Source organism: Micromonospora reichwaldensis (genome assembly GCF_031845925.1).
Taxonomy (GTDB): domain Bacteria; phylum Actinomycetota; class Actinomycetes; order Mycobacteriales; family Micromonosporaceae; genus Micromonospora; species Micromonospora reichwaldensis.
Map to the genome: position 1 here is coordinate 1 of NZ_JAVRFL010000033.1, position 57,671 is coordinate 57,671.

The window sequence follows — 57,671 nt, forward strand, 5'->3', positions numbered from 1 at the left end:
CGCCGCCGGGAGGCGCGGCGGGCGCACCGGGCACGGGCGGGGCGTTGCCGGAGCGCGGGACCGGCGGGGCGTCGCCAGGGCCGGGTACCGGCGGGGCGTCTTCCTCGGCGGCGCGGCGTCGACCGGCCGGTGCGCCGGGGCGTCGGCCCCGGTCGGTGCCGTCGCCGTCGGGCATTGGCGGGGCGGCCGTCGGCACGGGTCCGGTGCCGTCCGTCGGGACGGGAACGCTGGCGTCGACCGGGCCCCGCCGCATCCGGCCGGACCGGGGGTCACGTCCGTCGGCGGGGGCGCCGCGCAGCTCGCCGGTCGGCGGACCGGCTGGTGGCTGAGGGGTGCCGGGGGCCGGGACGCCGACCCGGGCGGCGCCCACGGCACCGCCGGGTCGCCCGGCGGCGGCCGGTGGCGGCGTACCGCCTGGCACCGCCGCCCGGCCGTCGGGGCGCCGACCGGGCGCCGGCGCGGCCGGGTGTGGCGCGTCCGGGTGCGGGGGTACGGGCGCGCCCGGACGCGGTCCGGTCGGCGTGCCGGCGCGAGCGCCGGGGGGCGTGCCGGGCGGCGGCCCGACCTGGGGGCCGGCGGCCGGACCGGGCTGCGGCCCGGTCCGCGGCTCGGTCTGCGGAGCCGCCGGGAAGTTGGCCTGCGGATGCGCCGGGAAGCCGTCCTGTGGATGCGGTGCGGAAGCCCGCTGCGGGCCGGGGGGCGGGGTCGCCTGCGGGCCCGTCGCGGTGCCGGCCGGTGCGCCCGCCGGCGGAATCGCCTGCGGACCCGTCGGGGTGCCCGGGACGGGGCGTGGCCGCCGGTCCGGGCCGTCCGGGCCGGGTTGCGGACGACCGGGCGCCGGGGGGCGGCGGACGGGCTGGTGCGGGGGGACGGCCTCGGGGGCGGCGGGGCCGGCCGGCCGGGGTGGTTCCGGCGCACCGGGCCAGGGTCCGTCCACCGGGCGGGAGCGCGGCGGCTCGGCCTCGGCGCGGCGCACCGGGGGTGCGGCGGCTGGACCGGGGCCACGGTGGGGCGGCGGCCCGGCAGGGCCGGGAGCCGTCGGGTCACCCGGACGGGGGCCGGGAGGCGAGGCGGGTTCCAGCCCGCCCGGCCCCAGCTCGGTGCGCTGCTGCTTGGCCGAGCGCAGGTCGTCGATCCAGCCGAACTCCTCGCCGCTGATCGGCTCCTCGGGCTCGGCCTCGGCCTTGCCCCGTCCCCAGCGGCGCCCCTTGGCGCGGGAGTCGCGCCGCTCTTCGGGGCCGTCCTCCGGTCGCTCCGAACCACGCGATTTCACTACTGACCCTCCTCGGCGGTGTCACTGCCGCCCTCTCGCGCCGCGTCGGCGCCGCCCGTGTCCGTCTTTCGGCGGCCGTTGTCCGCCGAGCCGCTCCCGACCCCCGCCGCCGAGGGCGCGGCCGGCGCGGGCAGCCCCCGGACGATACGGCGCAGCAGCGGCAGCCGGGTGGCGACCGAGCGCTCGGCGCCGTGCTGGCTGGGCCGGTAGTAGTCGGTGCCGGCGAGGTCGTCGGGGGCGTACTGCTGGGTGACCACGCCGCGCTGGTCGTCGTGCGGGTAGCGGTAACCGGTCCCGTGCCCCAGCCCCTTGGCGCCCGAGTAGTGCGCGTCGCGCAGCCCGCGCGGCACCGGCCCGCCCCGGCCGGCCCGCACGTCGGCGATGGCCGCACCGATCGCGGTGGTCGCCGAGTTGGACTTCGGCGCGGTGGCCAGGTGGATCACCGCCTGGGCGAGGTTGAGCTGCACCTCGGGCAGTCCGACGTACTCCACGGCGTGGGCGGTGGCGGTGGCCACGCTCAGCGCCGTCGGGTCGGCCATGCCGACGTCCTCGCTGGCGAAGATGACCAGGCGACGGGCGATGAACCGCGCGTCCTCCCCGGCGACCAGCATCCGGGCCAGCCAGTGCAGCGCGGCGTCCACGTCGGAGCCGCGCATGCTCTTGATGAAGGCGCTGGTCACGTCGTAGTGGGCGTCGCCGGCCCGGTCGTAGCGCACGGCCGCCACGTCGACCGCCTGCTCGGCGGTGGCGAGGTCGATCCGCGCGGCGCCGAGGGCCGTGGCGGAGCCCGCCGCCGCCTCCAGCGCCGTCAGCGCCTTGCGTACGTCGCCGGACGCGAGGCGTACGAGATGGTCCTCGGCCTCGGTCTCGAGGGTGAGCGCGCCGCCGAGGCCGCGCTCGTCGGCGACCGCGCGGCGCAGCAGGTCGCGCACCGCCGCGTCGTCCAGCGGCTGGAGGGTGAGCAGCACGCACCGCGACAGCAGGGGCGAGATAACCGAGAAGTACGGGTTCTCGGTGGTCGCCGCGAGCAGCGTGACCGTGCGGTCCTCGACGGCGGCGAGCAGCGAATCCTGCTGGGTCTTGCTGAACCGGTGCACCTCGTCGATGAAGAGCACCGTCTGCGGGCCGCCGGAGCGGCGCTGGCGGCGGGCGGTCTCGATCACCGCGCGCACGTCCTTGACCCCGGCGGTGAGGGCCGACATGGCGACGAACCGGCGGTCCGTGGCCCGCGCCACCAGGTGCGCGATGGTCGTCTTGCCGCTGCCGGGCGGGCCCCAGAGGATGACCGACATCGGCGCCGTGGCCGAGACGAGCTGGCGCAGTGGGGCACCGGGCGCGAGCAGGTGATCCTGACCGACCAGCTCGTCGATGCTGCGCGGGCGCATCCGGACGGGCAGCGGCGAGTCCTCCCCCACCGCGGTGAACCTGTCCACACCGACGGGACCCGCGGGCGTGGGGGGCGCTCCGGCGGGTTCACCGAGGGAGAAGAGGGCGTCGGACTCCATCAGGGGAACAGTACAAGGCCCGGCCGACGGCGCCGGAAGCGCGCCGTCGGGCCGGACCCGTGATGATCGGTTACGGTCAGCCGCGGCCGGGACGCCGGCCCCGGTACCAGCGGCCGCCACCGCCGCCGCCACCGCCGCGCGGGCCCCGGCCGACCCCGGCCAGGTACAGGGAGAGCAGCAGCAGGCCGATCAGTACGAGGGTGTTCCAGTTGAACAGGTCCGGGGCACCGAAGTTGGTGTCCAGCAGGTCGATGAGCAGGGCGAAGCCGAAAACGACCGCCGCGAGAATGGCGAGCATGACGTTCCTCCGGTGGGGGTTCCCAGTGGGTCGGCGCGGGATGTACCCAATCGGTCCGCTCGCCAATCTCCACCGTGGAGCGGCCCGGTCTCCGGCCGGCTTCGGCGACGGCCGGAGACCGGGGTCCGCCGGCAGGAGGCCGGAGACCGTCCTAGGCTTGCTGACGTGATCATCGCCGACCAGGTACTGGAGGGGCGGGACGCCATCCTGGCGGCCGCCGGTCACCACCCGTACGTCCGGCACGCGCTCGCCCGCGACGAGGTGCCGCGCGGCTGGCGGCGCGACGACGCGGTGGGCTGGCTGCTGCCGGCGGAGCACGGCCCGCGCGGTGGCGCGATCGGCGCCCCCGGTCCGGCGGTCGAGGTCTTCGCCGACCTGGTCGCGCGGGGCGCGCTGCGGCCGGGCCAGTGGCTGCACCTGCCGCGGCTCGACCCGGCGGCGCTGCCCAACCGGCTGGCGGTGGCCCGGCACGACGAGTGGGACTTCCTCTGGAGCGCCGCCGCGCCGCCGCGCCAGCCCGACGAGGAGCGGGTGGTCCGGCTCACCGGCGCCGACCACCCGGCGCTGACCGCTCTGATCGACGAGGCGTTCCCGAGCACCACCTCGCGACCGGGCGACCCGAGGATCGTCGACTGGTACGGCATCCGCGACGGCGACCGGATCGTCGCCTGCGGCGCCGACCGCAGCCGGGGCGACATCGGCTTCCTCGCCGGACTGACCGTCGCCCCCGACCGGCGGGGACGGGGGCTGGGCGCGGCGCTGACCGCCGCCATGACCCGGGCCCTGCTCGCCCGCCACGACACCGTGGCGCTCGGCGTCTACAGCGTCAACGTCGGGGCGATCCGGCTCTACCGGCGGCTCGGCTTCACCGGCGCCCTGGCCCGCAGCTCGGTGCACCTGGCCTGAGACGCCTGGCACGGCCCCGGTCGGCGGGGGGACCATTGCTCGTAAATGGTCGCGGCCCCCGCCATGGTCCCGGCCCGCACCGCCGGGGCGACCGCCCGCCGCCCCGGCGGAAGTCAGGTGGACGCTTCCCGACCGCCGTCGGCGTTCCCGCTCGTCAGGGCCATGTCAGCGGGCCGCACCGGATCGGCGGCGTCGGGCCTGACCGGGCCCGACCGCCTCCGCCGCTCGGCCCGCCAGGCGGGCAGGTAGAGCGGGGCGGCGACCGCCAGCACCACGGCACCGACGAACATCGCGAGGCTGATGCTGGTGCGGTCGGCCAGGGCGGTCAGGACGACGGCGCCGAGCGCTCCGGCCGGCTGGGCCATCATCGAGTTCAGCGAGATGACACTGGTCCGGTAGGGACCGTCGACCTGACGGTGCAGGAGCCCCATGTGCAGCGGGTTCGACGCGCCGTGCACGGCGTAGCAGGCCAGGAAGGCGATCAGCACCCCGACCGGGCCGGCGAAGAGGCCCATCCCGACGACTGTGACGCCCTGGAGGACGCGCAGCAGCGCGGCGCTGGGTGCGGCGCCAAGCCGGCGCAGCATCAGCGGGGTCAGCGCGGCGCCGGCCGCGTTCGCCAGCCAGGCCACCGAGGTGGCCGGGCCGAGCAGCGCCGCCGCCCGGTCGGCGTCGCCGACGACCTCCGCGAGGCGGACCGGCAGCAGCGACTCGAAGGTGACCATGCCGAAGCCCCAGAACAACTCCACGGCCACCAGGGCGAGCAGCACCCGGGAGCGGCGCAGCAGCCCGAACGCCTGCCCCACCATCCGGGGCGCCTCGGTGATCGAGGCGCGCAGCGCGCCGGCGCCCTTGGCCGAGCGGGTCTCCACCAGCAGGATCAGCAGCGCGACCAACGCCACCGTCTGAAGGGCGATGGCGGCGAGCACCGGCAGGGTCAGCGCGCTCACCGGCCCGATCGGGCCGAGCGCGACCAGGCCGCCGCTGAGCAACGCGCCGGCACCGATGGCGACGCCGATCACGGTGCCGGCGTGGCCGAGGCCAGGCTCGTACTCGGCCTCCGGGTCGGCGGCGAGGGTGGCGTCGACGTACCAGGACTCCAGCGGGCCGCTGTCCAGCGCCCGGTAGACGCCCTGCAGGGCCCAGGACAGGACGAAGAGCCAGAACGAGTCGGCCACCACGAAGACCACGAGCGAGATCACGCAGGTCACCCAGGCGACGACGAGCACGGGCTTGCGGCCGAGCGCGTCGGCGAACCCGCCCGTCGGCAGTTCCAGCGCCAGGACGATCAGCCCCTGTGCGGTGACGACCAGACCGATCTGGGAGAGCGAGAGGCCGCGCTCCTGCATCAGCAGGATCATCACGGGGATGAGCAGCCCGGCGGGTAGCCAGCGCAGGCCGTAGAGCACGAGGTAGCGACGCCGGATCTGGCGTACGGTCAGCGCGCTCACCGCTTCCCCTCCACCCGGGGGTAGGCGGCCAGGAAGACGTGCACCGGCTCCGCCTCGGGCTCGTCGGGCACCTGCTCGTCGCGGTAGCGCTCGAGCAGCCGCCACAGTTCGTCGTTGAGGGCCTGTAGCCGGGCCGGGCCGATCCTCAGCAGGGAGTCGCTCATCCCGGCGGCGTCCCGCCACGCCCGGGTGTAGCCGTGCTCGGCGGCCATCCAGCGCTCGGACTGCTCTGCCAGCAGCCGCACCTGGTCGGCCTGGATCCACTGCACCGCCGCCCGGGCGTCCGGGTCGTCGTCGAAGTCGGTCGGCTCGAAGTTGCTCATGTCGTGGGCAGCCCGCCACCACCGCTGCCGGCCGGTGCCCCGGTCGAGGTCCTCCGTCACCAGCCCCACCTCGGCGAGCTGCCGCAGGTGATAGCTGGTCGCTCCCGTGTTGGTGTCCAGCTTCTCGGCCAGCGTGGTCGCGGTCGCGGGCCCGTCCGCCCGCAGCGTGCCGAGTAGCCGCAGCCGCAGCGGATGGGCCAGGACGCGAACCTGCCGGTTGTCCAGGTGGACGGCGCGCGGCGCATTCTCCATGAACGCACAATACCTGTGCACACTTTCTTTGCACAAGAGTTATGCATAGAAAGTGTGCATCGACGACGGCGTGCGCACCCGGCACGGGTCGCTCCGGGCAGAACTCCGGGCGGGTCAGCGGGTGAGTAGTTCGCGCACCCCGCGCAGGCGGGTGCCGAGCAGCCCGGCGGCGCGGGTGGAGTCGAGGCGCACCTCCGCGGGGCGGAGCACGCCGGCAGCGGCGCCGGTGGTGGTCTTCATGCCGGCCGGGTCGATGCCGCAGTGCGCGGCGACCAACAGGCCCAGCTCCGCGCGGCTGACCGCGTCCGGACCGGCCACGTTGAGCGGGCCGGCGTAGTCGGTACGGAGAAGCTCCAGCACGGCGGCGGCCAGGTCGGTGACGTCGATCGGACAGCGCAGTTCGTCGGTGAACAGGCTCGCCCGGCCGGCGAGCGCGTCGTGGCAGAGCTGGATCTGCTTGCTCCCGTCCCCGACGATCAGCGAGGTACGCACCAGCACCGCGCCCGGGTCGAGGACACGCACGGCGGTCTCGGCCGCGGCCTTGGCCGCCCCGTACGGGAAGATCGGGCTGGGCGGCTCGTCGTCGGCGTACGGCTCCGGGCGGCCGGCGTGCACCGCGTCGCTGGACACGTGCACGAGCCGCGCCCCCGCCTCGGCGGCGGCGTACGCGACGTGGGCGGCCCCGTCGGCGGTCACCGCCCAATCGCCGTACCGGTAGGGGGTGCCGACCACGGCTTCGGGGCGGACCCGGGCGACCAGCTCGCGCACGGCGGCCCGGTCCGTCACGTCTAGCCGGCGCGTCTCGACGCCCGGCACCTCGGCCCGACCCGAGTGGTACGTCCCCACCACCGACCAGCCGGCACCCACCGCCTGCCGGCACACCTGGGCGCCCAGAAACCCACTGCCCCCCACCACGAGCAGCCTCATGTCCCGTCCCCCCTCCGCTCTTCCCTCTTACGGACGATCAAGAGGTTTGCGTCACGTCGTCGAGCAGATCATGACGCAAACCTCTTGATCGACACACGAGGGCGAGCCGGGGCGAGGGCCCCGGCTCGATCTCGGAGGGAAAGGCGGGTGGGGTCAGGTGGGGTCGGCCACCGGGGCGGCCGGGCCGGCCGTGCCGGTGTGCGGGGCGGCCTGCGGCTTCGGCTTGGCGTCGATGCCGGCCTCGGTGCGCTGCTGGCCGGTGATCGGCGTGGGCGCGCCGGTCAGCGGGTCGAAGCCGCCCCGGGTCTTCGGGAAGGCGATGACCTCGCGGATCGAGTCCGCGCCGGCGAGCAGCATGCAGACCCGGTCCCAGCCGAACGCGATGCCGCCGTGCGGCGGGGCGCCGTACTTGAACGCCTCCAGCAGGAAGCCGAACTTGTCCTGCGCCTCCTCGGGGGTGATGCCGAGCAGCTCGAAGACCCGCTTCTGCACGTCGCCCCGGTGGATACGGATCGAGCCGCCGCCGATCTCGTTGCCGTTGCAGACGATGTCGTACGCGTACGCCAGCGCCCGGTCCGGCGCCTCCTCGAACCGGTTGACCCACTCGGCGTTCGGCGAGGTGAACGGGTGGTGCACGGCCGTCCAGCCACCGTCGTCGGTGCGCTCGAACATCGGCGCGTCGACCACCCAGCAGAACGCCCAGGCGCTCTCGTCGACCAGGCCGGCCCGCTTGGCGATCTCGATCCGGGCCGCGCCGAGCAGTTCCTGCGCCTCACGGGTGTTCGTGCTGGCGGCGAAGAAGACCGCGTCGCCCGGCTTCGCGCCGACCGCGTCGGCGAGCCCGCCCAGGTGCGCGGCAGAGAGGTTCTTCGCCACCGGCCCGCGCGCCTCGCCGGTCTCGGCGTCGAGCACCACGTACGCCAGGCCGCGCGCGCCGCGCGCCTTGGCCCAGTCCTGCCAGCCGTCGAGTTCCTTGCGGCTCTGCGCCGCGCCGCCGGGCATGACGACCGCGCCGACGTAGCCGCCCGCGTCGATGGCGCCCGCGAAGACCCGGAACTCGGTGCCGCGCAGGTAGTCGGTCAGCTCGGTCAGCTCGACGCCGTAGCGCAGGTCGGGCTTGTCGGAGCCGTACCGGGCCATCGCGTCGTGCCAGGTGATCCGCGGGATCGGCCGGGAGATCTCGTGGCCGGCCAGGTCCTTCCACAGCGCCGAGACGATCGCCTCGCCGAGATCGATGACGTCGTCCTCGGTGACGAAGGACATCTCGATGTCGAGCTGGGTGAACTCCGGCTGCCGGTCGGCGCGGAAATCCTCGTCGCGGTAGCAGCGGGCGATCTGGTAGTACCGCTCCATGCCGCCGACCATCAGCAGCTGCTTGAACAGCTGCGGCGACTGCGGCAGCGCGTACCAGCTGCCGGGCTGCAACCGCACCGGCACCAGGAAGTCGCGGGCGCCCTCCGGCGTGGACCGGGTCAGCGTCGGGGTCTCGATCTCCAGGAAGTCCCGCTCGTGCAGCACGGTGCGGGCGAGCTGGTTGGCCCGCGAACGCAGCCGCATCGCCTTCGCCGGGCCGCTGCGGCGCAGGTCCAGGTAGCGGTAGCGCAGCCGGATGTCGTCGCCCGCCTCGACCTGGTCGTCCACCGGCAGGGGCAGCGGCGCCGCCTCGGAGAGCACCTCCAGCTCGGCCGCGGTCACCTCGATCTCGCCGGTCGGCAGCTCCGGGTTCTCGTTGCCCTCGGGGCGGTGGGTCACCTCGCCGGTCACCCGGACGCAGAACTCGTTGCGCAGCGCGTGCGCGTCCTCCTCGCGGAACACCACCTGGACCACGCCCGACCCGTCGCGCAGGTCGACGAAGATCACGCCGCCGTGGTCGCGCCGGCGGGCCACCCACCCGGCGAGCGTCACCGTGGTGCCGGCGTCCGTCGCGCGCAGGCTGCCGGCGTCATGGGTACGGATCACGACTCGCGTCTCCTCATCTGCGGTACAGCGTTACCCCTGGCATTCTGTCAGCCCTCCCCCGCCCCCCGTTGCGGGGTGAGGGCAAGGTGGGGTTCGGCCGGCGACGCGGATCCGTTCCTGCCCCTACAGCGGGATGTCCCAGGCGCGGACGGTCAGCACCACCGTGCCGTCGTCGTTGACGTCGGTGACCTGCACCAGGGCCATCTTCCAGGTGTCGCCGCGCTCCTGCGCGTCGCTGAGGGAGGTCTTGACGCACAGCACCACGCCCTTGCGCGCGGGCACGTTGAAGTCCTGGCCGATCGAGCCCTTCTCGATCCGGTCGTTGCAGTCGGCCGCGCCGATCGTCGCGGCGTCGACCTGGGTGCCCTTCGTCCCGGCGGCCAGGTTCAAGTACGACGAGTTGCCGCCGCAGCGGGCGTTGAACCGGAGCTCCTCGCCGTCGCTGACCCGCACCTCGGGCTTGTCCAGGTCGATGTCCAGGTTGCTGTCGCAACTGGCCCGCAGCGTGAGGCGTTCGTCGACGTACTTCTCCTTGTAAGCGGTCTGCGGGCTGAGGGACGGTTCGGTGCTCCCGTCGGGCGTCGGCCCGGAAGGCGGCGCCGCTCCGGTGGGTTCCGGCGTCGCCGCGGTCGACGCGTCTGACGGCGCATCGGTGCCGGGCGGCGGATCGACGGGCCGCCCCGCGCCGGCCGCCCGGGCGATGTCCCGGGCGTCGTTGGCCTGGTCGAGCGCCCGCAGCGACAGCACCGTGGCGAGCAGGCCGAGGACGACGGCCAGCGCGGCGGCGCCGACCGCCACCAGGGGCCACCGGCTGCCGCCGCGCGGCTTCGGCGCTGCCGGCCCGCCCGCGCCGGGAGGCGGCGACACCGTGGGGCCCTGCTGGTCCGAGGTCATCTCGTGGCTCCTCACATCGGGTGGCCGTACAGCCGCACTTCCTGTTGCCGGGGCAACCGCCGGGCACGGGGCGCATTTATCCCAGAAATGGAGCAAGATCGCTGTCAGCAACCCGTCACCCGTTCGGGACGCGGCGTCACCGCCGCGCCGGGATAATGAACCGCCCCCATCGATCTTGTGCAGGTGAACCCCCATGACCGAGCCGTCGACCGGCACGGACTCCCCCCGCCGCCGGCGCGGTCTGACGCCCGGCGAGAAGACCGGTGCGGCGATCGGCCTGGCCAGCCTGCTCGTCGCCGTACTCGCCTGGCAGTGGCCCCGGCAGAGTCAGGACCCGCGGCCCACCCCGCCGCCGACCCCGTCCCGGGTGACCGCGAGCGCCACCGCGCCGGCCAGCACCCCGGCCACCCCCGGCAGCGTCGCCCCCGACCGGACGTACCTCGACGCGCTGACGCCCGAGACCGGCGCCGGCTACCTGCGACCGCTGCCGCGCGCGCTCGCCGGCCGGACCGACCTGCCAAAGCCGGTCGTGCTCTCCTGCCCGAGCAACGACGGCGCGGACCGCGCCCGCTCGGTCAGCTACCCGCTGAAGCGCCGCTACCTCGACTTCTCGGCCACCTTCCGGGCCTGGTACCCGCCGGGCCAGGATCCGGAGTCCGCCGTGCGGATCAGCGCCGTCGTGACCATCAAGCAGCCCGACGACACCCTGACCCGACAGCCCCGACCGGGCCGCACGACCACCATGTCCCGACCGGCGGAGTCGCTCTCCTTCTCCGTGGAGGGGGCCGACCTGCTGACGCTGACCGTGGAGTGCGACCTCGGCGAGGGCCTCGCCGTCCTCACCGACGCCGGGCTGACCCGCTGACAGGAGTGCCGGGCGGCAGGATCCAGGACGAGGTCAGTCGCGCACGTCGGCCGGCAGGAGGTGGTTCACCACGATCTTCCCGACGGTCAGCGCCCGGGCCCGCTCCTCGACGCCCCGGTCGGCGCCGGTGAGCCGGCCGCCGTGCTGGCGCAGGTGCTCCTCCCACGACGGCACCTGGTAGACCTCGACGAAGCCGTCCTCCCGTTCGCCCGGGCGGAACAGGCCCCAGCGCATCGCCCCGGTGCGCCGGCGCGACCGCCCCACCAGGCGCATCGCCGCGACGAACTCCGCCTGCCGCTCCGGCGGCACCGTGTAGGAGACGGTCACCAGCACCGGCCCGCTGCGTGGGTCCGCGGGCAGCGTCAGGTGCGGCTCCGGCCACCAGACGGCCGGGTCCCGGTCGAGGCCCCGGGTCTCGCGCAGCGGCCAGAGCGGCACGGTCACCGCGCCGGCCGCCATCGTCCCGGCCGCCACGGCGAGCGCCACCACGAGGCTGGTCAGCTCGCCGAGGGCACCCCAGGCGACCGCGCCGAGCGCCTGCCCGCCAGCGAAGACCATCTGGTAGACCGAGAGGCCGCGGGCGCGTACCCAGCCGGGCAGGAAGAGCTGCATGGCGGCGTTGACGCTGGACAGCACGGTCATCCAGGCCATGCCGGCGGGCACCAGGGCCAGGGCGACCGGCACCGGGCCAGGTGCCAGGGCGAGCACCACCAGGACGGCGGCGTAGACCAGGCCGGCCAGCAGCAGGAGCCGGTTGGTGGTGAGCGCCAGCCGGATCCGGGGCAGGACGAGGGCGCCGGCCACCGCACCGACGCCGAGCGCGGCGAGCAGCACGCCGTACCCGCCCGCGCCCAGGTGCAGGCGGCGGCTGGCGACCAGGGGCAGCAGGGCCCACAGGGCGCTGCCCGGCACCACGAACAGTGCGGCGCGCAGCATGATCCGGCGGACCACCGGCGAGTGCCGCACGTACCGGCCACCGGCGCGCAACGCGGCGGTGAACCGCTCCGGCAGGTCGTCGCCGCCGGCCCGCTCCGGCCGCCAGCGCAGTAGCGCCATCGCGAAGACGGCGAACGACACCGCGTTGACGGCGAAGACGGTGGCGACGCCGGCCCGGGCGACCAGCACACCGGCCACCGCCGGGCCGACCGCGCGGGCCAGGTTCACGCTGATCGACCCGAGCGCCGAGGCCGAGACGAGCTGGGAGCGGGGCACCAGCTCGGGGATGACCGCCTGCCAGGCCGGCAGGGTCAGCGCCTGCCCGACGCCGAGGGCGAACGTCAGGGTGAGCAGCAGCGCCGGCGGCATCCGGTCGGCGGCGGTGAGGCCGGTCAGCAGTACGCCGACGGTGGCCAGGAAGAACTGCACCCCGATCAGCAGCCGGCGGCGGTCGAGGGTGTCCGCCAGCGCGCCGGCAGGCAGGGCGAGCAGCAGCACGGGCAGCATGCTGGCGGTCTGCACCAGCGCCACCAGGGTCGAGGCGTTGGCCTCCTCGACGAGCAGCCACTGGGCGCCGACGGTCTGCATCCAGGTGCCCACGTTGCTGGCCAGGACCGCCAGCCAGAGGCTGCGGAACGCGGCGAGCCGCAGCGGGGCCCAGGCGGACGTGACGGCGTCGGCGGGCGGGGTCGGGGAGGCGCTCACCGACCGGAACGTACCCCGGCCCGCCCGCTTGAGTCCGGTGAACCGTTGCGGTGCGGTCGATCAGAAGATGCTGACGCCGTAGCGGCTCAGCGCCTCGCCGACCGGCTGGAAGTAGGTCGTGCCGCCGGTGCGGCAGTTGCCGCTACCACCGGAGGTCAGGCCCAGGGCGATGGTGCCGCTGAACAGCGAGCCGCCGCTGTCGCCCGGCTCGGCGCAGACGTTGGTGCGGATCAGGCCGGAGACCGAGCCCTCGGCGTAGTTCACCGTGGCGTTGAGCGCGGTCACCGAGCCGCCGCGCAGGCCGGTGGTGCTGCCGGAGCGCTGCACCGACTGGCCGACGTAGGCGTTGCCGGCCGCGGTGATGTCCCGGTAGCTGCCGTTGTAGAGGTAGACGTTGCCGGCGGCGTTGGCGGAGTTGTTGTGCCGCACGATGCCGTAGTCGTTGCCCGGGAAGCTGGTGCCGGCGCGGCTGCCCAGCAGGTTGGTCTGGGCGGAGTTGCTGTACCAGCTGGCCGAGATGTTGGTGCAGTGCCCGGCGGTCAGGAAGTAGTAGGTGCTGCCGCTGCGGACGTTGAAGCCGAGCGAGCAGCGACCGCCGCCACCGGCGTAGATGGCCTGGCCGCCGGAGATCCGGGTGCCGAGCACGCCGGCCTCGGCCTCGATCCGGATCGCGCCGTTCATCCGCTCGGCGGCGGCCTTGACGCGCTCCAGCTTGGCGCCGGTGACGGTGCTGTCGACGGAGACGACGACCTGGTTGGTGGCCGGGTCGGTCCACCACGCGGTGCCGGGGATCTTGGCGGAGCGGTCCAGCTCCGAGGTGGCCCGGGCCAGCTCGCTGGCGCCGCGCTTGACGATCTTCGGGGTGGCGCCGGCGGCACTGACCTGCCGGGCGGCGAGCGCGTCGGTCACGGTGACGACCATCTTGCCGTTGGCGTCGGCGTACGTGCCGGCGGACCGGTCGCCGAGGCGCTCGGCCAGGCCGGCGGCGGCGTCGGGCGAAGCGAACGAGGGTGCGGCCTGGGCGGGCGCGCCGATCAGCGAGCCGGCGACCATGGCGCCGGCCGCGGCGACGACGGCGGCACGACGGAGCGAGGACCTCGTGGGTCGCATGCAACAACCTCCAGAAGGGGTGACAGACCCGCGCCGGGGCGACACGAGCCGGGAGCAGCCCTGCCGATCTGGGGGTACCGGCCGAGCACACTGAAGTATTCACATACTTGAGTTCGTATGCAAGACCCGGCTTTGTCCTTTTCGCCCCGGCTGCCGCGGCCACCGACCCGAAATATCGTGGACACAGGCGTACGTCCATGCGCTTCGCCCGCCGTCCCACCATCCGGTACGCGCGACCCGGCGGCCCCCATGACGTCACCATGTTGATCGGCACCGACGGCACGCGTCGCGGCCTGGGCCGATCCGCCCGGCGACGGACGGTCAGCCGACGCGGCGGCGCGCTCCGGGCCCCGGCCGCGGCACCACGTCGCGCGGCCGGGCGACCTCGTGCCCGCGCTCGCAGCGCAGCTCGACGCGGACCTCCGCGTCGCAGTCGCGGTGCGCGACCGTCAGCGGCGAGCCCTCCGGGTCGGCCAGGTAGCGGTCCCCCCAGCCGAGGACGGCGACCAGCACCGGCCACAGGTCGAGCCCCATCCCGGTCAGCCGGTACTCGTGGCGCTCCCGGCTGCCGGGCTCCCGATAGGGCTCGCGCCGCAGGACGCCACGCTCCACCAGCATCGCCAGCCGGTTGGCCAGCACCTGCCGGGGCACGCCGGTGCGCACCCGCATGTCGTCGAAGCGGCGGACGCCGTTGAAGACCTCGCGCAGGACCACGAGGGTCCACCGCTCACCGAGGATCTCCATCGCGCGGGCGATGGTGCAGTTCTCCACCGACCAGTCCAGTGCCGCGGGTCTCATGCGCTCCAGGCTAGGTCTGATTGACAGACTCAGCAACGCGCTGCGAGGCTGGGTCCATGACACAGATGCAGGATCCGGCGCGCAGCCGTACCTTCTCGTGGTCCGACCCGGGCATCAACGCCGCGCACGTCGGCCGGCGCGGCGGCCTGGAACTGCTCCGCGCGATGATCGCCGGCGAGCTGGCGGCGCCACCCATCATGCACCTGGTCGACATGTCCCGGATGGAGGCCGACGAGGGGTGGGTGGCCGTCGAACTCGTCCCGCAGGAGTTCCACTACAACCCGCTGGGCACCGTGCACGGCGGGGTCATCTCCACCCTGCTGGACACCGCCGCGGCGTGCGCGGTGCACACCACCCTGCCGGCCGGGGTCGGCTACACCTCGCTGGACCTGAACGTGAAGTTTCTGCGCCCGGTCACCGTCGCGAGCGGCACGCTGCGCTGCGAGGGCACCGTCCTGCAGAGCGGTCGCCGCACGGCCCTGGCGGAGGCGAAGCTGCTCGACGCGAAGTCGCGCCTAATCGCCCACGCCACCTCGACCTGCCTCCTCTTCCCCCTGGACCCCCGGCCCACCGAGTAGTCGATCATGCAGTTGTGGTGCCGGGACACTGGCGGTTCGCGGCTTCCGTCCCCCGACACAACTGCATGATCGACGAGGCGGGGGCGAGGGCGGGTCAGCGGGCGGCCAGGCGGGCGGCGCGGGCGTCGCGCTTCTCCTCGAAGCGGGAGGCGGCACGGTCCAGGTCGTCGAGGTGCGTGGCGATCTGGTCGCGGGCTTCCTCGCCGTCGGCGTCGAGCCCCGTCACGTTGAAGACGTCCCACTGGCGCAGCACCGGCGCCACCACCTCGTCGCGGTGCTGGCGCAGGTCGTAGATGCCGGCGAGGGCGATCGCCACGGACTTGCGGGCGAAGCCGTCGATGCCGTTGCCGGGCATCTGGAAGTCGGCCACCACGTCGGCGACCGCCCGCATCGCCTGGCTCGGCGCCAGCTCGAAGGCGGCGGCCAGCAGGTTGCGGTAGAAGACCATGTGCAGGTTCTCGTCGGCCGCGACCCGGGCCAGCAGCGCCTCACAGGCCGGGTCGCCGGTGACCCGACCCGTGTTGCGGTGCGAGATCCGGGTGGCCAGCTCCTGGAACGAGACGTACGCCAGGGAGTGCAGCACCTCGTCGTCGTGGACGTTGGCGTAGCCGGCGGACATGTGCGTCATGCGGGCCCGCTCCAGCACCACCGGGTCCACCGCCCGGGTGACGGTGAGGTAGTCGCGGATGGCGGTGCCGTGCCGACCCTCCTCGGCGGTCCACCGGTGCACCCACGTGCCCCAGGCGCCGTCGCGGCCGAACAGGGTGGCGATCTCGTGGTGGTACGAGGGCAGGTTGTCCTCGGTCAGCAGGTTGACGATCAGCGCGGTACGGGCCACGTCGGGGATCGTCGTGTCGCTCTCCGCCCACGCCTCGCCGCCCAGCGGCCCGTCGAAGGTGCGCCCCTCGCTCCACGGCACGTACTCGTGCGGGAACCACTCCTTGGCGATGGCCAGGTGCCGGTCGAGGTTCTTCTCGACGACGGGTGCCAGTTCGAGGAGCAGGGCGGTCTGGCTGAGTGCGGTCACGACGATCTCCCTACGGTGGCGTAACTTACGCCACCGTAGGTCCGATCGCGCGTACGCGCCAGTAATGTCTCAGCTGACCAGGGGCCTGAGGTCCGCCCGGGGCGGCGTCCACTCCCCCGCCGCGGCGGGGGTCTGCTCGCCGGAACGGATGTCCTTCACCTCGTCGGCCGCGCCGTCCACCCCCGGGAACCAGACGTACGGGATGCCCCGCCGCTCGGCGTAGCGGATCTGCTTGCCGAACTTCGCCGCGCTCGGCGACACCTCGGTCGGCACGCCCCGCGAACGCAGCGCCTCGGCCACCCGGTTGCTGGCGGCGCGCTGCTCCTCGCTGGTCACCGCGACCAGGACGCAGGTCGGCACGTCCCGCGACACCGACAGCGCGCCGGCGCCGAAGAGCAGCCCCAGCAGCCGGGTCACCCCGATCGAGATGCCGACCCCCGGGAAGCGGGTGGCGCCGGCGCTGGCCAGGTTGTCGTACCGGCCGCCGGAGCAGATCGAGCCGAACCGCTCGTAGCCGATCAGCTGGGTCTCGTAGACCGTGCCCGTGTAGTAGTCCAGGCCCCGGGCGATGCGCAGGTCGGCCACGCAGAGCCCCGGGGAGTGCGCGGCGGCCGTCTCCACCACCCGGACCAGCTCCTCGACCCCCTCGTCGAGCATCGGGTCGCTGACGCCCAACGCGCGGACGGCGTCGGCGAAGGAGGCGTCCGGGGCGGAGATCTCCGCCAGCGACAGGACCGCCTTGGCCTGCGCCTCGCTCGCCCCGGCCGTCTGCGCCAGCAACTCGGCCACCCTCTCCGGGCCGATCTTGTCGAGCTTGTCCACCGCGCGCAGGGCCGCCTCCGGGTCGGTCAGCCCGATGCCCCGGTAGAAGCCCTCGCAGATCTTGCGGTTGTTGACCTGGATGCGTACCGGCGGGATCGGCAGCGAGCGCAGCGCGTCGCCGATCACCAGCGGCATCTCCGCCTCGTGGTGCGGGGCGAGGGTGTCGCGGTCGACGATGTCGATGTCGGCCTGGAGGAACTCGCGGTAGCGCCCCTCCTGCGGCCGCTCGCCCCGCCACACCTTCTGGATCTGGTAGCGGCGGAACGGGAACTGGAGCTTGCCGGCGTTCTCCAGCACGTAGCGGGCGAACGGCACGGTCAGGTCGAAGTGCAGGCCGAGCGCGTCGTCGCCGGTCGGGCCGTCGGCGTCGGCCTGGAGCCGCCGGATCAGGTAGACCTCCTTGGAGGTCTCCCCCTTGCGCAACAGCTGGTCCAGCGGCTCCACCGCGCGGGTCTCCAGCGGGGCGAAGCCGTACAGCTCGAAGGTGCCGCGGATCCTGTCGAGGACGTACTGCTCGATCATCCGCTGCGCGGGCGTCCACTCCGGGAAGCCGGAGATGGGCGTGGGCTTGCTCATGATGCTCCGTTCGCGGTCCCGCGCGGTCGGCGCGGGCGAAGAGTCGGCGCGGCCGGCCACGGCCGCGGGGCGAGAAGTCGGTGCGGCCGGTCAGAGGCCGCGGGCGGGGGCCGCCGGTCGCGCGCCGCCACCCGCCACCTCGACGAGGTACGGGTTGGTCGCGCGCTCGCGGCCGATGGTGGTCGCGGGGCCGTGGCCGGGCAGCACGACGGTGTCGTCGGCCAGCGGGAGGATCTTGTCCCGGAGGCTGGTGACCATCCTCGTCATGCTGCCGCCCGGCAGGTCGGTGCGGCCGATGGAGCCGGCGAACAGGACGTCGCCCGAGAGGCAGAGTTGCTCCGCGTCCCACGACGAGCCGGCGGCCGGCAGTCGGAAGAGCACCGACCCGCCGGTATGGCCCGGGGCGTGGTCGACGGTGATCTCCAACCCGGCGAGGGCGAGCGTGGCGCCGTCGGTCAGCTCGGCGACGTCCTCCGGCTCGGTGTACGGCAGCCGCCCGCCGAAGAGCGCTCTGAGGTCCGCCGACAGCCCCTTGGCCGGGTCGGCGAGCATCTCCCGGTCGCCGGGGTGCACGTACGCGGTGATGCCGCGCGCGCCGCAGACCGGCGCCACCGAGAACGTGTGGTCGAGGTGGCCGTGGGTGAGCAGGACGGCGGCCGGGTGCAGCCGATGCTCGGCCAGCAGGGCGTCGAGCCGGTCGAGCACCCCGATGCCGGGGTCGACCACCACGCACTGCTCCCCCGGCGCGGCGGCGACCACGTAGCAGTTGGTGCCGAAGGCGTCCGCGGGAAAGCCGGCCACGAGCACGTCCGCTCCCCTTCCGTCGAGTGGGTTGCCTGTCAGCAGCCTATCGGGCAGGGCGAGGAGGTTCTGCGCGTGCGTCCGGGGCGTCCCCCGTGGCGTCGATCGTGCCCGTCCCGGGCACCGCGTGCGGCGACGATCACGTGCGTCCCGGGGGCTCCGCCGGGCGCAGTGACGCGTCCCGATAAACCCGGCCCGGACCTAGTACACCACTTTCCCAGCCGGTAGCCGTACACTCTGGCGGGCGTGTGGCGTGGCGCACCCGCCGCCGAACGGGCGCAGGACGCCCGACCACCGGTGACGACCAGGGTAGAGGAAGGGGAGCACGGGTGGCTTCCAGCAGGGACCGGCAGCGCAAACTGGCGCGCGCCAAGCTCGACCGGCAACTCGCCCGCCGGGCCGCCGTCGTCAAGCGTCGTCGGCAGATCCAGGCCGGTGTCGGCGTCGCCGTCGTCCTCGCGCTGATCGTGGGCGGCTCGGCGTGGGCGCTGGGCGCCTTCGACGACGAGCCGAAGGAGAACACGGCCGCCGAGGACGTCTGCCTGTGGACGCCGCAGGACGCCACCGCGAACACCAACCTCAAGGACGTCGGCACCCCGGCCACCGAGGGACTGCCCACCGACGGCGTACGTCCGATGACGGTCACCACCAACCAGGGTGCGCCGATCACCGTCGAGCTGGACCTGGCCGGCGCCCCGTGCGCGGCGGCGAGCATCGCCCACCTGTCCAGCCGGTCGTTCTACGACAACACCAAGTGCCACGAGATCACCGCCGAGGGCGCGGTGCGCTGCGGCGACCCGAGCGGCACCGGGCTCGGCGGGCCCACCTACTCGTTCTACGACGAGAACGTGCCCACCGCGCCGTCACCGTCGGCCAGCCCCGCCGCCGGCCAGCCCGCGACGTACCCGAAGGGCACGGTCGCGATGGTCGCCAACCCGCCGGGCGCCAACGGCAGCCAGTTCCTGATGTTCTTCAAGGACTTCACCACGGCAGACCCGAAGTATCCGATCATCGGCCGGGTCACCGGTGGGATCGACGTGGTGGCGAAGATCGGTGCCAGGCCGACCGTGGACAATGGGACGGGGGCCAAGGTCAAGCCCAAGGACGACGTGGTCGTGCAGAGCCTGACCGTCGGCGAGCCCGTGGCGCAGGCGACCTCGGCACCGACGCCGCCCGCTTCGGGCGCTCCGGCGGCCAGCCCGAGCGCCGGCTGACCCGGCCGCCCCACCAATCTCAGCGGCTCCGACCGCGCCACCCGACAGCCCAGGAGGATCCAGGCGTGACGTCCACCAGAGAGCGGCAGCGCGCGGCGGCGCGCGCCCGGCTCGAGAAGGAGATGGCCGAGCGCGCGGCCAGGGCCCGCAAGCGCCGGCAGACCCAGGCGATCGTGGGGGCCGCCTCGGTCCTGGTCCTCGTCGTCGCCGGCACGGTCTGGCTCGTCACCACCCTCGGCGGAGACGACGACAAGACCGACACCGCCGGCCCGGGTGCCGGCAACGTGCAGTGCGCCTGGACCGAGATCCCCACCGACCAGCGGTCCCCGCAGATCAAGGACGTCGGGGTGCCGCCCGTGCAGCAGTCGGCCACGGGCACCCAGACGATGACGATCGACACCAACCTGGGCCCGATCACCGCCACGATCGACCGGTCGGCGGTGCCCTGCACCGCGGGCAGCTTCACCCACCTGGCGGAGAAGAACTTCTTCGACAACAGCAAGTGCCACCGGCTGGTGACCGAGGGCATCAAGGTGCTCCAGTGCGGTGACCCCGGCGCGACGGGCAAGGGCTGGCGCCAGACCGACGGCACCGGCGGCCCGAGCTACCGGCTCGCCGAGGAGAACCTGCCCACCGACAAGCGGCCCCCGTACCCGGAGGGCGTGATCGCGATGGCCAACTCGGGCCAGCCGGGCAGCACGGGCAGCCAGTTCTTCATCGTCTACGGCGACTCGCCGCTGGACCCGAACTACACCGTCCTGGGCACCATCACCGGCGGTATGGACCTCGTGAAGCAGGTCGCGGCGGCGGGCGACGACAAGGCGTTCGCGAAGCAGGCCGGTGGCGGCCACCCGAAGAAGGAAGTCACCATCAAGAAACTCACCATGAGCGCCCCCCAGGGCTGACCCGCACCCCAGCCGTACGACGAGCGCCCGCCGGCCCCGCCGGCGGGCGCTCGTCCGTTCCACCCGCACACCAACGCCCGGGCTCGGTCGGTGCCGGGCCGGGGCGTTGGTGTGCGAGGGGTCGGCGGGGTCAGGCGCCGGAGGTGACGCGGTAGGCGTCGAAGACGCCGTCCACCTTGCGGACCGCCGCCAGCAGGTGGCCCAGGTGCTTCGGGTCCGCCATCTCGAAGCTGAACCGGCTCACCGCCACCCGGTCGCGGGTGGTGGTGACCGTCGCGGAGAGGATGTTCACCCGCTCCTCGGAGAGCACCCGGGTCACGTCGGCGAGCAGCTTGTGCCGGTCCAGCGCCTCGACCTGGATGGCGACCAGGAACGTCGACGCCGAGGTGAGCTTCCAGCTCACCTCGACCACCCGCTCGGCCTGCGCCCGCAGGTCCTCGGCGTTGGCGCAGTCGTCGCGGTGCACGCTCACGCCGCCGGAGCGGGTGACGAAGCCGAAGACCGAGTCCGGCGGCACCGGGGTGCAGCAGCGGGCCAGCTTGATCCACACGTCGCTGACCCCGCGTACGACCACGCCCGGGTCGGCGCTGCTCTGCCGGCTGCGGGGCGGACGGGTGGCGACGGCGGTCTCGGCGATGTCCTCCGCCGCGCCCTCCTCGCCGCCGTACGCGGCCATCAGCTTCTGCACCACCGACTGGGCGGAGACCTGGCTGTCGCCGACGGCGGCGTAGAGGGAGGCCACGTCGGCCAGGTGCAGGTCCCGGGCGATCGCCATCAGCGCGTCGGAGGTGAGCATCCGCTGCAACGGCATGCCCTGCTTGCGCATCGCCTTGACGATCGCGTCCTTGCCGGCCTCGATCGCCTCCTCGCGCCGCTCCTTGTTGAAGTACTGCCGGATCTTCGTCCGCGCCCGCGGGCTCTTGACGAAGCCCAGCCAGTCCTGCGTCGGGCCGGCCGTGTCGGACTTCGACGTGAAGATCTCGATCACGTCGCCGTTGGACAGCGTCGACTCGAGGGGCACCAGCTTGCCGTTGACCCGCGCCCCGATGCACTTGTGCCCGACCTCGGTGTGCACCGCGTACGCGAAGTCCACCGGCGTGGAGCCGGTCGGCAGCGGGATGACGTCACCCTTCGGGGTGAAGACGTACACCTCCTGGCTGGACAGGTCGAAGCGCAGCGCGTCGAGGAACTCGCTCGGGTCGGCCGCCTCCCGCTGCCAGTCCAGCAGCTGGCGCAGCCACGTCATCTCGTCGATGTGCGCGGGCGGGCCGACGATCTGGGTGCCCTTGTGCTCCTTGTACTTCCAGTGCGCGGCGATGCCGAACTCGGCGGTGCGGTGCATCGCGTACGTGCGGATCTGCATCTCCACCGGCTTGCCGGTGGGCCCGATGACCGTCGTGTGCAGCGACTGGTACATGTTGAACTTGGGCATCGCGATGTAGTCCTTGAACCGGCCCGGCACCGGCTGCCAGTTGGCGTGGATCACGCCCAACGCCGCGTAGCAGTCCCGCACCGTGTCGACCAGGATCCGCACCCCGACCAGGTCGTAGATGTCGTTGAAGTCGCGACCCCGCACGATCATCTTCTGGTAGATCGAGTAGAGGTGCTTCGGCCGCCCCGTGGTCTCCGCCTTGATCTTGGCGGCCTTCAGGTCGGTCTGCACCTTCTGGGTGACCTGGCGCAGCAGCGCCTCCCGCTGCGGCTGGTGCTCCCCGATGAGGCGGTTGATCTCCTCGTAGCGCTTCGGGAAGAGCGTGCCGAAGGCCAGGTCCTCCAGCTCCCACTTGATCGTGTTCATACCCAGCCGGTGGGCCAGCGGGGCCAGGATCTCCAGCGTCTCCTTCGCCTTCTGCTCCTGCTTCGGGCGGGGCAGGAAGGTGAGGGTACGCATGTTGTGCAGCCGGTCGGCCAGCTTGATCACCAGCACCCGCGGGTCCTTGGCCATCGCGACGACCATCTTGCGGATCGTCTCGGCCTTGGCCGCGTCGCCCAGCTTGACCTTGTCGAGCTTGGTCACCCCGTCGACCAGCAGCGCCACCTCGCCGCCGAAGTCGGCCCGCATCTGGTCGAGGGTGTATTCCGTGTCCTCGATCGTGTCGTGCAGGAGCGCGGCGACCAGGGTGGTGGTGTCCATGCCCAGGTTGGCCAGGATCGTGGCGACCGCGAGCGGGTGGGTGATGTAGGGGTCGCCGGACTTGCGGTACTGCCCGGAGTGCCAGCGGGCCGCCGTGTCGAAGGCGCGCTGGAGCAGCCGCGCGTCCGCCTTGGGGTGGGCGTCCCGGTGGGTCGAGATCAGCGGCTCCAGCACCTCGCTGACCTGCGAGGACTGCCAGGGCGCGTTGAACCGCGCCAGCCGCGCCCGGACCCGGCGGCCGGTGGGCGCGGTGGAGAGCGCGAAACCGGCGCTCGGCATGTGGTCGCCGACGACGTCGGCGGGGAACGGAAGCAGGACCCCCTCGGTCGCCGCGCCCGCGCCGTCGGCCGTGGCCGTCGGCGTGTCGGGGCGTACGGGCTCGGCCGGGACGGTCACGCCCGCCTCCGGTGCCTGCGCGTCACCGTTGGGTGCGGTCGCCGAGCCGTCCGCGTCGCCTGTCGGGTACACCGTGCCCTCCACCGGAGGGGCGACATCGTGGGACACCGGCCTCCTCACCGCTCGCCGGGAAGTCACCGACCGTGCGCCGGCCGGCCTGGTCTCGTGCCGCCCGGACGGGTCCCGCCCGGTCAGCAAAGGGCAATGCTACCCGCACGCACGGTGCCCCGCCGCTCCGCCGGACGGTCCGCACCGGGTCCGCCCGACGGTCGGCGGGGTCAAACGGTCAACAGGGCATGCACCGGGCGCGGGGCCAGCCGCTCCCGGCCGCCGAGGAAGGCGAGCTCCAGCAGGACGGTGAAGCCGGCCACGGTCCCGCCGGCCCGCTCCACCAGGTCCAGCGTCGCCTCGGCGGTGCCGCCGGTGGCCAGCACGTCGTCGACCACCAGCACCCGGTGCCCGGCCGTGAAGGCGTCCTCGTGCACCTCCAGCGTGGCCTCGCCGTACTCCAGGGCGTAGGAGGCCGAGTAGGCCGGACGGGGCAGCTTGCCGGCCTTGCGCACCGGCACGACGCCGACCCCGGTCGCGTACGCGATGGCGGCAGCGACCACGAACCCGCGCGCCTCGATGCCGACGACGACGTCGAACGACTCCCGCCCGTGGTACGCGACGATCCCGTCGATCACCTGACGGAACGTGTCGCCGTCGGCGAACAGCGGCATCAGGTCCTTGAACATGACGCCGGGCTTCGGGAAGTCGGGCACGTCGAGCACCCGGCTGGCGACCAGCGCGGCGGTGGCCGGGCCGCTGTCTCCCCGTACCCCGGTGCTGTGGGTCTCCGTCACGGCAGTTCCGCTCCCCTTCACGACGACGGCGTCCTGCATGCTGCTCGCACAGCATGAAGGACGCCATCGGATCGGTTCCTACCGGGTCTGCCCGGCTCGGCTCAGCGCCGCTTGCCGCCACCCGGCCGGTTGCCACCGCCGCCGGCGGGTCGGCCGCTCCGGGCGCCGGTCGGGCGCTTCCCGGCCGGTCGGGCGCCCACGCGCGGCGCCGCGCCGGCCAGCGCGGCCGACTCCGGGTCGACCGGCTCGTCGTCGGACTCGTCGGTACGCGGGGCGGTGCCCTTGCCGGTGACTTCGCCCCGGGAGATCGCGCCCCGGCGGGCCATGACCCGCTTGTTGTGCGCCTGGATGCGCGGGTCGTAGTTCTTGAGCAGCACCAGCAGCGGCGTGGCCAGCAGGATCGAGGTCAGGAACGCCATCGCCATACCGACGAAGAGCACCAGGCCGAGGTCCTTCAGGGTGCCCGCGCCGAGCAGGCCGGCACCGATGAAGAGCAGACCGCCGACCGGCAGCAGCGCGACCACCGACGTGTTCAGCGACCGCATGAGGCTCTGGTTGATCGCCAGGTTGGCGGCCTCGCCGTACGTCTGGTTGTTGTTGGCGGTGATGCCGCGGGTGTTCTCCTGCACCTTGTCGAAGACCACCACCACGTCGTAGAGCGCGAAGCCCAGGATCGTGAGGAAGCCGATGACCGTCGACGGGGTGACCTCGAAGCCGACCAGCGAGTAGATGCCGGCGGTGAGGACCAGGTTCATGATCAGCGAGGCGACGGCCGCGACCGCCATCCGCCACTCGAAGCGCAGGATCAGGTAGATCATCACCACCGCGATGAAGATGACCAGACCGAGCAGCGCCCGGGAGGTGACCTGGCTGCCCCACGCCTCGCTGACCTGGTTGCCGCTGATGGTGGCGGCGTCGATGCCGAACTCCTCGGCGATCTCGTCCTTGACGGCGTTGGCCTGCTCGGTGTCCAGCTGGCTGGTGCGCACCTCGTAGAAGTCGCCGCCGGTGCCGCCGACCTTCTGCGTGGTGACCACCTCGGCGCCGTCGCCGGCCGTGTCGAGGGCCTCCTGGACCTTCAACTCGGTCTGCTCCAGCGTGCCGACGCTGGCCGGGATCTGGAACGAGTTGCCGCCGGCGAACTCGATGCCGAGGCTGAAGCCGCGCAGCCCGAAGCTGAGCGCCGCCAGCAGGACCAGCGCGAGCGCGACGCCGAACCACACCTTGCGCCGACCGATGACGTCGAGGCCGGCCTCACCGCGGTAGAGGCGGCTCGCGAGACCATTCTTTGCCATCTCAGGCCTCCTTCACGCGCGGGTTGCGGGGCTTGGCCGGCTCGGCCGTCCGGGGCGGGAGCGCCCGGCCGAGGCCGCTGACCCGCGGGGACAGGAACGCGGAGGTGCGGGCGAACATCGTCATGATCGGGTGCCGGAAGAGGAAGACCACGACGAGGTCCAGCACCGTGGCCAGGCCGAGGGCGAAGGCGAAGCCCTTCACCGTGCCGACCGAGACCACGTAGAGCACCACCGCCGACATCAGCGTGATCGCGTTGGCCGAGATGATCGTGCGGCGGGCCCGGATCCAGGCACGCGGCACCGCGCTGCGCGGGCTGCGCCCCTCGCGGATCTCGTCCTTGAGCCGCTCGAAGTAGATGACGAACGAGTCCGCCGCCACACCTAGTGACACGATCATGCCGGCGATGCCGGCGAGGGTGAGGGTGAAGCCGATCTGCCGGCCGAGCACCACCAGCGCGCCGAAGACCAGCAGCGCCGAGAGGATCAGGCTCAGGAAGATGACGGAGCCGAGCAGGCGGTAGTAGAAGAACGAGTAGATGATGACCAGCGCCATGCCGATGCCCGCCGCGAGCAGACCCGCCCGCAGGTGGCTGGCACCCAGGGTGGCGGTGACGTTCTGCTGCTCCTGCGCCTCGAAGGTCACCGGCAGCGCGCCGTAGCGGAGCTGACCGGCCAGGGCGCTGGCGTCCTTCTGGGTGAAGTTGCCGGTGATCTGCGAGTTGCCCGTCAGCACGCCCTGGATCTCGGGCGAGGAGACGATCTCGTTGTCGAGCACGACGGCGACGCGGCACTTGCCGTCCTGGCCGAGGGCGGTGGCGTCACAGGCCTGGCCCGTGTTGTTGAACGCCTCGCGGGTCAGGTTGGTCCACTTGTCCTGGCCGGCGCTGCTGAAGTCGAGGCTGACCACCCACTGGCTGGTCTGGTCCAGCACCGCGCTGGCGCCCTCGACGTCGGTGCCCAGCACCTTCGCCTGGTCGAGCAGGTACTTCGCGGCGCCGTCCTCGCAGGCCACCGCCTGCTGGTCGGCGGCGGAGATCGACGCCGGCGGGCGCTTGTCGAGCTGGGCGCAGCTGATCTGCGGCACGTTGAACTGCACCGCCGCCGGCAGCACCGCGACCTCGCGCGGGTCGAGGGCCGCGAACGGCTTGAGCTTCTCGGCCAGCGACGGGTCGGCGGCCAGGTCGGCCGGGGCCTGCAGGCCGGTCGCGGCGGCCCAGGCGGCGGCGCCGACCTTCTGCTCGACGGCCTTGCGCTGCTCCTCGATGCTCTGCGGCACCGGCTCGCCGCTGGCGCTCGGCGCCGGGGTGGCGGCCGAGGGGGTGGCGCTCGGCGCGGCCGACGCGCTGGCGCTCGGGGCCGGGGCCATGCCGCCCTGACCGCCGCTGGGCGACGCGGTCGCCTTCGGCGCGGCGCTGCCCGACGGGGCGGCGCTGCCCGAGGGCTTCGCGCTGCCCGACGGGGCCGGGGCCGCGCTGCCGGACGGGGCCGGGGTGGCGGCGGGCGGCGGGGCGGTCGCCGCGCCGCTGCCGTCGGCGGCCTTGAGTACCTTGCGGAAGCGCAGCTCGGCGGCGCTGCCCACCTCGGTCAGGTCGCGGTTCTCACCGGGCAGGGAGATCACGATGTTGCGGTTGCCCTCGGTGACCACCTCGGCCTCGGCGACGCCGAAGGCGTTGACGCGGCTCTCGATGATCTGGCGGGCCTCTTCGAGGTTCTCCGCCGTGGGGGGCCGGCCGTCGACGCTGTTGGTCGCCTCCAGCGTCAGCCGGGTGCCGCCGACGAGGTCCAGGCCGAGCTTGGGCTCGAGCCGGTCCTTCAACCCGCCGCTGGCACCGCCCGCGAAGAACACCAAAAGATAGAGGACGACGAAGATGAGCCCGAGCACGGCCAGTTGCCGTCCGGGCCGCATCTGTCCCTGAGGTGGTGCCACGGCTGTCCTGTCTCCCTGTACGGTCGCGCCGCTGGTGCGGCGGGTGTCGGCCGGTCCGGCCGGCGGGTCCGACGGGCCGGCGTCGGAGGCCGGCATCCGGCTCCGGGCTCGGCGTGGGGGCGCCGGGCGGAACGGGACGAGCCGGCTTCCGGCGTCGGGCCCAACTATCCAGTTTTCACGTCGACTCCGCTGCCCCGTCGGGGAAAGTCGTCACCGGAGTCCGGCGACCACCATCCCGCGCGGGGGCGGGAGCGACCGTCATTCCTTGACGACGTCCGCGTCCTCGACGACCGGCTCGTCGGCGGGGCGCTCCGCCTGGCTGACGACCCGGGCGATGGCCGGACGGGCGTAGCGGGTCTGCACACCGGGCGCGACCTCGAGCAGGACGGTGTCGTCGTCCACGCCGGTGACCGTGCCGTAGAGGCCACCGATGGTGACCACCTCGTCGCCGGGCGAGAGGGCGGACTGCATGGACTCCGCCTCACGGCGGCGCTTCTGCTGCGGGCGGATCATCATGAAGTACATGACGCCGAAGAGCAGAGCGATCATGAGGATCGGCGTCAGGCTGCCGGCACCCCCGCCGCCCTCTGCTGCGTAAAGCACGGTGAAAGACCTTCCCATTGGCCCCCGGCCCGGCGCGGGCGCGCCGGAGCGGAAGCGGATTCTCACGTCCTGTACAGACCGGCGCGAGTCTAATCCCTGCACCTGGGAACGCCGAATGCGGCACAGATCACGTTCACATCACGGCTGATCGGCATCCGTCGAGAACAGATCGGGCACCGCAGGAGCATTCGCGCCGAATGTACCATTCGGTGGCGTACGGCCCAGATGCCGCCAGGCGGCCTCCGTGGCGACCCGGCCGCGCGGCGTACGGGCCAGCAGGCCGGCCCGGACCAGGAACGGCTCGCAGACCTCCTCCACCGTGTCCGGCTGCTCACCCACCGCCACGGCCAGCGTGGACAGGCCGACCGGCCCGCCCCGGAACGAGTCGACGAGCGCGGTCAGCACCGCCCGGTCCAGCCGGTCCAGGCCCAGTGCGTCGACGTCGTACACCGTGAGGGCGGCCCGGGCGGTCTCCAGGGTGACCACGCCGTCGGCCCGGACCTCGGCGAAGTCGCGGACCCGGCGCAGCAGCCGGTTGGCGATGCGGGGCGTGCCCCGGGAGCGGCCGGCGACCTCGGCGGCGCCGTCGTCGGTGATCGGCACGCCGAGGATCCGGGCCGAGCGGCGCAGCAGCACCTCCAGGTCGGCCGGCGAATAGAAGTCGAGGTGCGCGACGAAGCCGAACCGGTCACGCATCGGCCCGGTGAGCAGGCCGGAGCGGGTGGTCGCGCCGACCAGGGTGAACGGCTCGACGTCCAGCGGGATCGCCGTCGCGCCCGGCCCCTTGCCGACGATCACGTCGACCCGGAAGTCCTCCATCGCGCTGTAGAGCAACTCCTCGGCCGGCTTGGCGATCCGGTGGATCTCGTCGATGAAGAGCACGTCGCCCTCGGCGAGGCTGGTCAGGATCGCCGCCAGGTCGCCCGAGCGCTCGATCGCCGGGCCGCTGGTCACCCGGATGCCCGAGCCCAGCTCGGCGGCGACGATGTTGGCCAGGGTGGTCTTACCAAGGCCGGGGGGCCCTGAGAGGAGGATGTGGTCGGGCGGGGAGCCGCGCCGCATCGCGCCCTGGAGCAGCAGGTCGAGCTGGTCGCGGACCCGGTGCTGGGCGATGAACTCCTCCAGCCGCTTCGGCCGGACCGTGGCCTCCGCGTCGAGGTCGGCGTCGTGCACGTAGGCGGAGACCAGCCCGCCGTCGGGCCCCGTCACCGGGTGCGGCCCAGCAACCGGATGGCCTGCTTGAGCAGGACCGGCACCGGCGGCACGTCACCGTCGATCGTCTCCGCCACCGCGGCCACCGCCTGGTCGGCCTGCCCGGCCGTCCACCCGAGCCCGACCAGCGCCTGGCGGACCTGCTCGGGCCAGGCCCCGCCGGTGACCCCGGCCGCGCCGTCGGCGCCGACCGGCACCGGGCCGACGCGATCGCGCAGCTCCAGGACCAGACGCTCCGCGCCCTTCTTGCCGATGCCGGGCACCCGGGTCAGCGCGGCGGTGTCGGCGTTGGCGATCGCCTTGCGCACCGCGTCGGGGGTGTGCACGGCGAGCACGGCCTGGGCCAGCCGGGGGCCGACACCGCTGGCGGTCTGGAGCAGCTCGAACAGCTGCTTGGCGTCGTCGTCGGCGAAGCCGTAGAGGGTGAGCGAGTCCTCCCGGACGACCAGGCTGGTGGCCAGCCGGGCGGGCTGGCCGATGCGCAGGTCGGCGAGGGTGCCCGGAGCGCACTGCACCGCCAGGCCCACCCCGCCGACCTCCACCACGGCGTGGTCCGGACCGGTCGCGGTCACCACCCCGCGCACGCTGGCGATCATCTGGCTCCTCCTCGTCGTACCCGGTCGGCCGCGGCGGCCAGCTTGGAACGCGTCCCGCCGCGCCACACGTGACAGATGGCCAGGGCCAGGGCGTCGGCGGCGTCGGCCGGCCTCGGCGGCTCGGCCAGCCGCAGCAGCCGGGTGACCATGGCGGTCATCTGCGCCTTGTCGGCCTGGCCGGAACCGGTCACGGCGGCCTTCACCTCGCTGGGTGTGTAGGTCTGCACGGGCAGCCCGGCGCGGGCGCCGGCGAGCACGGCGATCCCGCTGGCCTGGGCGGTGCCCATCACGGTGCGGACGTTGTGCTGGCTGAAGACCCGCTCGACGGCGACGCTGTCGGGCCGGTGCTCGGCGACCAGGTCGGTGAGCGAACGGTCCAGGTGCAGCAGGCGCAGCGCCAGGTCGTCGTCCGGATCGGTGTGGACGACGTAGTAGGCGATCAGCGTGCAGGGGCGCCCCGGCACACCCTCGACCACGCCGACCCCGCACCGGGTCAGCCCCGGGTCGACGCCCAGCACCCGCACGCCGCCTCCTCCCCCAGCCGCCAGCAAGATCCAACCGCCAGCAGTACGTGTGTTCGACACCCTACCGAGCCGGGCGACACCCCGCCGCCGGGGACACGCCGGGCGCGCCGACACGCCGTGCGGGGCGCGCGGCGGCCACACATGCCGGGCGGTGAGTATGTGTCGCCGGCCCATGTGCGCCCGGACACACAGCTCGTAACTTCATGCGCCATGACGGCAGAACCCGTGGCGGTCCCCCACGTCGTACACGTCGACCTCGCTGGTCGTACCGCCCTGGTGACCGGGGGCGGGAGCGGCATCGGCCGGGCCTGCGCCCTGCGGCTGGGCGCCGCCGGCGCGGAGGTCCTGGTGGTGGACCGCAACATCGAGGCGGCCAAGGCGGTGGCGGCGGAGGCCGGCGGGCGGGCCGAGGGCGTGGACCTGGCCGACCCGGACGCGGTGGACCGCCTCGACGCCGACGTGGACATCGTGGTGAACAACGCGGGCCTGCAGCACGTGGCGCCGGTGCAGGAGTTCTCCGCGGAGCGCTTCGCCCACCTGCACCGGGTGATGGTGGAGGCGCCGTTCCTGATCATCCGTCGGGCGCTGCCGCACATGTACGCCAGGGGCTGGGGGCGGATCGTCAACATCTCCTCGGTGCACGGGCTGCGCGCCTCGCCGTACAAGTCGGCGTACGTCTCCGCCAAGCACGCGCTGGAGGGGCTGTCGAAGGTGGTCGCGCTGGAGGGCGCCCCGCACGGCGTGACCGCCAACTGCATCAACCCGGCGTACGTGCGCACCGCGCTGGTGGAGAGCCAGATCGCCGACCAGGCCGCCAGCCACGGCATCCCCGAGAGCGAGGTGGTCGAGAAGATCATGTTGGCGCGGGCGGCGATCAAGCGGCTGATCGAGCCGGAGGAGGTGTCCGAACTCGTGGCGTACCTCTGCTCGCCGCCGGCGGCGTTCATCACGGGCGCGTCCATCGCGCTCGACGGGGGCTGGACGGCGAACTAGTGGCAAGCCGCACAATGTCGGTCATGTCGTCACCGGTGGAGTTCCTGGAGCTGCTCGCCCGCGAGGCCGCCGCGGTGGAGTTCGAGGGGCCGCTCGTCGCCGCGCGCGCCGCCGGGCTGCCGCCCGCGCGGCTCGCCGAGCTGGAGCAGGCCAAGACGGTGGCGCTGCGGGTCCGCGCGCTGCTGGAACGCCGCCGCCGCCGGGAGGTCGAGCTCTCCGGGCTGTACGACACGGTCAGCGACCTGGCCGGGCTGCGCGACCTCGACGACGTGTTGCGCGCGATCGTGCACCGGGCGCGCAACCTGCTCGGCGCGGACGTGGCCTACATGACCCTCGACGACGAGGAGCGCGGCGACACGTACATGCGGGTCACCGACGGCTCGGTCTCCGCCCGCTTCCAGCAGCTGCGGCTGCCGATGGGCGCGGGCCTCGGCGGCCTGGTGGCCCAGTCCGGCGCCCCGTACGTCACCGCGAACTACCCGGAGGACGACCGCTTCCACCACACCGGCGAGATCGACGCCGGCGTGGGCGAGGAGGGCCTGGTGGCCATCCTCGGGGTGCCGCTGCGGCTCGGCTCGACCTCGATCGGGGTGCTCTACGCGGCCAACCGCTCGGCCCGGCCGTTCGTCCGCGAGGAGGTGGCGCTGCTGGTCTCCCTCGCCGCGCACGCGGCGGTGGCGATCGACACCGCGCGGCTGCTCGCGGAGACGCAGGCGGCGCTGGAGGAGCTGTCAGCGGCCAACACCACCATCCGGGCGCACAGCAGCTCCGTGGAGCGGGCCGCGGCGGCGCACGACCGGATGACCGCGCTGGTGCTGCGCGGGGGCGGCGTGGAGGATGTCGCCGCGGCGGTCACCGACGTGCTCGGCGGGGCGCTGCTCGCGCTCGACGCGGAGGGCCGGCTGCTGGCCCGGGTCGGCGAGATCGAGGAGCCGGACCGGGCGGACATGGTGGAGGCGGTGGCCGCGTCGCGTACGGAGGGCCGCAGCGTGCGCCGGGGCCGGCTCTGGTACGCCGCCGTGGTGGCCGGGGCGGAGAACATGGGCGCGTTGGTGCTGCGCCCCGACGACGAGCTGGTCGACGCCGACCAACGGATCCTGGAGCGGGCGTCGCTGGTGACGGCGCTGCTGCTGCTGTTCCGGCGTACCGTCGCCGAGGCGGAGGGGCGGGTCCGGGGCGAGCTGCTCGACGACCTGATCGCCCGGCCGCTGCGGGACACCGACGCGCTGCGCAGCCGGGCCCGCCGGCTGGGGGTGGACCTGGACGCCCCGCACGTGCTCGTGGCGGTCGGCGACGACGCCATCGCCGCCACCGGCTCGGCCCGGCAGCGGGTGCTCTCCTGGGCCACCACGTACGCCTCGACCCGGGGCGGGCTGGCGGCCGCCCGCGACGGGCGGGTGGTGCTGATGCTGCCCGGGCAGGACGCGGGCGGCAGCGCCCGGGCGGTGGCCCGGGACCTGTCCCGGGTGACCGGCCGGCCGGTGACCGCCGGGTCGAGCGGCCCGTCGACGGGGCCGGCGTCGCTGGCCGCGACGTTCGCCGAGGCGGAGCGGTGCCTGACCGCCCTGGGTGCGCTGGGCCGCTCGGGGCAGGGGGCGAGCACGGCCGAGCTGGGCTTCGTCGGGCTGCTGCTGGGCGCGGTCGGCGACGGGGGCGACAAGGACGTGAACCGGTTCCTGACCGCGACCGTCGGGCCGGTCGTCGACTACGACGCCCGGCGAGGCACCGCGCTGGTGCGGACCCTGGAGGCGTACTTCGGGGTGGGCGGCAGCCTCGCCCGAGCCGCCGAGCTGCTGCACGTGCACGTCAACACGGTCACCCAGCGGCTGGAACGGGTCGGGCAGCTGCTCGGCGCGGACTGGCAGAAGCCGGAGCGGGCGCTGGAGGTGCAGCTGGCCCTGCGCCTGCACCGCCTGCGTACGCCCGCCGCCTGACGGCCCGCGCACCTGGGCGCCGACGGACCTGGCCGCAGCACGACCGCCGGGGCCGCCGCCAGGCGAGGCGGGGCCGTCAGCGGGCGCGGATGCCGTCCAGGACGCCGTCGACGATGCGCTGCGGCAGGGTTGCCTCGTCGAGGTCGGGGTGCCAACGCATGACGCGCTGCACCAGCATCGGGCCGGTCAGCATCGCCATGACCACCTCGACGTCGAGATCCGCGCGCAGCTCGCCGGAGCGCATCCCGTGCCGCAGCACCTCGCGCATCATCTCCCGCCGCGGCTCGATGATGTTCTGGTAGAGCTGGTACTGCTCGGGGCTACGGTTGACCTCCGGCACCAGGCAGGGCATGATCCGCGCCGCCCGGGGGTCGATGTGGTGACCGACCGCGCCGACCAGCAGGATCAGGTCGTCGCGGACCGAGTGGCCGGCGGGCTCGGGCGGGCTGCCCTTGAGCGTACGCAGGGCGTCGCGCAGCAGCGCGTCCTTGCCCGGCCAGCGGCGGTAGATGGTGGCCTTGCCGACCCCGGCGCGGGCGGCGATCGCCTCGATCGAGATCGCCTCGATCGTGCTGCCGTCGGCGAGCAGGTCGAGGGTGGCCTCGACGATCGCCTCGTCCGCGCGGACGCTCCTCGGCCGCCCGGGCGGCCGAGGAGCGTCGGCGGTGGAAGTCATGTCGGACATTGTTCCCGAAGCTAGGCGGTCCCGGCCAACTCGGGTTCCCCCACCGGCGCCGGCCTCCCCGCCGCCTCGGCGGAGCGACCGGGCATCCAGCGCAGCACCACGAGGATGCCGAGCGCGGCGATCGCGGCGGCGAGACCCGCCGCCCAGTGCATCGCGGCCAGGAAGGCGTCGTCGGCGACCGCGATCAGCTGCGGCGCCGCCGGCCCGAGCTGACCCGCCGCGGCGTACGCGCCGGAGATGGACTCGCCGGCCGCCTCGCGCGCCCCGGCGGGCAGGTCCCGCAGGGCGGGGTCGACGTCGGCACGGTAGACCGCGGAGAGCACCGACCCGAGCACCGCCACGCCGAGCGCGCCGGCCACCTGCCGGACCGTGTTGCTGACCGCCGAGCCGACGCCGGCCTTCTCCCGGGGCAGCGCGGACATGATGGACTCCGTGGCCGGCGGCATGATGTTGGCCATTCCGGTGCCCTGGAGGAAGAAGACGACCAGCACCACCCAGATCGGGGTGGTCGCGTCGACGAACGCGAACGCGCCGAGCGCGACCACGGTCAGCGTCAGCCCGACCGCCGCGACGGCCCTGCCGCCGTACCGGCGGACCATCGCCGCGCTGGCCGGGGCGAAGACGAGCTGGGCCGCCGCGAAGGGCAGGAAGAGCAGGCCGGTCTCCAGCGGGCTGTAGCCGCGCACCAGTTGCAGGTAGAACGAGGTGAAGAACATGACGCCCATCGCGGCGAAGAAGATCAGCCCGACGATGGCCACGGGCGCGGCGAAGCGCGGCACCCGGAACAGCCGCACGTCCAGCGACGGGTGGTCGCTGCGCCGCTCGTACGCGACGAACCAGGCCAGCACCGCCAGGCCGCCGAGGATCGCGACCCAGACCAGCGGGCGGCCGAAGCCGTGCTCGCCGCCGTCGATGATGCCGTAGGTCAACGCGACGAGCCCCACCACCGACAGCAGCACGCCGGCGACGTCGACGCGGCCCGGATCCGGGTCCCGCGACTCCGGCACGAGCAGCGCCACCAGCACCACGCCGAGCACCACCACCGGCACGTTGATCAGGAAGACCGAGCCCCACCAGTAGTGCTCCAGCAACGCACCGCCGAGGATCGGGCCGATGGCCACGGCCAGGCCGACCGCGCCGGCCCAGACGCCGATCGCCCGGCCCCGCTCACGGGGGTCGAAGACGTTGGAGATGATCGAGAGCGTGACCGGCATGATGGCCGCGCCACCCACGCCCATCAGCGCGCGGGCCGCGACGAGTTGCGCGGGGCTCTGCGCGTACGCCGACAGCAGCGACGCCAGCCCGAAGAGCACCAGGCCGATCAGCAGGAAGCGCTTACGCCCGGCACGGTCACCGAGCACGCCGAAGGTGAACAGCAGGCCGGCGAAGACCAGCGTGTAGGAGTTGATCGACCACTCCAGCTCGCCCTGACTCGCGCCGAGGCCGTGCACCGGGTCGGCAAGCGTCCGCAGCGCGACGTTGAGGATCGTGTTGTCCAGGACGACCACGAGCAGGCTGATCACCAGCACCCCGAGGATCGCCCACCTCCTCGGGTGTCCCGTGTGCTCGTGCGGTGGCATCTTCGCGTTCTCCCCCCGACCCCGTTCCGATACGGGCCAGACTCGAAATTCAGCGGTGTCAGCGTAGGCGGGTGGGTATCGATACGGAACCGGTTCGTATCTTATGTGGCGGTGGTCACTCGTGTCCTCTTCCCGGATGCTGCTTCGGGTTTCCGGGTGCTGCTTCGGGCGCTCGGGGCGGGTGGGGCCTTGGGGTGGGTGGGGCCTTGGGTGGTTACGGGCGTCGCGGTGCGTCGTGGTAGGGCGTGGCCCGCCGTGCCCGGCTCCGGGCGGTCAGGCTTGATTCCTGCGCCGACACGGCGGGCCACACCCCGTCGGTGCCTACTCTCGCGTCCGTCCGCCGGGCTCCTGCCGGAGATCTTGCCAAGAAACCGCCCCTCCAGGGGCCGTCTTCTACCAAGATCTGGCGGGGCGGCGTCGGAAGCGCTGCAATGGATCGCCACCCTGCCGGACGCCGACCCCGAACCGGACATCGTCCCCGACACCTGATCAGGACGCCATGGACCTCACAGCGGCCGGATGACGTCCATGGCGTCCTGATCACCTCGCGCTCGCACCTCGCGCTTGCGCTTGTTGTTGGTGGTTCCAGCCGACGAGGCACAGGTCACCCCGGGACGACGTCCGGTTCGGAGGCGATGTTCGTCCTGATCACGTCGGCTGAGCGCGTGGGCGGCGGTACGTGGACGGTCGCGGGAGCGGGACGGGCTCGTAAGTGACGTCAGCGGGACGCTTGCGACGATGACGGGCATGGAGATCTGGAACAACCCGTCCTGCTCGAAGTGCGCCGCCGCCCGTACCGCGCTCGACGAGGCCGGGATCGGCTACGCGCTGCGCCCGTACCTGGACCGGCCGCCGAGCGCGGCGGAGTTGGCCGAGGTGCTGCGCCGGCTCGACGCGCGCCCCTGGGACGTCTGCCGCACCCAGGAGCCCGCCGCGGTGGCCCTCGGCATGGCCGACTGGCCGCGGGACGAGGCGGCCGAGCCGCGCTGGATCGAGGCGATGGTGGCCGCCCCCGAGCTGATCCAGCGGCCCCTGCTGCTGCTCGACGACGGGAGCGCGCTCGTGGGCCGTACCGCCGGGGCGCTGGCGGAGGCGCTGCGCCGCACCGGCGCCACGCCCGGCACCGGCGCGGAGCCGGGCCTCGCGACGCCCGGCACCGCCGCGACGCCCGGCACCGGCGTGACGCCCGGCAGCGGCGCGGAGCCCGGCCCGGCGGCTACCGCGTCGGCGGAACCGCCGCACCCGGCCGGGTAGCGCGTTTCCGGGCGGGTGCGGCGGGAATGCGCCGCTCGCGGGCGAACGACCGGACGCCGCAGAGGAGGGGTCGGATGCCGCACCAGGGCCTGTCCACCGCCGCGAAGCGGCTCACCCCCGTCGCCGGCGCGCCCCTCTGGTGCGACGCGCGGGAGTTCGGGCTGCGCGGCGACGGCGTGACGAACGATCAGCCGGCGCTGTCGGCCCTGGTCGACCGCCTCGGGGAGGGCTACGCCGCCGACGGGCGGGCCCGGGTCGTCCACTGCCCGCCGGGGATCTACTCGATCCGGGACGCCGGCACCGTCTGGCGCAGCGGGGTGTCGCTGATCGGCGCGGGGCCGGGGGCGACGCGGTTCCTGCTCAGCAACGAGGGAAACCGGGCGGAGCCGACCCCGCTGGCCTTCTGGACCACGGTGCAGCACGGCGCGAGCCGCGACCGGTACATCGCCGACTGCACCTTCGCGGACTTCGAGATCGACGGCTCCGGCGTGGCGATGGTCGAGTACAACTACCTCGCCAAGGGGCTCGGCCTCCAGTACGTGGTGCGCGGCGTCTTCCGCAACCTCTACATCCACCACACCGGCGCCACCGGACTCGGCTGCGACTTCCTCCAGGACAGCCTGATCGACGGGGTGGTCGTGGTCGGTTGCGGCCGGCTGGACAACGGCGAGGAGATGGGCGGCGCGGGCATCGGCGTCGGCATCGGCGGCTGGGGCGACGTGGAGCGCCTCACGATCGCCAACTGCACCGCCGTCGGCAACGGCACCAACGGGATCTTCCTCGAACTCCAGAAGGACTACTGGACGCCGCCGCGTGGCTACCGCATCATCGGCTGCCACAGCCAGGCGAACCGCTTCGGCATCTCCGACTGGGGCGCCGACGGCCTGATCGTCTCCGCCTGCACGCTGACCGGCAACCTGGAGGCGGGCTTCGACGTCTCCGGCAACGGCACCGCCGGCGTGTCCGGCCGGGGCGGCATCATCAGCGACTGCGTGGTGGACCGCAACGTCCGCGACGGGATCAGCATGGGCAACACGCCCGGCCCGTACACCGTGCGCGGGAACCGGATCAGCGCCAACGGCGAGTACGGCTACCACGAGCACGACCTGGGGCACGGCTACCGGGGCGCGGCGGCGGGCGTGGTCGTCGACGGCAACGACTTCTCGGACAACGGCCTGGATGCGATCCGGATCGACCGGCCGATGACCGACGCCGTCGTGGTGAACAACCGGATCCGCAACAACGGCCGCCGGTGCGCCCCGGCCGCCACCAACGCGGGCGAGTCGGTGCGCTACCACCACCGCTCCGTCACGGACCTGGCGGCGCACTGGCCGCACGACGGGCACCGGGGCAAGGTGGTGCGGGTCGGGTCACGCATGGCGGTGGTGGTGTCCAACACCGGCACCGACCTCACCCTCGCCGAGGTGCGGGCGGATTCCCCCACCGGCTGGAACGAGGACACGCCGCCGCCCGGGGCGGCGTACGAACTGCCGGCGGCCCCGCCGATCCGGGCCGGCATCACCGTCAACGCGCCGTTCGACTCCGCCACCGTGCGCGGCAACCGGATCTGGGACCACCGCGACGAGCAGACCCAGAGCTACGGGATCTGGATCACCCCGGCCGGCAGCTGCGTGTCCTGCCGGATCGAGGACAACGACCTCGCCGGCAACGCCGTCGGGGCGGTGCGGCTCGACACCCCGCCGGTCGGCGGGCGCTGGGACCGCAACCACCACGAGGTGGACTGACGCCGGAGGCTCAGCGCGCGTCGTCGGCGGGGGCCGTCGCCTCCGCGTGCCGGTCGCGCAGCCGGGCCCGGATCTCCTCCGGGGTGTACGCCCGGCGCCGCCGTTCCGCCCTGGCGATGACCACGCCTGACGCCGCGACGCCGGCCAGGCCGGCCAGTCCGAGGACCTTCCACCACCGCATCCGTTGCCGCATCGGCCTAGGGTAGACCCCCATGAGCATCAGCCTGGACGAGGCCGTGGACCTGACCCGTACCGGCGACGTGTGGGTGTTCCGGGGCCGCAGCGTGCCGGACCGGGCCATCCAGTTGACCACCAACAGCCCGGTCAACCACGTCGGCATGGCGGTCGTGCTGGACGACATGCCGCCCCTGATGTGGCACGCCGAGCTGGGCAGGTCGCTGCCGGACATGTGGACGGGCACCCACCAGCGCGGCGTGCAGCTGCACGACCTGCGCGACGCGGTCTGCGTCTGGGCCAACCGGTACGGCCAGCGGGCCTGGCTGCGCCAGCTCGACCCGCCGGCCGACGCGGAGATGGAGAAGGCGGTGCTGCGCACCGTCGCGCGCCTGGACGGCACCCCGTTCCCGTCCACCGCCCAGCTCGCCTGGCGCTGGCTGCGGGGCCGGGTCCCGGCGGTGCGGCTGCCGGCGCTGCCGGGCCGGGGCGGGGACCACGAGGCCACGCCGGCGCCCGACCGCACCGGGGTGACCGCGCCCGACCGCGCCGGCATCGCCGTGCGCGACCGTGCACTGGAGACGGCCTACTGCGCGGAGGTGGTCGCGGTGACCTACGAGGCGATGGGGCTGCTGCCCGCCGGGCGGCGTCCCAACTGGTACGACCCGGGCCGGTTCTGGAGCGGCGACGACCTCGGTCTCGCGGGCGGCGCCCGGCTCGGGGCGGAGATCGAGGTGCGCATCCCGCCGCGCTGAGGTTTGGCCCGCCGTCCGGCCGGCAATTGCTCTCCCCGTGAGAGCCCCCACCGATCTGGACACGCTGACCGACTTCTTCGACCGGTACGGCGTGGCGCTGACCACCGGCGACGTGCCCGCCATCGCCGGCTGTTACGCCCTGCCCGGGATGGTGGTGGCCGACACGTACAGCTTCTCGTTCACCTCGCCGGCGGCGGTGGCACTGTCCTTCGTGGGCGCGGCCCCCGACTACCAGGAGCGCGAGCTGGTCGCGGCGCACGCGACCATCGAGGACGTGCTGCCGGTGTCGGCGCTGCTGACCATGGTCGCCGTGGAGTGGGAGTTCCTCGACAGCCGGGGCCGGGCGGTCCCCGGCGAGCGCTACCGATACCTGCTGCGCTCCACCGACGACGGCCCGCTCATCTGCACGGTGCTGCGGACCGCCTGAGCGTCGGCCGGACCCGCGGCACCCTCCGACGGCGGCGACCCCGCCAACCCGGCGCCGTACGCGCCGCGCGCACACGGTCGCACCGGGTCGCCACGGACCGCTACGCTGCCCCGGAGGACCGCGGGAGGAGAAGCATGTCCGGCACGCGCCGAACATCGGGCAAGTCCTACGGCACGACCGCCATCGCGTCCTCGCCGTGGATCGTGGTGTCCGTCGGCGTCGCGGTGATGGTGGTCCTGCTGGCCATCGCGCTCGGCGCCTACCGGGGGCGCGGTCCCGCGTTCGACGCGCAGCCCGGCCCGCCGCTGCCGACCGTCGGTGTGGTCGACCCGGAGCCGTCCGCGGCCAGCCCGACGGTCACGCGCTCGCCGCGGGCGACGGCCACGCAGTCCGGCCGCTCCACCACCCGGCCCACCCCGACACGGTCCACGCCCGCCCGCAGCAGCACCCCGCCGTCGCCGACCCCCACCGGGAGCGAGGAGACGGCGCTGGTCGCGCCGCCATCGGCGTCGAGGTCCCCGCTGACGGGCCGGTACCGGGTGGTGGAGTCGTACGCGGACGGGTTCGTCGGGGAGGTGCTGGTCGGCAACACCTCGTCGGCCGGCCGGGAGTGGACGACCCGGCTGACCTTCCCGGGAGCGCGGCTGGGCAGCGCGTGGATCGAGGGCGCGCCACAGGGGACGGCGCAGCGGATCGACGACGGCTTCACCTACCGCAGCGGCGGCGACCTGCCCGGGGGCGCGTCGGTCACGCTGCGCTTCTACGTCCAGGGCACGCAGAGCCGCCCGACGAGCTGCACGGTCGACGGCGTCTCCTGCCGCCTCTGATCGACGCCCCGCCGTCGGTCACCCAGGGAGCCGCCATGGCGCTCACCCTCCGCCCGCTCGCGCTCGACGACACCGACGCCGTGCACGACTGGGCGTGTCTGCCCGAGTCGTGCCGCTACCAGGCGTGGGGGCCCAACACCTACGAGCAGACGCAGGCGTACGTGCGGGCCGCCGTGGCGGCGCCCCCGGACCGGCTGGTCCTCGGGGTGCTCGTCGACGACTGAGCCCGGGCCGAGGTACGCCGCGAAGGGCCGCCCTTGCAAGTTGGCTGTCGTGTTACGACTTTGTTTGCAAGGTATTGCAGAACGTTTCGGCAAGAGCTAGCGTGCGGGCCAGCCAGCGACCAGAGGAAGGCGTCGATGAAACCCCCGCCGATACCGCGCAAGGCCCTGCTCGCCCTCGTCTCCCTGCTCACCCTCGCCCTCGTCGGCACCCCGCTGGCCGTGCGCCAGCTGGGTTCCGACGCCCCCGACGACACCGGCCCGCTGGTCACCACCGGCGCCGCGCAGTGGCGCACCGAACCCTCGGCGGAGGCGCTGCTCGCCGCCGGAAGCGGCCAGGCCCGCGCCGAGCAGTTCTACTTCGTCCTGCCGGACCGGTTCGCCAACGGCGACCGGCGCAACGACGCCGGGGGCCTCACCGGGGGCCGCCTCTCCACCGGCCTCGATCCGAAGGACAAGGGCTTCTACCACGGCGGCGACCTCAAGGGCGTCATGGACCGGCTCGACTACATCGAGGGGCTCGGCACCACTGCCATCTGGCTCGCGCCCATCTTCAAGAACCGCCCGGTGCAGGGCACCGGAGCCGACGCCTCCGCCGGCTACCACGGCTACTGGATCACCGACTTCACCCAGGTCGACCCGCACTTCGGCACCAAGGAGGACCTGAAGCGGTTGGTGGGGCTCGCCCACAAGCGGGGGATCAAGGTCTACCTCGACGTCATCGTCAACCACACCGCGGACGTCATCAAGTACGCCGAGGACACGTACACCTACGTGGACAAGGCGACCTCGCCGTACACCGACGCGCAGGGGCGTCCCTTCGAGGACCGCAACTACGCCGACGGCAGCCGGGGCTTTCCGAAGGTGGACACCACGTCGTTCCCGTACACCCCGACGTTCGAGACCCCGGCCGACGCGAAGGTCAAGGTTCCGGCGTGGCTGAACGACCCGACGATGTACCACAACCGGGGCGACTCCACCTTCGCCGGGGAGAACAGCGAGTACGGCGACTTCTTCGGCCTCGACGACCTGTGGACCGAGCGCCCCGAGGTGGTGCGCGGCCTGACCAAGGTCTACTCCGACTGGATCGCGTCCACCGGCGTCGACGGCTTCCGGCTGGACACGGTGAAGCACGCCAACCTCGACTTCTGGCCGCAGTTCAGCCAAGGCGTCGAGCGCGTCGCCGCGCGCGCCGGCAAGAAGGACTTCTTCATGTTCGGCGAGGTCTACAGCGCCGACCCGGAGATCACCTCGACGTACGTGCGGCGCGGCGGCCTGCCGGCCACCCTCGACTTCGCCTTCCAGGAGGCGGCGCGCGGCTACACCGCCGGCGACGGCTCCGCGAAGGCGCTCGCCGACGTGTACGCCCGCGACGACCTCTACCGCGCCCGCGACACCGACGCGCGCCGGCTGACCACCTTCCTCGGCAACCACGACATGGGCCGCATCGGCTCGTTCATCGCCGGCGGTGGCACCGAACCGGCCACCCACCTGCGCCGCGACCGGCTCGCCCACGAGCTGATGTTCCTCACCCGGGGCCAGCCGGTGGTCTACTCCGGCGACGAGCAGGGCTTCACCGGCCCGGGCGGCGACAAGGACGCCCGGCAGGACATGTTCGCGTCGAAGACCCCCGACTACCTCGACGACGACCTGCTCGGCACCGACCGTACGCACGCCAGCGACCAGTTCGACCGCGCCCACCCGCTCTACCGGGCCATCGCGGAGCTGGGCGCGTTGCGCCAGGCGCACCCGGCGCTGCGCGACGGCGTGCAGGTCGGCCGGTACGCCGCCGACGGCCCCGGCGTCTTCGCGTTCTCCCGGATCGACCCCAAGCAGCGCACCGAGTACGTCGTCGCGGTGAACAACGCCGCGACCGCGCAGACTGTCACCGTGGACACCTGGTCGGCCGGCGCCACCTTCACCGGCGTGTACGGCGCGTCGGCCGCCCCGGTCGCCGGCGCGGACGGCAAGCTCACGCTGACCGTGCCGCCGCTGTCGGCCGTCGTGCACCGCGCCGGCACGCCGATCGCGTCGCCCGACGCCGCGCCGAAGATCACGATCACCGCCCCGGCGCCCGACGCGCCCGTCGCCACGAAGGTCGCCGTCACCGCGCAGGTCACCGGCGACCCGCTGGCCACCGTCACCGTCGCCGCCCGGGTCGCCGGCGGCAGGTGGACGCTGCTCGGCAGCGCCGAGACGGCCCCGTACACCGTGCACCACGACCTGACCGGGCTGGCCGGCGGCACGAAGGTCGAGTACAAGGCCGTCGTCCGCGACGGCAAGGGCCGCACCGCGACCGCCCGGTCCACCGCGACCGTGGGCACCCCGGCGCAGTCCGCCTCCCGCGACTGGGCCGTGGTGCACTACCAGCGCCCGGCCGGCGGCTACGACGACTGGGGCCTGTACGCCTGGGGCGACATCGACCCCGCCTACGCGACCGAGTGGCCCAAGGGGCAGCCGTTCGCCGGCGAGGACTCCTACGGCCGGTTCGCCTGGGTGAAGCTCAAGCCGGGCGCGAAGTCGGTCGGCTTCGTCGTGGTCGACAAGTCCGGGAAGAAGGACGTGGAACAGGATCGGACGATCGACGTGACGAAGACCGGCGAGGTCTGGGTCAAGCAGGGCGACCCGGCGACCTACCCGAGCCGGCAGGCGGCCACCGGCGAGCCCGACCCGCCGGTCGAGGACGGCACCGCCCTCATCCACTACCGCCGCGCCGACGGCAACTACGACGGCTGGGGCCTGCACCTGTGGGACGGCGCCGCCAACCCCACGGACTGGGCCACGCCGCTCGCCCCGGCCCGGATCGACGCCTTCGGCGCGGTCTTCCGGGTGCCGCTGGCCGCCGGGGCGACCGGGCTGAGCTACATCATCCACCGCGGCGACGAGAAGGACCTGCCGACCGACCAGCGGCTCGACTTCGCCGGCGCCGGACGCGAGGTGTGGCTGCTCGCCGGCACGCCCGGCCGGCTGCTGCCGTCCACCGCGTCCGCCGCCGGCCCGGACGTCGACATCACGAAGCAGAAGGCGCACTGGATCGACCGCTCGACCGTCGCCTGGCAGACCGGACCCACCGACGGCAGGACGTACGCCCTGGTCGCCGCCCCAGCCGGCGGGGTCACCGTCGCCGACGGCGAGCTCGTCGGGACGTACACCTCGCTGCCGTTGACCGCGCAGCGCAACGGGCTCACCGAGGCCCAGCGCGCGGACTTCCCGCACCTGTGGGCGCACGGTGCCTTCACGCTCGACCGGCGGGACCTGGCGAAGGTCCCTGCGGCCCTGCGCGGGCAGCTCCTGGTGACCGAGCGGGACGCGGCGGGCACCCTGCTCGCCGCGACCGGCGTGCAGATCCCCGGCGTGCTCGACGACGTCTACGCCCGGGCCACCGACGCGCGGCTCGGGCCGACGTTCGCCGGCGGGGTGCCGACGCTGGCCGTCTGGGCGCCCACCGCCCGCACGGTCTCGCTCCAGCTCTTCGACTCGCCGACCGCGACGCCGCGGACCGTCGCGATGCGCCGCGACGACCGCACCGGCGTCTGGTCCGTGCGTGGCGCCCGCGACTGGACCGGCAGGTACTACCGGTACCAGGTCCAGGCGTGGCAGCCGGCGACCCAGAAGATGGTCGACGCCGCCGTGACCGACCCGTACTCGCTGGCGCTGGCGCCGGACTCCACGCACAGCCAGATCGTGGACCTCGCCGACCCGGCGCTCGCGCCGGCCGGGTGGGCGTCGCTGCGCAAGCCGGCGGCGGTGCCGTCGACCAAGGTGCAGATCTCCGAGCTGTCGGTGCGGGACTTCTCCATCGCCGACGGCACGGTGCCGGCCGAGCGGCGGGGCACGTACCTCGCCTTCACCGACCCGGGCACCGCCGGCACGAAGCACCTGAAGGCGCTCGGCGACGCCGGGGTGACCCACCTGCACCTGCTGCCCGCGTTCGACTTCGCGACGATCCCCGAGCGCCGCGCCGACCAGCGGCAGCCGGCCTGCGACCTGGCCGCGCTGCCGCCGGACTCCGAGCAGCAGCAGAAGTGCGTCGCGGCCGTGGCGGACACCGACGGCTACAACTGGGGGTACGACCCGCTGCACTACACCGTGCCGGAGGGCGGCTACGCCGTCGACCCGGCCGGGGCGAAGCGCACCACCGAGTTCCGGCGGATGGTGGCCGGCGTCAACGGCGCCGGGCTGCGCGTGGTGATGGACGTCGTCTACAACCACACCTCGGCGGCGGGCGCCGACCCCAAGTCGGTGCTCGACCAGATCGTGCCCGGCTACTACCACCGCTTGCTGGACGACGGCGCCGTCGCCAACTCGACCTGCTGCGCCAACACCGCCCCCGAGCACGCCATGATGGGCAAGCTGGTGGTGGACTCCCTGGTCACCTGGGCCCGGGCGTACAAGGTGGACGGCTTCCGGTTCGACCTGATGGGCCACCACCCGAAGGCGAACATCCTGGCCGTACGCAAGGCGCTCGACGAGTTGACCGTCGGCCGCGACGGCGTGGACGGGAAGAAGATCCTGCTCTACGGCGAGGGCTGGAACTTCGGCGAGGTAGCCGACGACGCCCGGTTCACGCAGGCCACCCAGGCCAACATGGCCGGCACCGGGATCGGCACGTTCAACGACCGGCTGCGCGACGCCGTACGCGGCGGCGGGCCGTTCGACGCCAACCCGCGGGTGCAGGGCTTCGCCTCCGGCCTGTTCACCGACCCCAACGGCGACGACGTGAACGGGTCCACGGCCGAGCAGCGGGCCCGCCTGCTGCACCAGCACGACCTGATCAAGGTGGGGCTCACCGGCAACCTGCGCGGCTACCGCTTCACCGACTCGTCGGGCCGGCAGGTCACCGGCGCGCAGGTCGACTACAACGGCTCGCCCGCCGGCTACACGGCCGCGCCGGGGGAGGCGGTCACCTACGTCGACGCGCACGACAACGAGATCCTGTACGACGCGCTGGCGTACAAGCTGCCGCAGGACACCTCGGCGGCGGACCGCGCCCGGATGCAGGTGCTGGCGCTGGGCACGGTGGTGATGGGGCAGGGCCCGGGATTCGTCACCACGGGCACCGAGCGGCTGCGCTCGAAGTCGCTGGACCGCAACTCGTACAACTCGGGGGACTGGTTCAACCAGATCCGCTGGGACTGCGCCCAGGGCAACGGGTTCGGCGCCGGTCTGCCGCCCGAGCAGGACAACCGGGACAAGTGGCCGTACGCCAAGCCGCTGCTGGCCGACCCGGCGCTGGTGCCGGACTGCGCGGCGATCGACCTGGCCGACGCCCGCTACGCCGAACTGCTGAAGATCCGGGCCTCCTCGCCGGTCTTCGGGCTGACCACGGCGGAGCAGGTGCAGAAGCGGCTCGCCTTCCCGCTCTCCGGGGCGGGGGAGACCCCCGGCGTGCTCACGATGACGCTCGACGGCCGGGGCCTCGACGGGCGGTGGAAGTCGGTCACGGTGGTCTTCAACGCCACGCCGGAGACGGCGACGCAGCGGCTGACCGGGCTGCGCGGGGCGGACGTCGCGCTGCACCCGGTGCTGCGGGCCTCGGCGGACGGGTCGCTGCGGACGGCCTCGTTCGACCGGGCCAGCGGCACGTTCACCGTGCCGGCCCGCAGCGTGGCGGTCTTCGTGCAGCAGTAGCCCGCGACGTGGACCGGCCCCCTTCCGCGCGATGCGGAAGGGGGCCGGTTCCTGTTCGGTGTCCGGAGCGGCCGGAGGGCCGCCCGTCAGCCGAGGGCGATCAGCCGAAGCAGTTCTCCACGGGGGAGGGGCTGCCCAGGCAGTTCGTCGGCTTGTTGCCCTTGATCGCGGACTTGTCGTCCACGTTCACCTCGCCGCCGAAGTTGAACACCCCGCCCGGCCGGAACCTGGAGACGTTGTCCGCCACCTTCGTGTCGTGCAGGTTGACCCGGCCGAAGACGTTGAAGATGCCGCCGCCGATGCCGATCGGCCCGACGGCCTGGTTCCCGACGATCTCGCTGTCGCGGAACGTGACCTCGCTGGCGAGGTTGAACACGCCGCCGCCGAAGAAGGCGGCGAAGTTCTCCTTGACCTCGGTCTTCTCCGCCGTGACGTGGGCGCCGAAGGCCAGGGCCAGGCCGCCGCCGACACCGGCGGTGGTGTTCTTGGCGATCGTCACCTTGTGCAGGTGGAGCTGGCTGTCGTCCGCTGCGGCGATGCCGCCGCCCGCGATCAGCGCGGTGTTGTCGAGGATCCTGGAGTACTTGATGGTGGTGTTGCCCTCGATGTCGAGCAGGCCACCGCCGAAGCCGATCGTGTGATTGTTGCTGATGTCGGTCTTGTCGATCCAGACGGTTCCGCCGTCGACGTCGTCGCGGAAGATGCCCGGGGCACCGTTGGCGATGCCGCCGCCGCCGATCCCGGCCTTGTTGTACTTGACGTGGGACTCCTCGACCTTGAGCACCCCGGCGTTCAGGATGCCGCCGCCGAAGAAGAAGGCGGTGTTGTTGGCGACCGTGGTGTGACGCAGGCTGGTCTTGCCGAAGTTGGCGATGCCGCCGCCGCTGCCGCCGGCCTGGTTCTCGACGATGTGGCTCTTCTCGATGTCGGCGGAGCCGCCCGGCTGCACCAGGATGCCGGCGCCGTCGTTGGCCTCCGGCTCCTCCAGCACGCTGGCGCCGGCCTTGGCCGCCGCAGCCTTCGCCGCCGCAGCCTTCGCCGCCGCGGCACCCTTCGGCTCGGCCTGGAGCAGCGGCAGGTACGGCTTGCCGGCCTTGGCCGCCTCGGTGGCCTCGACCGAGTTCGAGTACCGCGACCACACCGTCTCCGCCGAGACCGTCTCCGCCTTCTTCCGCTCGAGGGTCTGGCCGTTCTTGATGGTCAGGCCCTTGAGGGTGAGGTGGCCGCCGCTGCCGACGTTGAAGATGCGGAACTGCTCGGCGGTGGCGTCCCGCACGATCTTGGTGTCGTGGCCCTTGAGCGTGATGGGCTGCTCGATCACCGGCAGGCCGTTGCCGTAGTAGTCGTGCCGGGTCAAGGTGTACGTGCAGTCCTTGGCCAGCTCGAACACGCCGCCGTGGTTGGCGTTGGCGTACACGATCGCCTGGATCAGCTTGTCGGAGTCGCAGGGCACCTCCTTCCCGCGCTCCTTGTGGTCCCGGTCCTTGTGGTCCCGGTCCCGGCCCTCTCCGCCTTCGTGGCCCTTCTCGCCCTCGCGGCCTTCCTTCCCGCGGTCCGCGTCCTGGTCGCCGTCCATGCTGACCTGAGCGGTGGCCCACTTCAGGCCGTCCGCACCTACCGCGCCGGCGCCGGTGGCCACGCCCACGGCGGCGAGGCTGACCACGCCGGTCAACCCGGCCACACCACTGGCGAGCCAGAGCTTGCGGCGACGCTTGGGCGCCGCCGGCTGCTCGGAGTCGTTGTTCGTTAGGTAGTTGGACATCGGAGCTCTCTGCCCTCTCCTCGTACCAGACAGGGTCGCAGCGCCACAGGCGAGCGTCCCCTGCTACAAATCGGTTGTAGCTCCCGAACTAGACAATATGAGAATCTTCCTCGCCTCGCGGCCATATGCGAAATAACCCCGCATTAGGTCCGGGGTGCCCCCTGGCCGGTGCGGACGGCCCGCGCCGACCCATCCACCGCAGCGACGTCGGTAGGGGAGTCCGCAGGAGAACGGGTCTTCCCGGCGCGGAACAGCCCATTCGCCAGCAGAGCGGCCACGAGGGCCGGGAGGTGAGAGGGCTCCTCCGGCCGCAGGGGCGGCTTGTGGAGGAGCCCTCTCTCTATGTGGTGTCGCTCTCGGGTGTTCAGGCGAAGCAGCGGTCGGGGATGACCGTGCTGCCCTTGCAGTTCGTCGGCCGGTTGTCCTTCACGGCGGACTTCCGGTCGATCAGGACGCCGTCGTTGTTGGTGAAGATGCCACCCGGCGGCGCGGTGGCGACGTTGTGGACCACCTTCGTGTTGATCAGCCTCGTCCGGCCGAAGTCGTTCAGGATGCCGCCGCCCACCCCGTACTCGCCGACCGCCTGGTTGCCCAGCGCCTCGCTGTCCCGCAGGGTGACGGTGCCTTCGTCGTTGTACAGGCCCCCGCCGCCCCCACCTGCGGCGACGTTCTCCTTGATCACGCTGTGCTCGATCACGGCGTTGCCGCCGACGCCGACGCCGACGCCGCCGGCCTCTCCGTTCGCGTAGTTCCTGGCGACCACGACCTTCTCCAGGGACAGCCTGCCGTCGCTGAAGGTGACCAGCCCGCCCGCGTCCGTGCCGGCGGTGTTGTCCGTGATCTCGCTCTGGGTGAGCACGATGTCGCCCCTGTTGTCGAAGACGCCACCGCCGATGGACGAGGTCCGGTTGTGGCTGATGGTGCTCTTCCACACCCAGACGGTGCCGCCGCCCACGGTCGTTCCGTTCGGGGTCGTGCCGTTGGCGATGCCGCCGCCGCCCAGCCGGGCGCTGTTCTTCGACACCTTGGACTCCTCGACCCGCAGCACCCCGACGTTGAAGATGCCGCCGCCGAAGCCGCTGGCGCTGTTCTCCTCGACCGAGGTGTGGCGCAGGTTGGTGGTGCCGAAGTTGGCGATGCCGCCGCCGTTCCAGCCGGCGTGGTTCTGTACGATCCTGCTGTGCTCCAGGTCGGCGCGACCGCCCCGCTGGACCAGGATGCCCGCCCCGTCGGCGCCGGCGGGCGCGGCCGCCGCGGTGCCGTCTGGCCGAGCCGTCGCGGCGGCGCCGGCACGAGCCGTCGGAGCGGCCGGCAGGTCGGCGGCGGCGGTGGCCGGGCCCTTGGGCGCCGTCATCGCCGGTCCACGGGCCGGTTCCGCCGCGGCCGCCGCAACCTCCGTCGGCTTCGCGCGCCCGAACGAGCTGACCGGTGCCGGGACGGTCTTCGCGGCGACGGTCTGCCCGCCCTTGACGGTCACGTCCTTCAGCATCAGGTGACCGCCGCTACCGACGTTCAGGATCCGGAAGCGCTCGGCCTCGGCCGCCCTGACGATCGCGGTGCCCTCGCCCATGAGGACGACCGACTCCTTGATCACGGGCAGGCCGTTGCCGTACTCGCTGCGCGTCAGCTCGTACGTGCAGTGCCTGGCGAGCTTCAGCGTCGCGCCGTCGGTCCGGTTGGCGTGGATGATCGCCTGGATCAGCTTGTCGGTGTCGCAGGGCACCTCCGTCACCCGACCGTCGTGCCCGCGGTCCTTGTCGCCGCTCCAGTCGCCACCCGACCAGGCGTTCCCGCCATCGGCGGCGGGGTTGCCGCCGGCCTCGTCGGCGGCCTCGTCGTCGGCCTTGCCAGCGTCGTCGTCGGTCCTGCCGGCGTCGCTGACGTTCTGCTTCGGGGCCGACGCCTGGGCGTCGGAGAGCCGCTCGGAGTCGCCGGACTTGTCGTCGCGGGCGGCCAGGCCGCCCAGCGCCGCCAGGCCGACGACGCCGGTCAGTCCGGCCACCCCGGCAGCCAGCCAGAGTTTGCGCCGCCCTCGCATCGGTGTGCCCACGGGCGGGCCACCGTCAGGTCTCGTTACGTCATCGGACATCAGAGCCTTCCGCCCTTTCCTGCTCTCACGGGGACCGCACCACGCAAGACGGCGCGATCAGCCACAAATGGGTTGCAGCCTCTGTAGACCACCGTATGAGAACGATTCTCGCGATGATGCGTTATCCGAGTAATCCACACATTCGACCCAGGCTGGTTGTCGCTCCGCAGTGAGCCGCTACCAGGCAGGGAAGCCACCTGGGCAGCACAAACACCCGCAGAGGGCAACACCAGGACCAGGCCGCACGCGAAGGTCCAGCGCCGCCCGGGGCGGGCCGTCGTGACGACCCTTCCCGGGCGGCGCCGGAACGCGCTGCGGAGTACCGGCTCTCCCCCGATCAGCCGAAGCAGTTCGGCACAGGGGTCGGGCTGCCCTCGCAGTTCGTGGGCTTGTTCCGGATGATCACCGTCTCGTCGTCGACAGTGACTCCGTCGTTGTCCGAGGAGACGCCTCCCGGCGCCAGGAGCGACGAGTTCTCCGTGATCCGTGACCTGATCACGGAGATCCTTCCGCCCTGGTTGTAGACCCCGCCCGCGACCTGCAGGTCCACGGCGACCCGGTTCCGGTCGACCTCGCTGTGGAAGATCACCACCTGGCCGCTGTCGTTGGCGACACCGCCGCCGTTGCCCCGGGTCACGTTCTCGTTGACCTTGCTGTTCGAGATCGACAGTCCGCCGAAGACCGCGGCGAGGTTGGCGATGCCGCCGCCGTCGCCGTCAGCGGTGTTGCCACGGACGGTGCTGTGCTGCACGTACATCGTCCCCGCGTTGCGGATTCCGCCGCCGCTCGCACCGCTCTGGTTGCCGAACACGTGGCTGCGCTTGACGGTCGTGGCGACGTTGGGGTTGCCGCCGCTCTGGATGCCGCCGCCCGAGCCCTCGGCGATGTTGTGCGAGACCGTGGTGTCGGTGACGACGGCGGAGGCGACGTTCTCCAGTCCGCCGCCGGTGTCGCCGCTCTGGTTGTGGCTCACCCGGACGCCATCGAGGAAGAGTTGGCCGACGTTGCGGATCCCGCCGCCGCTGCCCACGGCGGTGTTGTCGGTGACCTCGCTGCCGTGCCTGCCGTCCCCGCGGTCGTCGCCCCTGTCGTCCTTCTTGTCGTCCCGGCCGGGGCCGCCCGCGTCCCGGGCGGCCGAGGCGCCGCCAGCGGCCCCCGCCGTAGCCCCGTCCCCGACGACCGCCTTGCCGTCGGCGTCCAGGCCGGCCGGGGCTTTGGTGTCGGTGTCGGTGCCGGTGCCGTCGGTGTTGAGTCCGGCGGGGGCCTTGGTGTCCGCGCCGTCGGCGTCCGGGCCGGCAGGGGCCTTGGTGCCGTCGCCGTTGGCGTTCAGGCCGCCGGGAGCTTTGGTGTCGGTGCCGTCGGCGTCCAGGCCGGTGGGGGCCTTGGTGTCCGTGCCGTCGGCGTCCAGGCCGGTGGGGGCCTTGGTGCCGGTGCCGTCAGGGTTGAGGCCGGTGGGTGCCTTCGTGTCCGAGCCCGTGGGATCCGTGGGCCCGGCGGTGGCTTCGGCGCCGGTGCTCGGGGCGGTGCGGCCGTCGGTCGACGGGGCTGTTCCGTCCGGGCCGCTGAGGTCGCCCGGGGTGGTGTCGTCGTGCCCCGTGCCGGCCGCGTTCTTCTCCCCGTCGGCGTGCTCCTCGCCCTTGCCGTCCGGGCCGGTGGCGCGCGTGGACAGGATCCGGGTGACGCCGAAGTTGGTGACGCCACCGCCAGCGCTGCTGCTCTGGTTTCCGGTGATGCGGCTGTCGAAGATGGTCGCCCTGCCGCCCGCCTGCACCAGGAGGCCACCGCCGCCCAGCCCGGGCTGGGCGAACCCGCCCTTGACCGTGAGGTCGTGCAGGGTCAGGTCGCCGCCGACCCCCACGTTGAAGATCCGGAAGGCGGCGGCGTTCGTGGCGCGCAGGACGGTGGCGTTCTCGCCCTTGATCGTGACCGGTCGGACGATCTCTGGCAGACCGTTCCCCTCCCGGCTCAGCGTCAGCAGGTACGTGCAGTCGCGCGCGAGCTTGAGCGTCCCACCGTGACCGGCGTTCACCCGGTTGAGTTCGACGATCAGTCTGTCGGTGTCGCAGGGCACGTCCGTGGCGTCCTGCTCCTTGTCGTTGCGTCCCTTCTCGGCCGGTCCCTTGCCGGCCGCTCCGGGGTCCTGTCCGCCGGGATTCATGCCGGCGGCCGCGGCGTCGACCCGGTCGTCCGGGCCCAGCGGCGCCCCAGCCTGCGCGGCCGCCCCGGTGAGCTGCCGGCCGGCCACGTTCCCGAGGCCGCCCGTCGCGGATGCGTCCGGCAGCGTGACCACCCCGCTGGCCGCCAGGCCGACCGCGCCGGTCAGGCCGGCCACTCCGGTGGCGACCCACAGGACGCGCCGCTTCCGGCGACGCCCCGTCGGGCCCCCTGCCCCGGTTGCTTCGGACTGATTGGTTGACATGTGCTCTCACCCACATCTTTCGTATCCAACGGGCACGTACGGCCGCAGGAGGCGTAATCAGCCCTGAATCGGTTAGACAGGTTTGGTGTCAACATAAGTGAGCTGTCTTCGCGATGAGGATGAAAGTGAAAGTTCTGCGCTTTCGGGCGGTATGCGGGCGGATCCCGACGCCGCCTCCGCGCGGCGACAACGGCGCGCCGGGGGCCGGACGGCGAACAGCCCGGCCGCGACGGGGGTCGCGCCGGGCTGCGGCGAGGATGCGGGGTGCGGTCAGTCCGGCAGGCGCGGGCCCGCCTCGCGCTGCTCGGCCAGCCAGGTCTCCACCTCGTCGGTGGCGCGCGGCAACCCGGCGGAGAGGTTCACCGCGCCGGTCGCGGTGACCAGGATGTCGTCCTCGATCCGGATGCCGATCCCGCGCAGCTCCTCGGGAACCAGCTCGTCCTCCGGCTGGAAGTAGAGGCCCGGCTCGACGGTGAGCACATAGCCCTCGCCCAGCGTGCCGTCCCGGTACTTCTCCTTGCGGGCGTTCGCGCAGTCGTGCACGTCGATGCCGAGCATGTGGCTGGTGCCGTGCAGCGTCCAGCGCCGGTAGACCGTCGACCGTTCGTCCATGGCCTCGTCGACGCCCACCGGCAGCAGACCCAGGTCGGACAGCGCCTGGGCGAGCACCCGCATCGACGCCAGGTGGACCTCCCGGAACGCCACCCCGGGGCGGATGGCGTCGATGCCGGCCTGCTGCGCGGCGTGCACGGCGTCGTAGACCTGGCGCTGGAGCGGGCTGAACCGGCCGTCGACCGGCAGCACCCGCGTGACGTCGGCGGTGTAGAGGTTGCGGTTCTCCACGCCCATGTCCATCAGCAGCAGCTCGCCCGGCCGGGTGGCGCCGTTGTTGTGCACCCAGTGCAGGATCGTGGCGTGCTCGCCCGCGCCGACGATCGAGCCGTAGCCGACGTCGTTGCCGTCGTGCCGGGCGCGCAGCGCGAAGATCCCCTCCAGCAGCCGCTCCGACACGCCCCGGTCCGCCGGCAGCGCCCGGGCCACGTCCTCGAACCCCCGGACGGTGGCGTCGACCGCGTCCTGGAGCTGGGCGATCTCCCACTCGTCCTTGACCAGCTTCAGCTCCGAGATGGCGATCGCCAGCTCCCGGTCGCGGGCCGGCTGGCCCTCGGCGCGGTGGCCGTCGTACGGGCGCACGGCCGTGTCCACCCGTGCGTCGAAGCCGCGCAGCACCCGCGTACGCCCCGGCGCCAGGTCGGCCAGCGTCGCGTCCAGCTCGGTCAGGTCCGCCGTGGGCAGGCCCAGCTCGGCCGACTTCTCGGCCAGGGTGTGCCGCCGGCCCACCCACAGTTCGCCGTGCCGGCTGCGGAAGAACTCGTCGGTCAGCCGCGACGACCGGGGCCGCATGTAGAGGGTGGCGTCGTGGCCCGACCCGTTCGGCCGCAGCACGAGCACCCCGTCCGGGTCGTGGTCGCCGGTGAGGTAGGCGAAGTCGCTGCCCGGCCGGAAGGGATGGTCGGTGTCGTTGGCACGTACCTTCTCGCCGCCGGTGGGGATCACCAGGGTCTCGCCCGGGAAGGCCGCCGAGAGCGCGGCCCGTCGTTTGGCGTGGTTCGGCACCTCGGGCCGCGGGCCGACCGGCAGGGTGGTGTCCCGCCAGCCCTGCCGCATGAACGCCAGGAACGCCTCGGGGAAGTCCGGGTCGTGCGACCCGGTGCCGTCCGCCGGCCTGCTGTCGGTACGCCCCTCGGTCATGCTCCGCTCCCTCCGCCTCCCCATCGTCGCAGGTCAGACGGTACCGCGCGGCGCGGCGGTCGGATCGCGCCGGGACGGGCGGCGGTCGGCGAGCCGGGCGGTGGGCGATCCGGAACGCGCGGAACGCGCGGGCCGGGCAGCCTCGCGGCGTGGAGCCCAGCGGTGCCGCGACGCCCGCTCGGGCCGCGTGGAAAGATGGCGACCATGTGCGGACTCCTGGCCTTCTTCAGCGCGCGCGGCGACGCCGCCGCCCACCGCGACAACATCGCCGGGGCGTTGGAATGCCTGCACCACCGCGGACCGGACGAGACCGGTGTCGAGGTGGTCGGCGACGCCTCCGGCCGGTACGCGGACGGCGTGTTCGCGCACAAGCGGTTGGCGATCATCGACGTGGCCTCCAGCCAAGAGCCCCTGTCCTACGCGAACGGGCGCTACCTGCTCACCTTCAACGGCGAGATCTACAACTACATCGAGCTGCGCGAGGAGCTGATCCGGAGCTTCGGCGCGCAGTTCGCCACCGCCGGCGACGGAGAGGTGATCGTCGCCGGCTACCACTACTGGGGCGAGCAGGTGCTCACCCGGCTGCGCGGCATGTTCGCCTTCGTCATCTGGGACCGGCAGGAGCGCCGCGCGTTCGGCGGCCGGGACTACTTCGGGATCAAGCCGCTGCACTACCTGGAGACCGCCGACGGCCTCTACCTGGCCTCGGAGAAGAAGGCGCTGCTGCCCTTCGCGCACTCCAACTACCAGGGCGACGCCGGCATCGACACGGCCAACCTGAGCCACTACCTGACCCTGCAGTACGTGCCCGAGCCCGGCACCCTGCACAAGGGCATCAGCCGGATCGGCTCGGGTGAATACCTGACCTGGACCCCGGGCGGGCGGATCGACGTGCGCCGGTGGTACCGGCCGGTGTTCCGGCCCACCCCGGTCGACGACGAGCAGCGGCTCTACCACGAGATCCGGGAGACGCTGCGGGAGAGCGTCCGGATGCACATGCGCTCCGACGTGCCGGTCGGCTCGTTCCTCTCCAGCGGCATCGACTCGACCGCGGTGGTCGCCCTGGCCCGGGAATTCAACCCGAACATCCTGACCTTCACCGTCGGCTACGACGTCCCGGGCTACTCGGAGATCGACGTCGCCCAGGACTCGGCCCGCCACCTCGACGTGACGACCATCCCGACCAAGATCGGGCCGTACGACATGATCGAGGCGCTGCCGAAGATCGTCTGGCACCTCGACGACCCGGTGGCCGACCCGGCCCTGGTGCCCCTCTACTTCGTGGCGAAGAAGGCCGCCGAGCACGTCACCGTGGTGCTCTCCGGCGAGGGCGCCGACGAGTTCTTCGGCGGCTACACCATCTACCGCGAGCCGCTGTCGTTGAGCTCGGTCAACGGGCTGCCCGACGGGGTGCAGAAGGGGCTGCGGGCGGTCTCCAAGGCCATCCCGCAGGGCGTGAAGGGCAAGAGCTTCCTGGAGCGTGGCACCACGCCGATCGAGCAGCGCTACTACGGCAACGCCCGGATGTTCACCGAGGAGGAGAAGCAGCACCTGCTGCGCCGCTACGACCCCTCGGTCCGCTACACCGACGTCACCGCGCCCATCTACGCCGAGTGCACCGAGCTCGACGACGTCACCAAGATGCAGTACGTCGACCTCTACACCTGGCTGCGGGGCGACATCCTGGTCAAGGCCGACCGGATCTCGATGGCGCACTCGCTGGAGGTGCGGGTGCCCTTCCTGGACCGGGCGGTCTTCGACGTGGCGTCCAGGATCCCGGTGGACCTCAAGCTCCCGCCCCGCTCCGACGCCACCAAGTACGCGATGCGCCAGGCGTTGCAGGGCGTGGTGCCGCCGGCCATCGTCAACCGCAAGAAGCTCGGCTTCCCGACCCCCACCCGGGTCTGGCTGCGCGGCGAGATGTACGAGTGGGCCCGGCACGTGCTGTCCACCTCCGGCGCCGGTGACCTGCTCGACCTGTCGTACGCGATGCGGCTGCTGGAGGAGCACAAGCGGGAGGAGGCCGACCACTCCCGCAAGGTGTGGACGGTGCTCATCTTCTGCATCTGGCACGCCATCTTCGTCGCCAAGACCCTCGACCCGGGCATCCAGCGCAACCAGTCCGCCCTGCTCACCAAGCCCGTGGTCGGCTCGATGGTCCGCTGACCCGGCCACCGCAACCCGGGCCCCGCGCCCGGCCGGGGGCCCACGCCGTCGATCAAGAGGTTTGCGTCCCTGGACTCGTTCCCGGGGACGCAAACCTCCTGATCACTTCAGGGGCCCGGTGTCGGGCCGGGGTTTCAGCGGCCGGAGCAGGTGACCGTGGGCAGGGTGTTGGTGCCGTTGGTGGTGGCGACGAAGCCGAAGGTCGTGGTGCCCTCCGGGGCTATCGTGCCGTTGTAGGGCGCGTTGGTCACGGTGACCGAGGAACCGGATCCGCTCAGCGTGCCGCTCCAGAGGCTGTTGATGGTCTGCCCGCTGGGCCACGTCCAGTTGGCCGTCCAGCCCGACCAGGTCGACGAGCTGTGGTTCATGATCGTGACCTCGCCCTGGAAGCCGCCGTTCCAGGTGCCGACCACCTTGAAGACCGGCATGCAGTCCCCGCTGTGCGGCGGCGGCGTGGTCGGGTTCGGCGGCGGCGTGGTCGGGTTGGGCGGCGGGGTCGTCGGGTTGGGCGGGGGAGTGGTCGGGTTGGGCGGCGGCGTGCCGCCCGGGCCGACGCCGGTGACCTCGCCGTTGCCGCCGTCGAAGGTGACGTCCGAGCAGCCGAAGAAGTTCTCCTGGCTGTCGGAGCGCACCCAGCGCGAGTAGATGAGGTGCCGGCCGCTCTTGTTGGTGGGCAGGTTGCCGCTGAAGTAGTAGTGCCCGTCGTTGGTGCCGCTCGAGCCGCGCTGCGGCGGGTTGGTCACCGTCAGGAACGGCTCCTCCAGGTCGCTCCACGCCAGCGGACGGCCCGGGCTCCAGCTGTCCTTCGTGACGTAGAAGTAGAACGTGCCGGGGTGGTGGGCCCAGTTGCTGTAGCGGAACTCCATCCGGGCCCCGGCCGTCAGGTGGGTCAGCGGCCAGTCGGTGCGGGCCAGGTCGTAGCCGGCGAAGCCCGGGTTGCCGCCGCTGCACAGCTTGCCGTCCGGGATGAAGCCGACGGTCCGGCCGGCGGCGTCGGAGCGCAGCACGCTGAACCAGTTGTAGAGCGAGTTGGCCCCGCTCTGCGCCACGGCGGCGGAGCACGCCGGGTTGTTCGGCTTGATCTCGCCGGTGGACGAGAGGCCGTCCTTCCAGCAGAGGAAGGTGCGGCTGCCGGGGGCCATCGGGGTGCCGTGCGCGGCGGCGGGGTCGGGCCCCGCCGTCAGGACGACGGCGCCCGCGAGAAGGGTCGCGGCCGCGGTGAGCAACGCGGCCATACGCGATCGGTGGGACACGGGGGTTCTCCTCACTCGTGGGACGGGGGAGTCCCACGGGCAACGCGCGGGGTGGCAGCACGGCCCGCCCCGCTGCGACGCGGGCAAGACGGTCGCGGCGGACGTGCCCCGGCGCGGATGGCCGGCGTACGTGCGCCGTCGGCGGCCCGACTCGCGGGCCGGTGCCCTCGCGTGGATGTGAACCCGGCGCCGGCGGCGCGGCAGCCCCCGCACCGCCCGGCAAGCGCCATCCCACCACGGGACGGTGACGAGACGCAATAGCCGTTGCTCGATGTGTCAGTAGCGCTCGGCGAGGTGCTCGCGGCCGGGCGGCGGCTCGTAGGCCACCGGCCAGAACTCGGTGACCT

General features: G+C 73.1%; 45 protein-coding genes (1 of these 45 running past the window's edge). 15 read left to right on the forward strand and 30 right to left on the reverse strand.

All coding sequences use genetic code 11. From position 1 onward, the window contains the following. Positions 1 to 1,272: 1,272 nt before the first annotated feature. On the reverse strand, positions 1,273 to 2,778 hold the full coding sequence (locus RM555_RS23820; protein WP_311413820.1) for a replication-associated recombination protein A: 1,506 nt from the start codon (positions 2,776 to 2,778) through the stop codon (positions 1,273 to 1,275). Positions 2,779 to 2,854: 76 nt separating this feature from the next. Continuing rightward, positions 2,855 to 3,076, reverse strand: coding sequence for a hypothetical protein (locus tag RM555_RS23825; RefSeq protein ID WP_089000992.1), 222 nt, complete (start codon positions 3,074 to 3,076; stop codon positions 2,855 to 2,857). Positions 3,077 to 3,241: 165 nt separating this feature from the next. Between RM555_RS23825 and RM555_RS23830 the strand changes: the two genes are divergently transcribed. Continuing rightward, positions 3,242 to 3,982 (forward strand): GNAT family N-acetyltransferase, encoded by a 741-nt coding sequence (locus RM555_RS23830; protein WP_311413821.1) that lies wholly within the window; start codon positions 3,242 to 3,244, stop codon positions 3,980 to 3,982. 113 nt (positions 3,983 to 4,095) lie between these two features. Here RM555_RS23830 and RM555_RS23835 read toward each other — a convergent pair whose 3' ends face one another. The 5 genes from RM555_RS23835 to RM555_RS23855 form a co-directional block, all read right to left on the reverse strand. Continuing rightward, positions 4,096 to 5,433 (reverse strand): MFS transporter, encoded by a 1,338-nt coding sequence (locus RM555_RS23835; protein WP_311413822.1) that lies wholly within the window; start codon positions 5,431 to 5,433, stop codon positions 4,096 to 4,098. Beyond that, complete coding sequence (locus RM555_RS23840) at positions 5,430 to 6,008, reverse strand: winged helix-turn-helix domain-containing protein (RefSeq protein ID WP_311413823.1); 579 nt, start codon at positions 6,006 to 6,008, stop codon at positions 5,430 to 5,432. Before RM555_RS23840 ends, RM555_RS23835 begins: the two co-directional genes overlap by 4 nt. A 114-nt stretch (positions 6,009 to 6,122) precedes the next feature. After that, positions 6,123 to 6,935, reverse strand: coding sequence for an SDR family oxidoreductase (locus RM555_RS23845; protein ID WP_311413824.1), 813 nt, complete (start codon positions 6,933 to 6,935; stop codon positions 6,123 to 6,125). A 153-nt stretch (positions 6,936 to 7,088) separates the two neighbouring features. Continuing rightward, positions 7,089 to 8,894, reverse strand: a complete 1,806-nt coding sequence (gene aspS, locus RM555_RS23850) for an aspartate--tRNA ligase (RefSeq protein WP_311413825.1) — start codon at positions 8,892 to 8,894, stop codon at positions 7,089 to 7,091. 123 nt (positions 8,895 to 9,017) lie between these two features. Next, positions 9,018 to 9,788: a hypothetical protein gene (locus RM555_RS23855; protein WP_311413826.1), complete on the reverse strand. Its 771-nt coding sequence runs from the start codon at positions 9,786 to 9,788 to the stop codon at positions 9,018 to 9,020. A 193-nt stretch (positions 9,789 to 9,981) separates the two neighbouring features. On the opposite strand from RM555_RS23855, the gene RM555_RS23860 reads away from it, so the two are divergent. Then, positions 9,982 to 10,653 (forward strand): hypothetical protein, encoded by a 672-nt coding sequence (locus RM555_RS23860; RefSeq protein WP_311413827.1) that lies wholly within the window; start codon positions 9,982 to 9,984, stop codon positions 10,651 to 10,653. Between the two features lie 33 nt (positions 10,654 to 10,686). Here the strand turns inward: RM555_RS23860 and RM555_RS23865 are convergent, their stop codons facing one another. The 3 genes from RM555_RS23865 to RM555_RS23875 form a co-directional block, all read right to left on the reverse strand. Next, positions 10,687 to 12,294 carry an MFS transporter gene (locus RM555_RS23865; RefSeq protein ID WP_311413828.1) on the reverse strand — a complete coding sequence of 536 codons (1,608 nt, stop codon included), beginning with the start codon at positions 12,292 to 12,294 and terminating at the stop codon, positions 10,687 to 10,689. Positions 12,295 to 12,354: 60 nt separating this feature from the next. Then, on the reverse strand, positions 12,355 to 13,404 hold the full coding sequence (locus RM555_RS23870) for a S1 family peptidase (RefSeq protein WP_311413829.1): 1,050 nt from the start codon (positions 13,402 to 13,404) through the stop codon (positions 12,355 to 12,357). A gap of 321 nt (positions 13,405 to 13,725) precedes the next feature. After that, complete coding sequence (locus RM555_RS23875) at positions 13,726 to 14,202, reverse strand: winged helix-turn-helix transcriptional regulator (RefSeq protein ID WP_311413830.1); 477 nt, start codon at positions 14,200 to 14,202, stop codon at positions 13,726 to 13,728. Positions 14,203 to 14,258: 56 nt separating this feature from the next. Here RM555_RS23875 and RM555_RS23880 point away from each other — a divergent pair, with 56 nt between their 5' ends. Beyond that, on the forward strand, positions 14,259 to 14,780 hold the full coding sequence (locus RM555_RS23880; RefSeq protein ID WP_311413831.1) for a PaaI family thioesterase: 522 nt from the start codon (positions 14,259 to 14,261) through the stop codon (positions 14,778 to 14,780). 94 nt (positions 14,781 to 14,874) lie between these two features. On the opposite strand, the gene RM555_RS23885 is transcribed toward RM555_RS23880, so the two are convergent. The 3 genes from RM555_RS23885 to RM555_RS23895 form a co-directional block, all read right to left on the reverse strand. Continuing rightward, positions 14,875 to 15,807: an acyl-ACP desaturase gene (locus RM555_RS23885; RefSeq protein ID WP_311413832.1), complete on the reverse strand. Its 933-nt coding sequence runs from the start codon at positions 15,805 to 15,807 to the stop codon at positions 14,875 to 14,877. A 69-nt stretch (positions 15,808 to 15,876) separates the two neighbouring features. Next, complete coding sequence (gene hisS / locus RM555_RS23890) at positions 15,877 to 17,205, reverse strand: histidine--tRNA ligase (protein WP_311413833.1); 1,329 nt, start codon at positions 17,203 to 17,205, stop codon at positions 15,877 to 15,879. Between the two features lie 90 nt (positions 17,206 to 17,295). Beyond that, positions 17,296 to 18,012 carry an MBL fold metallo-hydrolase gene (locus RM555_RS23895; RefSeq protein WP_132240127.1) on the reverse strand — a complete coding sequence of 239 codons (717 nt, stop codon included), beginning with the start codon at positions 18,010 to 18,012 and terminating at the stop codon, positions 17,296 to 17,298. Between the two features lie 323 nt (positions 18,013 to 18,335). Here RM555_RS23895 and RM555_RS23900 point away from each other — a divergent pair, with 323 nt between their 5' ends. Together RM555_RS23900 and RM555_RS23905 are read left to right on the forward strand one after the other, a co-directional pair. Continuing rightward, positions 18,336 to 19,220 carry a peptidylprolyl isomerase gene (locus RM555_RS23900; protein ID WP_311413834.1) on the forward strand — a complete coding sequence of 295 codons (885 nt, stop codon included), beginning with the start codon at positions 18,336 to 18,338 and terminating at the stop codon, positions 19,218 to 19,220. 65 nt (positions 19,221 to 19,285) lie between these two features. Next, entirely contained in the window at positions 19,286 to 20,125 is an 840-nt protein-coding gene (locus RM555_RS23905) for a peptidylprolyl isomerase (RefSeq protein WP_311413835.1), read from the forward strand. A 130-nt stretch (positions 20,126 to 20,255) separates the two neighbouring features. Here RM555_RS23905 and RM555_RS23910 read toward each other — a convergent pair whose 3' ends face one another. The 8 genes from RM555_RS23910 to ruvC form a co-directional block, all read right to left on the reverse strand. Then, on the reverse strand, positions 20,256 to 22,763 hold the full coding sequence (locus RM555_RS23910) for a RelA/SpoT family protein (protein WP_311413836.1): 2,508 nt from the start codon (positions 22,761 to 22,763) through the stop codon (positions 20,256 to 20,258). Between the two features lie 170 nt (positions 22,764 to 22,933). After that, positions 22,934 to 23,500, reverse strand: coding sequence for an adenine phosphoribosyltransferase (locus RM555_RS23915; RefSeq protein WP_151456489.1), 567 nt, complete (start codon positions 23,498 to 23,500; stop codon positions 22,934 to 22,936). Between the two features lie 101 nt (positions 23,501 to 23,601). Next, positions 23,602 to 24,795 (reverse strand): protein translocase subunit SecF, encoded by a 1,194-nt coding sequence (gene secF / locus RM555_RS23920; RefSeq protein ID WP_311413837.1) that lies wholly within the window; start codon positions 24,793 to 24,795, stop codon positions 23,602 to 23,604. A gap of 1 nt (position 24,796) precedes the next feature. Continuing rightward, entirely contained in the window at positions 24,797 to 26,722 is a 1,926-nt protein-coding gene (gene secD / locus RM555_RS23925; protein WP_311413838.1) for a protein translocase subunit SecD, read from the reverse strand. A gap of 258 nt (positions 26,723 to 26,980) precedes the next feature. Continuing rightward, positions 26,981 to 27,325: a preprotein translocase subunit YajC gene (gene yajC / locus RM555_RS23930; RefSeq protein ID WP_311413839.1), complete on the reverse strand. Its 345-nt coding sequence runs from the start codon at positions 27,323 to 27,325 to the stop codon at positions 26,981 to 26,983. 138 nt (positions 27,326 to 27,463) lie between these two features. Further along, complete coding sequence (gene ruvB, locus RM555_RS23935; protein ID WP_311413840.1) at positions 27,464 to 28,534, reverse strand: Holliday junction branch migration DNA helicase RuvB; 1,071 nt, start codon at positions 28,532 to 28,534, stop codon at positions 27,464 to 27,466. Continuing rightward, on the reverse strand, positions 28,531 to 29,133 hold the full coding sequence (gene ruvA, locus RM555_RS23940) for a Holliday junction branch migration protein RuvA (RefSeq protein ID WP_151456909.1): 603 nt from the start codon (positions 29,131 to 29,133) through the stop codon (positions 28,531 to 28,533). Before ruvA ends, ruvB begins: the two co-directional genes overlap by 4 nt. Next, positions 29,130 to 29,657, reverse strand: a complete 528-nt coding sequence (ruvC, locus tag RM555_RS23945) for a crossover junction endodeoxyribonuclease RuvC (protein WP_132240119.1) — start codon at positions 29,655 to 29,657, stop codon at positions 29,130 to 29,132. Before ruvC ends, ruvA begins: the two co-directional genes overlap by 4 nt. 210 nt (positions 29,658 to 29,867) lie before the next feature. Here ruvC and RM555_RS23950 point away from each other — a divergent pair, with 210 nt between their 5' ends. Both RM555_RS23950 and RM555_RS23955 read left to right on the forward strand, forming a co-directional pair. Continuing rightward, positions 29,868 to 30,650 (forward strand): 3-hydroxybutyrate dehydrogenase, encoded by a 783-nt coding sequence (locus RM555_RS23950; protein WP_311413841.1) that lies wholly within the window; start codon positions 29,868 to 29,870, stop codon positions 30,648 to 30,650. A gap of 14 nt (positions 30,651 to 30,664) precedes the next feature. Then, complete coding sequence (locus tag RM555_RS23955; protein WP_132240117.1) at positions 30,665 to 32,584, forward strand: helix-turn-helix domain-containing protein; 1,920 nt, start codon at positions 30,665 to 30,667, stop codon at positions 32,582 to 32,584. 76 nt (positions 32,585 to 32,660) lie between these two features. Here RM555_RS23955 and RM555_RS23960 read toward each other — a convergent pair whose 3' ends face one another. Together RM555_RS23960 and RM555_RS23965 are read right to left on the reverse strand one after the other, a co-directional pair. After that, positions 32,661 to 33,269 carry a TetR/AcrR family transcriptional regulator gene (locus RM555_RS23960; RefSeq protein WP_311413842.1) on the reverse strand — a complete coding sequence of 203 codons (609 nt, stop codon included), beginning with the start codon at positions 33,267 to 33,269 and terminating at the stop codon, positions 32,661 to 32,663. Between the two features lie 11 nt (positions 33,270 to 33,280). Continuing rightward, positions 33,281 to 34,849 (reverse strand): MFS transporter, encoded by a 1,569-nt coding sequence (locus tag RM555_RS23965; protein ID WP_311413843.1) that lies wholly within the window; start codon positions 34,847 to 34,849, stop codon positions 33,281 to 33,283. Between the two features lie 738 nt (positions 34,850 to 35,587). Here RM555_RS23965 and RM555_RS23970 point away from each other — a divergent pair. Both RM555_RS23970 and RM555_RS23975 read left to right on the forward strand, forming a co-directional pair. Then, complete coding sequence (locus RM555_RS23970) at positions 35,588 to 36,103, forward strand: ArsC/Spx/MgsR family protein (RefSeq protein WP_311413844.1); 516 nt, start codon at positions 35,588 to 35,590, stop codon at positions 36,101 to 36,103. 74 nt (positions 36,104 to 36,177) lie between these two features. Then, a complete protein-coding gene (locus RM555_RS23975; protein ID WP_311413845.1) occupies positions 36,178 to 37,848 on the forward strand; it encodes a right-handed parallel beta-helix repeat-containing protein in 1,671 nt (556 codons plus the stop codon). Positions 37,849 to 37,858: 10 nt separating this feature from the next. Here RM555_RS23975 and RM555_RS23980 read toward each other — a convergent pair whose 3' ends face one another. Continuing rightward, a complete protein-coding gene (locus RM555_RS23980; RefSeq protein ID WP_091630004.1) occupies positions 37,859 to 38,041 on the reverse strand; it encodes a hypothetical protein in 183 nt (60 codons plus the stop codon). A 19-nt stretch (positions 38,042 to 38,060) separates the two neighbouring features. Between RM555_RS23980 and RM555_RS23985 the strand changes: the two genes are divergently transcribed. The 5 genes from RM555_RS23985 to pulA all read left to right on the forward strand — a co-directional run bounded on the left by RM555_RS23985 (position 38,061) and on the right by pulA (position 45,883). After that, a complete protein-coding gene (locus RM555_RS23985; protein WP_311413846.1) occupies positions 38,061 to 38,777 on the forward strand; it encodes a hypothetical protein in 717 nt (238 codons plus the stop codon). A gap of 37 nt (positions 38,778 to 38,814) precedes the next feature. Further along, the gene (locus RM555_RS23990) at positions 38,815 to 39,204 is read left to right on the forward strand and encodes a hypothetical protein (RefSeq protein ID WP_311413847.1); all 390 of its coding nucleotides are present in this window, start codon (positions 38,815 to 38,817) and stop codon (positions 39,202 to 39,204) included. 134 nt (positions 39,205 to 39,338) lie between these two features. Next, the gene (locus RM555_RS23995; protein ID WP_311413848.1) at positions 39,339 to 40,031 is read left to right on the forward strand and encodes a cellulose binding domain-containing protein; all 693 of its coding nucleotides are present in this window, start codon (positions 39,339 to 39,341) and stop codon (positions 40,029 to 40,031) included. 35 nt (positions 40,032 to 40,066) lie between these two features. Further along, complete coding sequence (locus RM555_RS24000) at positions 40,067 to 40,255, forward strand: GNAT family N-acetyltransferase (protein WP_311413849.1); 189 nt, start codon at positions 40,067 to 40,069, stop codon at positions 40,253 to 40,255. Positions 40,256 to 40,390: 135 nt separating this feature from the next. After that, a complete protein-coding gene (gene pulA, locus RM555_RS24005) occupies positions 40,391 to 45,883 on the forward strand; it encodes a pullulanase-type alpha-1,6-glucosidase (RefSeq protein WP_311413850.1) in 5,493 nt (1,830 codons plus the stop codon). A 100-nt stretch (positions 45,884 to 45,983) separates the two neighbouring features. Here the strand turns inward: pulA and RM555_RS24010 are convergent, their stop codons facing one another. The 4 genes from RM555_RS24010 to RM555_RS24025 form a co-directional block, all read right to left on the reverse strand. Further along, positions 45,984 to 47,645 carry a right-handed parallel beta-helix repeat-containing protein gene (locus RM555_RS24010; protein ID WP_311413851.1) on the reverse strand — a complete coding sequence of 554 codons (1,662 nt, stop codon included), beginning with the start codon at positions 47,643 to 47,645 and terminating at the stop codon, positions 45,984 to 45,986. A gap of 364 nt (positions 47,646 to 48,009) precedes the next feature. Beyond that, positions 48,010 to 49,734: a right-handed parallel beta-helix repeat-containing protein gene (locus RM555_RS24015; protein WP_311413852.1), complete on the reverse strand. Its 1,725-nt coding sequence runs from the start codon at positions 49,732 to 49,734 to the stop codon at positions 48,010 to 48,012. A gap of 337 nt (positions 49,735 to 50,071) precedes the next feature. Further along, entirely contained in the window at positions 50,072 to 52,153 is a 2,082-nt protein-coding gene (locus tag RM555_RS24020) for a hypothetical protein (protein WP_311413853.1), read from the reverse strand. Positions 52,154 to 52,423: 270 nt separating this feature from the next. Continuing rightward, positions 52,424 to 53,905 (reverse strand): aminopeptidase P family protein, encoded by a 1,482-nt coding sequence (locus RM555_RS24025; protein WP_311413854.1) that lies wholly within the window; start codon positions 53,903 to 53,905, stop codon positions 52,424 to 52,426. Positions 53,906 to 54,109: 204 nt separating this feature from the next. Here RM555_RS24025 and asnB point away from each other — a divergent pair, with 204 nt between their 5' ends. Then, positions 54,110 to 56,071 (forward strand): asparagine synthase (glutamine-hydrolyzing), encoded by a 1,962-nt coding sequence (asnB, locus tag RM555_RS24030; RefSeq protein ID WP_132238715.1) that lies wholly within the window; start codon positions 54,110 to 54,112, stop codon positions 56,069 to 56,071. 134 nt (positions 56,072 to 56,205) lie between these two features. Here the strand turns inward: asnB and RM555_RS24035 are convergent, their stop codons facing one another. Next, positions 56,206 to 57,324 (reverse strand): lytic polysaccharide monooxygenase, encoded by a 1,119-nt coding sequence (locus tag RM555_RS24035; RefSeq protein WP_311413855.1) that lies wholly within the window; start codon positions 57,322 to 57,324, stop codon positions 56,206 to 56,208. Between the two features lie 276 nt (positions 57,325 to 57,600). Next, positions 57,601 to 57,671 carry the 3' portion of a nuclear transport factor 2 family protein gene (locus tag RM555_RS24040; RefSeq protein WP_311413856.1) on the reverse strand. Its footprint extends 304 nt past the window's final position, so 71 of the gene's 375 nt are visible here — the last part of the coding sequence; its start codon lies beyond the right edge, outside the window; its stop codon occupies positions 57,601 to 57,603.

Coding starts and splice junctions, on each gene's coding strand:
- RM555_RS23950 (WP_311413841.1), top strand. CDS start 29,868: ATGACGGCAGAACCCGTGGCGGTCCCCCACGTCGTACACGTCGACCTC.
- RM555_RS23965 (WP_311413843.1), bottom strand. CDS start 34,849: ATGCCACCGCACGAGCACACGGGACACCCGAGGAGGTGGGCGATCCTC.
- RM555_RS24000 (WP_311413849.1), top strand. CDS start 40,067: ATGGCGCTCACCCTCCGCCCGCTCGCGCTCGACGACACCGACGCCGTG.
- ruvA (WP_151456909.1), bottom strand. CDS start 29,133: ATGATCGCCAGCGTGCGCGGGGTGGTGACCGCGACCGGTCCGGACCAC.
- RM555_RS23870 (WP_311413829.1), bottom strand. CDS start 13,404: ATGCGACCCACGAGGTCCTCGCTCCGTCGTGCCGCCGTCGTCGCCGCG.
- RM555_RS24025 (WP_311413854.1), bottom strand. CDS start 53,905: ATGACCGAGGGGCGTACCGACAGCAGGCCGGCGGACGGCACCGGGTCG.
- RM555_RS23820 (WP_311413820.1), bottom strand. CDS start 2,778: ATGGAGTCCGACGCCCTCTTCTCCCTCGGTGAACCCGCCGGAGCGCCC.
- RM555_RS23975 (WP_311413845.1), top strand. CDS start 36,178: ATGCCGCACCAGGGCCTGTCCACCGCCGCGAAGCGGCTCACCCCCGTC.
- RM555_RS23955 (WP_132240117.1), top strand. CDS start 30,665: ATGTCGGTCATGTCGTCACCGGTGGAGTTCCTGGAGCTGCTCGCCCGC.
- RM555_RS24020 (WP_311413853.1), bottom strand. CDS start 52,153: ATGTCAACCAATCAGTCCGAAGCAACCGGGGCAGGGGGCCCGACGGGG.
- hisS (WP_311413833.1), bottom strand. CDS start 17,205: ATGAGCAAGCCCACGCCCATCTCCGGCTTCCCGGAGTGGACGCCCGCG.
- RM555_RS23960 (WP_311413842.1), bottom strand. CDS start 33,269: ATGTCCGACATGACTTCCACCGCCGACGCTCCTCGGCCGCCCGGGCGG.
- RM555_RS23995 (WP_311413848.1), top strand. CDS start 39,339: ATGTCCGGCACGCGCCGAACATCGGGCAAGTCCTACGGCACGACCGCC.
- RM555_RS23875 (WP_311413830.1), bottom strand. CDS start 14,202: ATGAGACCCGCGGCACTGGACTGGTCGGTGGAGAACTGCACCATCGCC.
- RM555_RS23855 (WP_311413826.1), bottom strand. CDS start 9,788: ATGACCTCGGACCAGCAGGGCCCCACGGTGTCGCCGCCTCCCGGCGCG.
- RM555_RS23845 (WP_311413824.1), bottom strand. CDS start 6,935: ATGAGGCTGCTCGTGGTGGGGGGCAGTGGGTTTCTGGGCGCCCAGGTG.
- RM555_RS23880 (WP_311413831.1), top strand. CDS start 14,259: ATGACACAGATGCAGGATCCGGCGCGCAGCCGTACCTTCTCGTGGTCC.
- RM555_RS23970 (WP_311413844.1), top strand. CDS start 35,588: ATGACGGGCATGGAGATCTGGAACAACCCGTCCTGCTCGAAGTGCGCC.
- RM555_RS24015 (WP_311413852.1), bottom strand. CDS start 49,734: ATGTCCGATGACGTAACGAGACCTGACGGTGGCCCGCCCGTGGGCACA.
- RM555_RS23825 (WP_089000992.1), bottom strand. CDS start 3,076: ATGCTCGCCATTCTCGCGGCGGTCGTTTTCGGCTTCGCCCTGCTCATC.
- RM555_RS23840 (WP_311413823.1), bottom strand. CDS start 6,008: ATGGAGAATGCGCCGCGCGCCGTCCACCTGGACAACCGGCAGGTTCGC.
- asnB (WP_132238715.1), top strand. CDS start 54,110: ATGTGCGGACTCCTGGCCTTCTTCAGCGCGCGCGGCGACGCCGCCGCC.
- RM555_RS23860 (WP_311413827.1), top strand. CDS start 9,982: ATGACCGAGCCGTCGACCGGCACGGACTCCCCCCGCCGCCGGCGCGGT.
- RM555_RS23980 (WP_091630004.1), bottom strand. CDS start 38,041: ATGCGGCAACGGATGCGGTGGTGGAAGGTCCTCGGACTGGCCGGCCTG.
- RM555_RS23985 (WP_311413846.1), top strand. CDS start 38,061: ATGAGCATCAGCCTGGACGAGGCCGTGGACCTGACCCGTACCGGCGAC.
- RM555_RS24010 (WP_311413851.1), bottom strand. CDS start 47,645: ATGTCCAACTACCTAACGAACAACGACTCCGAGCAGCCGGCGGCGCCC.
- pulA (WP_311413850.1), top strand. CDS start 40,391: ATGAAACCCCCGCCGATACCGCGCAAGGCCCTGCTCGCCCTCGTCTCC.
- secF (WP_311413837.1), bottom strand. CDS start 24,795: ATGGCAAAGAATGGTCTCGCGAGCCGCCTCTACCGCGGTGAGGCCGGC.